The sequence below is a fragment of the Piscibacillus salipiscarius JCM 13188 genome (assembly GCF_001311865.1).
Taxonomy (GTDB): Bacteria; Bacillota; Bacilli; order Bacillales; family Alkalibacillaceae; genus Piscibacillus; species Piscibacillus salipiscarius.
On the sequence record NZ_BBCD01000025.1, the window covers coordinates 1 to 41,605 of the forward strand.

General features: G+C 37.3%; 37 protein-coding genes and 14 pseudogenes. 13 read left to right on the top strand and 38 right to left on the bottom strand.

Going from position 1 to position 41,605, the window contains the following annotated elements:
* Positions 1-73 precede the first annotated feature (73 nt).
* The 6 genes from JCM13188_RS14260 to JCM13188_RS14280 all read right to left on the bottom strand — a co-directional run bounded on the left by JCM13188_RS14260 (position 74) and on the right by JCM13188_RS14280 (position 2,975).
* Positions 74-496 carry a GDYXXLXY domain-containing protein gene (locus JCM13188_RS14260; RefSeq protein WP_500796500.1) on the bottom strand — a complete coding sequence of 141 codons (423 nt, stop codon included), beginning with the start codon at positions 494-496 and terminating at the stop codon, positions 74-76.
* On the bottom strand, positions 475-603 hold the full coding sequence (locus tag JCM13188_RS19550; protein ID WP_279401911.1) for a hypothetical protein: 129 nt from the start codon (positions 601-603) through the stop codon (positions 475-477). The genes JCM13188_RS14260 and JCM13188_RS19550 overlap by 22 nt, the downstream gene beginning before the upstream one ends.
* Positions 600-899, bottom strand: coding sequence for a hypothetical protein (locus JCM13188_RS14265; protein ID WP_054754687.1), 300 nt, complete (start codon positions 897-899; stop codon positions 600-602). The genes JCM13188_RS19550 and JCM13188_RS14265 overlap by 4 nt, the downstream gene beginning before the upstream one ends.
* 23 nt (positions 900-922) lie before the next feature.
* On the bottom strand, positions 923-1,495 hold the full coding sequence (locus tag JCM13188_RS14270) for a hypothetical protein (RefSeq protein ID WP_054754688.1): 573 nt from the start codon (positions 1,493-1,495) through the stop codon (positions 923-925).
* A gap of 61 nt (positions 1,496-1,556) precedes the next feature.
* Entirely contained in the window at positions 1,557-1,802 is a 246-nt protein-coding gene (locus JCM13188_RS14275) for a DUF2157 domain-containing protein (RefSeq protein WP_054754689.1), read from the bottom strand.
* The gene (locus JCM13188_RS14280) at positions 1,803-2,975 is read right to left on the bottom strand and encodes a DUF418 domain-containing protein (RefSeq protein ID WP_054754690.1); all 1,173 of its coding nucleotides are present in this window, start codon (positions 2,973-2,975) and stop codon (positions 1,803-1,805) included. It abuts the gene before it with no gap.
* Positions 2,976-3,077: 102 nt separating this feature from the next.
* On the opposite strand from JCM13188_RS14280, the gene JCM13188_RS14285 reads away from it, so the two are divergent.
* The 6 genes and pseudogenes from JCM13188_RS14285 to JCM13188_RS14310 all read left to right on the top strand — a co-directional run bounded on the left by JCM13188_RS14285 (position 3,078) and on the right by JCM13188_RS14310 (position 4,928).
* On the top strand, positions 3,078-3,278 hold the full coding sequence (locus tag JCM13188_RS14285; protein WP_054754691.1) for a spore germination protein: 201 nt from the start codon (positions 3,078-3,080) through the stop codon (positions 3,276-3,278).
* Between the two features lie 92 nt (positions 3,279-3,370).
* Positions 3,371-3,505: a spore germination protein GerPB gene (locus JCM13188_RS19555; protein WP_279401912.1), complete on the top strand. Its 135-nt coding sequence runs from the start codon at positions 3,371-3,373 to the stop codon at positions 3,503-3,505.
* A 44-nt stretch (positions 3,506-3,549) separates the two neighbouring features.
* Positions 3,550-4,136 (top strand): annotated as a pseudogene (gene gerPC, locus JCM13188_RS14295) (spore germination protein GerPC).
* Positions 4,126-4,314, top strand: a complete 189-nt coding sequence (locus JCM13188_RS14300; RefSeq protein ID WP_054754693.1) for a spore germination protein GerPD — start codon at positions 4,126-4,128, stop codon at positions 4,312-4,314. The pseudogene gerPC and the gene JCM13188_RS14300 overlap by 11 nt, the downstream one beginning before the upstream one ends.
* Positions 4,315-4,671, top strand: a complete 357-nt coding sequence (locus JCM13188_RS14305) for a spore germination protein GerPE (protein WP_054754694.1) — start codon at positions 4,315-4,317, stop codon at positions 4,669-4,671.
* Between the two features lie 38 nt (positions 4,672-4,709).
* Positions 4,710-4,928, top strand: coding sequence for a spore germination protein (locus tag JCM13188_RS14310; protein ID WP_054754695.1), 219 nt, complete (start codon positions 4,710-4,712; stop codon positions 4,926-4,928).
* Between the two features lie 253 nt (positions 4,929-5,181).
* Here JCM13188_RS14310 and addA read toward each other — a convergent pair whose 3' ends face one another.
* From addA to JCM13188_RS14325, 4 genes and pseudogenes are all read right to left on the bottom strand, one after another.
* A complete protein-coding gene (gene addA, locus JCM13188_RS14315; RefSeq protein WP_369405065.1) occupies positions 5,182-7,668 on the bottom strand; it encodes a helicase-exonuclease AddAB subunit AddA in 2,487 nt (828 codons plus the stop codon).
* A complete protein-coding gene (locus JCM13188_RS21375; RefSeq protein ID WP_369405066.1) occupies positions 7,668-8,900 on the bottom strand; it encodes a UvrD-helicase domain-containing protein in 1,233 nt (410 codons plus the stop codon). Before JCM13188_RS21375 ends, addA begins: the two co-directional genes overlap by 1 nt.
* A pseudogene (addB, locus tag JCM13188_RS14320) lies at positions 8,901-12,388 on the bottom strand (helicase-exonuclease AddAB subunit AddB).
* A gap of 11 nt (positions 12,389-12,399) precedes the next feature.
* Positions 12,400-13,062, bottom strand: coding sequence for a TVP38/TMEM64 family protein (locus JCM13188_RS14325; RefSeq protein WP_054754696.1), 663 nt, complete (start codon positions 13,060-13,062; stop codon positions 12,400-12,402).
* Between the two features lie 199 nt (positions 13,063-13,261).
* Here JCM13188_RS14325 and JCM13188_RS14330 point away from each other — a divergent pair, with 199 nt between their 5' ends.
* Entirely contained in the window at positions 13,262-13,594 is a 333-nt protein-coding gene (locus tag JCM13188_RS14330) for a YhjD family protein (RefSeq protein ID WP_369405067.1), read from the top strand.
* An 8-nt stretch (positions 13,595-13,602) separates the two neighbouring features.
* On the opposite strand, the gene JCM13188_RS14335 is transcribed toward JCM13188_RS14330, so the two are convergent.
* The 7 genes and pseudogenes from JCM13188_RS14335 to JCM13188_RS14365 all read right to left on the bottom strand — a co-directional run bounded on the left by JCM13188_RS14335 (position 13,603) and on the right by JCM13188_RS14365 (position 20,750).
* Positions 13,603-14,052: a competence protein ComK gene (locus JCM13188_RS14335; RefSeq protein WP_054754697.1), complete on the bottom strand. Its 450-nt coding sequence runs from the start codon at positions 14,050-14,052 to the stop codon at positions 13,603-13,605.
* A gap of 211 nt (positions 14,053-14,263) precedes the next feature.
* A complete protein-coding gene (locus JCM13188_RS14340) occupies positions 14,264-15,061 on the bottom strand; it encodes an ABC transporter ATP-binding protein (RefSeq protein ID WP_054754698.1) in 798 nt (265 codons plus the stop codon).
* Positions 15,045-16,055: an ABC transporter permease gene (locus tag JCM13188_RS14345; RefSeq protein ID WP_054754699.1), complete on the bottom strand. Its 1,011-nt coding sequence runs from the start codon at positions 16,053-16,055 to the stop codon at positions 15,045-15,047. Before JCM13188_RS14345 ends, JCM13188_RS14340 begins: the two co-directional genes overlap by 17 nt.
* Before the next feature lie 12 nt (positions 16,056-16,067).
* A pseudogene (locus JCM13188_RS14350) lies at positions 16,068-17,070 on the bottom strand (ABC transporter substrate-binding protein).
* A 172-nt stretch (positions 17,071-17,242) separates the two neighbouring features.
* Positions 17,243-18,783: pseudogene (locus JCM13188_RS14355) on the bottom strand (fatty acid--CoA ligase family protein).
* Positions 18,784-18,985: 202 nt separating this feature from the next.
* Positions 18,986-19,992: pseudogene (gene lplA, locus JCM13188_RS14360) on the bottom strand (lipoate--protein ligase).
* A gap of 56 nt (positions 19,993-20,048) precedes the next feature.
* On the bottom strand, positions 20,049-20,750 hold the full coding sequence (locus JCM13188_RS14365) for an MBL fold metallo-hydrolase (protein WP_369405068.1): 702 nt from the start codon (positions 20,748-20,750) through the stop codon (positions 20,049-20,051).
* A 129-nt stretch (positions 20,751-20,879) separates the two neighbouring features.
* Here JCM13188_RS14365 and yhfH point away from each other — a divergent pair, with 129 nt between their 5' ends.
* Complete coding sequence (gene yhfH / locus JCM13188_RS19560) at positions 20,880-21,008, top strand: protein YhfH (protein ID WP_279401914.1); 129 nt, start codon at positions 20,880-20,882, stop codon at positions 21,006-21,008.
* Positions 21,009-21,667: 659 nt separating this feature from the next.
* Here yhfH and hemY read toward each other — a convergent pair.
* The 6 genes and pseudogenes from hemY to JCM13188_RS19575 form a co-directional block, all read right to left on the bottom strand.
* Positions 21,668-23,051, bottom strand: a pseudogene (gene hemY / locus JCM13188_RS14370) (protoporphyrinogen oxidase).
* A gap of 10 nt (positions 23,052-23,061) precedes the next feature.
* Entirely contained in the window at positions 23,062-24,024 is a 963-nt protein-coding gene (gene hemH, locus JCM13188_RS14375; RefSeq protein ID WP_054754700.1) for a ferrochelatase, read from the bottom strand.
* Positions 24,005-25,038: pseudogene (hemE, locus tag JCM13188_RS14380) on the bottom strand (uroporphyrinogen decarboxylase). The gene hemH and the pseudogene hemE overlap by 20 nt, the downstream one beginning before the upstream one ends.
* Positions 25,039-25,159: 121 nt before the next feature.
* Entirely contained in the window at positions 25,160-25,873 is a 714-nt protein-coding gene (locus JCM13188_RS19565) for a penicillin-binding transpeptidase domain-containing protein (protein ID WP_369405069.1), read from the bottom strand.
* On the bottom strand, positions 25,845-25,976 hold the full coding sequence (locus tag JCM13188_RS19570; protein ID WP_279401915.1) for a hypothetical protein: 132 nt from the start codon (positions 25,974-25,976) through the stop codon (positions 25,845-25,847). The genes JCM13188_RS19565 and JCM13188_RS19570 overlap by 29 nt, the downstream gene beginning before the upstream one ends.
* Positions 25,977-26,029: 53 nt before the next feature.
* Positions 26,030-27,319 (bottom strand): transglycosylase domain-containing protein, encoded by a 1,290-nt coding sequence (locus tag JCM13188_RS19575; RefSeq protein WP_279401916.1) that lies wholly within the window; start codon positions 27,317-27,319, stop codon positions 26,030-26,032.
* A gap of 118 nt (positions 27,320-27,437) precedes the next feature.
* On the opposite strand from JCM13188_RS19575, the gene JCM13188_RS14390 reads away from it, so the two are divergent.
* Positions 27,438-27,926 (top strand): antibiotic biosynthesis monooxygenase family protein, encoded by a 489-nt coding sequence (locus tag JCM13188_RS14390; RefSeq protein ID WP_054754701.1) that lies wholly within the window; start codon positions 27,438-27,440, stop codon positions 27,924-27,926.
* A gap of 80 nt (positions 27,927-28,006) precedes the next feature.
* On the opposite strand, the pseudogene JCM13188_RS14395 reads toward JCM13188_RS14390, so the two are convergent.
* The 6 genes and pseudogenes from JCM13188_RS14395 to JCM13188_RS14410 form a co-directional block, all read right to left on the bottom strand.
* A pseudogene (locus JCM13188_RS14395) lies at positions 28,007-28,650 on the bottom strand (response regulator).
* 11 nt (positions 28,651-28,661) lie between these two features.
* Positions 28,662-29,114, bottom strand: coding sequence for a sensor histidine kinase (locus JCM13188_RS19580; RefSeq protein ID WP_279401917.1), 453 nt, complete (start codon positions 29,112-29,114; stop codon positions 28,662-28,664).
* A gap of 14 nt (positions 29,115-29,128) precedes the next feature.
* Positions 29,129-29,440: a histidine kinase gene (locus JCM13188_RS19585; RefSeq protein ID WP_279401918.1), complete on the bottom strand. Its 312-nt coding sequence runs from the start codon at positions 29,438-29,440 to the stop codon at positions 29,129-29,131.
* Positions 29,441-29,561: 121 nt separating this feature from the next.
* Positions 29,562-29,696, bottom strand: a complete 135-nt coding sequence (locus JCM13188_RS19590) for a hypothetical protein (RefSeq protein ID WP_279401919.1) — start codon at positions 29,694-29,696, stop codon at positions 29,562-29,564.
* An 11-nt stretch (positions 29,697-29,707) separates the two neighbouring features.
* Positions 29,708-30,013 (bottom strand): cell wall-active antibiotics response protein LiaF, encoded by a 306-nt coding sequence (gene liaF, locus JCM13188_RS14405; protein ID WP_054754702.1) that lies wholly within the window; start codon positions 30,011-30,013, stop codon positions 29,708-29,710.
* Positions 30,014-30,018: 5 nt separating this feature from the next.
* Positions 30,019-30,585 carry a LiaI-LiaF-like domain-containing protein gene (locus JCM13188_RS14410; protein WP_054754703.1) on the bottom strand — a complete coding sequence of 189 codons (567 nt, stop codon included), beginning with the start codon at positions 30,583-30,585 and terminating at the stop codon, positions 30,019-30,021.
* A gap of 219 nt (positions 30,586-30,804) precedes the next feature.
* Here JCM13188_RS14410 and JCM13188_RS14415 point away from each other — a divergent pair, with 219 nt between their 5' ends.
* Positions 30,805-31,980, top strand: a complete 1,176-nt coding sequence (locus JCM13188_RS14415; protein ID WP_279401920.1) for a M20 metallopeptidase family protein — start codon at positions 30,805-30,807, stop codon at positions 31,978-31,980.
* Positions 31,981-32,023: 43 nt separating this feature from the next.
* Here JCM13188_RS14415 and JCM13188_RS14420 read toward each other — a convergent pair whose 3' ends face one another.
* From JCM13188_RS14420 to JCM13188_RS14445, 5 genes and pseudogenes are all read right to left on the bottom strand, one after another.
* The gene (locus tag JCM13188_RS14420; RefSeq protein ID WP_054754704.1) at positions 32,024-32,338 is read right to left on the bottom strand and encodes a YbjQ family protein; all 315 of its coding nucleotides are present in this window, start codon (positions 32,336-32,338) and stop codon (positions 32,024-32,026) included.
* A 64-nt stretch (positions 32,339-32,402) separates the two neighbouring features.
* Positions 32,403-33,257: a YitT family protein gene (locus JCM13188_RS14425; protein ID WP_054754705.1), complete on the bottom strand. Its 855-nt coding sequence runs from the start codon at positions 33,255-33,257 to the stop codon at positions 32,403-32,405.
* Positions 33,258-33,709: 452 nt separating this feature from the next.
* Complete coding sequence (locus tag JCM13188_RS14430) at positions 33,710-34,438, bottom strand: ABC transporter permease (protein ID WP_054754706.1); 729 nt, start codon at positions 34,436-34,438, stop codon at positions 33,710-33,712.
* Positions 34,426-34,929, bottom strand: a pseudogene (locus tag JCM13188_RS19595) (ABC transporter permease). The gene JCM13188_RS14430 and the pseudogene JCM13188_RS19595 overlap by 13 nt, the downstream one beginning before the upstream one ends.
* Positions 34,929-35,665 (bottom strand): annotated as a pseudogene (locus tag JCM13188_RS14445) (ABC transporter ATP-binding protein). Before JCM13188_RS14445 ends, JCM13188_RS19595 begins: the two co-directional pseudogenes overlap by 1 nt.
* Positions 35,666-35,809: 144 nt before the next feature.
* Between JCM13188_RS14445 and JCM13188_RS14450 the strand changes: the two are divergent.
* Both JCM13188_RS14450 and JCM13188_RS14455 read left to right on the top strand, forming a co-directional pair.
* A complete protein-coding gene (locus JCM13188_RS14450; protein ID WP_054754709.1) occupies positions 35,810-36,226 on the top strand; it encodes an HIT family protein in 417 nt (138 codons plus the stop codon).
* 77 nt (positions 36,227-36,303) lie between these two features.
* Complete coding sequence (locus JCM13188_RS14455; RefSeq protein ID WP_054754710.1) at positions 36,304-36,678, top strand: YtxH domain-containing protein; 375 nt, start codon at positions 36,304-36,306, stop codon at positions 36,676-36,678.
* A 79-nt stretch (positions 36,679-36,757) separates the two neighbouring features.
* Here the strand turns inward: JCM13188_RS14455 and JCM13188_RS14460 are convergent.
* The 4 pseudogenes from JCM13188_RS14460 to JCM13188_RS14475 form a co-directional block, all read right to left on the bottom strand.
* A pseudogene (locus JCM13188_RS14460) lies at positions 36,758-37,677 on the bottom strand (glycine betaine ABC transporter substrate-binding protein).
* Positions 37,678-37,681: 4 nt separating this feature from the next.
* A pseudogene (locus JCM13188_RS14465) lies at positions 37,682-38,610 on the bottom strand (glycine betaine ABC transporter substrate-binding protein).
* Positions 38,611-38,678: 68 nt separating this feature from the next.
* A pseudogene (locus JCM13188_RS14470) lies at positions 38,679-39,525 on the bottom strand (ABC transporter permease).
* A 28-nt stretch (positions 39,526-39,553) separates the two neighbouring features.
* Positions 39,554-40,749: pseudogene (locus JCM13188_RS14475) on the bottom strand (quaternary amine ABC transporter ATP-binding protein).
* Positions 40,750-41,048: 299 nt separating this feature from the next.
* Between JCM13188_RS14475 and JCM13188_RS14480 the strand changes: the two are divergent.
* Positions 41,049-41,534 carry a GbsR/MarR family transcriptional regulator gene (locus tag JCM13188_RS14480; RefSeq protein WP_279401921.1) on the top strand — a complete coding sequence of 162 codons (486 nt, stop codon included), beginning with the start codon at positions 41,049-41,051 and terminating at the stop codon, positions 41,532-41,534.
* Positions 41,535-41,605: the final 71 nt, after the last annotated feature.

Below are 41,605 nucleotides of genomic sequence, written 5' to 3' on the forward strand. Positions count from 1 at the left end.
TCTACGCATTTTGACTAGGCAAATAACACTCAATATTCGGTTTTATTTAACTATTTTTATTCTGTCCCAGCCTCTATTTATTCATTTCCTCAACTTTTAAAATCTTCTTCTGCCCCCATGGTGATAGCGCCACCGTAACAAGCATCTCATCCATAGAATTGTATTTTTCACCAGTTCCGTTTTCAATATAATAACGGTCAATACCATAAGTAACGTGCCTTATATTCTCGTGATCCTTATACAAGTAGCGAGCTGTCATAACGACTTCACTTCCTTGAGGGTCAAGATTTTTATCCGATGCGGCCTTCACGATGTAAATTCCTCGTTCGTCTGGTTTTAACAATACATTTATGACTTTATTTTGTTTTACATCTTCACTTCCAAACCAATATGGTGGATGAATAGTTTCGATGTCATAATTTAAACGAACATAATCACCATAAAACACATCCCTCGGATCATAGGGTTCAGTTTCTAAATAAATGACATAACCAATTCTTGTGCAACATAATTTAGCCCAGCCATGACCGCTAAAAACAAGACTTGTAGCAAAATAACTATGATAAACAAATTCTTCTTAATCAACTTCAGAAGACGCCTCATTCTACACACCACCTTCTCGTTTCTGTCCGGCCATGACTTTTTCGTTTTCTTTCTAATAGGAAACCGATTATAAATAAGATGATTCCGCCGACGAAGAAAAATAACGATTGATTGAGAAAACCCCAAGCGACTTGCATGTAAACTAGGAATGTTGTAATTAGGAAAGTTGCTGTACCGATATGGAACTTCCGATCATCGTGTTTCTGATAGCCATCAAGTAGGGTTGTGATGGAAAATATAAATAAGACTATATAAGCACTTAATTGCGCCCCATCATTTAGCGCAAAAACTGGCAAAAAGATAACCAACTGTAACGATTTTAAGAGATCATAACGGTGATAACTAATAATAGCACCAAAATAATCAGTAAAAGCAACACAATATAATATACAGTGTGATGCTCCGGGTTAAACGAAAGTTCCATTAACATTGTCTGAATCAGCACAAAAATAAACATTGCTAATAATGACACTCGCTGAAACGGTTGGCTAATTGGGTGAGTTTTAATGATTAACCCAACTACATATAGTAATAAAATAAAGAGTCCAAACCAATAAAATTCATTAAGCTGATCAAGCGTAAAGCCTAATAACTGAATTAAATAAGCAATAGAAAATATATAAGAAATCATAAGTCGTTTTTGAGTCCAAACAACACTTCCGTATGCGACGATGAATAACGCAAATAGCCACCAATCAAACGCATGCATATTTGACAAGCCATAAATCGTTCCAGTAGTCACAATGGCTAGACCTGTTAAATAAATCATGATATTTGGGCGACTCGTATAAAGTAAAAATGCAGCTAGCCCCCATACAATAAAAGCAAACACATTATTCATGGTATAATGATACATCTGTCCCGTTAGGAAAATCCCCGCACCAAAGACCATTAGAGCAACAATATAGCAAAAGACTCCATATTGAGTTTGCCTTTCTGTTCAAACACATGACCTAACATATAAAAGGCAAATAAAATAAGATGATGACCAGCATGCGTATTAATTCAGGGATCACCTGCCAATTTGCGGCCACTAAACTTAAACAAGCTAAGCCAATAAATAATGCTGATAGAAAAAACATTAGTGGTAAACGATCTTGTTGTTGATACCTATTCATGATAGCTGTCCGTTGTTCAGGTCTAATGATTCCTTCATTAACCCACTTCTCCGACTCACCTAATAACCATTTACGTTTCATTTAATCACCCTTTTTAATAAACCGCTGGCGCTGACCATAGGTTAATGAACGATACAGCCACTCGAACGGCCCGTAATGAAACCTTTTAATATACCAACTGCTAAATAACAATTGAAAACTATAAATAACCAAAGCGATGATTACAAGAGTAAATGCATGAAGTTTTCCATACAAATTAAGTCCTATTCCATAAAATATGAAAATACTAAATAAGGATTGCATTAAATAATTGGATAGAGATAATCTACCAACATTGGATAGTATTCTTTTAATCATTTGAGCATTCCTGCTATTAAAAAATAATAATGCAGTTAAGAGGTACACCACACTTAACGCCGAACCACCAATGGTATCCTGTACACTCTCGAACCAAAGCGGGTTGCCAAATAGATACGGGCTGACTTTAATCGTAATAAATAATAGAAATGAAAACATCAACCACTGTTTAATACTAGAAGAATGATCATCCGGTGACTGAAGCCATCCCCTTTTTTGTAAAAACATACCTAATAGAAACAGCGGTAGAATATTAAAAAGTGAAAAGACCCACATAAAAGGATCATTCGAATACTTCCAGTCTGCTAAATTTTGTTTCATCACGTCTTGTAAATTCCCTGTATAGTGATCATAAGACACTTGAATGCCAGCTTCACTTACACTCATTTGTTCTAATTGTTCTCGAACTGGAAATGATATAAGCACCAAAATGGTAGCGCCAATTAATAATAGTGATAAAGACCATTTCAGAAGGCTTAGACTAGGTTTCTTAATAAATAGTAAACTCAACAAACCGATTACCCCGTATGTAAGTAAAATATCACCGTACCAAATAAATAAACCATGAATAAGACCTAAGCTTGCTAAAATTAGCATTCTTCGTTTTAAAACTGTCATTGCATTATTTCCTTGAGCATGAAGGCGTTCATACATCATATAAATACCGATTCCAAACAGCATTGAAAACAATGGGTAAAAACTCGCCTGTGCAAATATGTCAATAAAACCTAGCGTAATTGCATCAAAACCGTTACTATAAAAATCCCTTAAACCTCCATACATAAAATGCGGTGAATGAAAGCTAAGTAAATTTACTAATAAAATCCCAAATAACGAAAATCCCCTTATAGCATCAATTGACTCATTTCGTTTTCTAGTTGGACTAACTGGTTCCATTAAACGTCACCTCTTTCCAAATATTATAACAAATGATTCAACTAGTTCCTTATAACAATTCTCTTTTTCCATTCATATATTAAGTTGAAAGGGGTTAACACAATGACTGCATTCGTTGGAGCTGTTAAAGTAAATTCTGTTTCATCTTCTGGCGTTTTTCATATCGGTGATGCTTATTACCTTCAACCAATAAGTTCAGCAAAAACGTATGCTGGTGGTGGCTCATTTAATACTGGCGATGGCATTCGTGTTCAATTAGGGCAATCAGATACGATTGTTTATGATCAAGATCAAATCGATTAATGAGGTGTCAGAAATGGGGTTAACGATACACCAACAAATCTATATTCAATTTTTTAAAAGTTGGGTCCATTACTAATTCTTCTGTTCTTCAAGTGGGTAGTTCTGGTTCGATTCAAGCAGTAGCCAATGCTTATAATACTGGTGAATTCACAGGGCCTGCAGAAGAAGCTGAGCCTGAAGGTGAAAGTTCGACGATAGAAATGCCCTTCATACCTTTCACTAATTAGGCGTTAGCACATAAATTATTAGTAAAGCGTAAGGAGGAGTTAGTATGGAGCAAATACAGTCACTTTGGCAACAATTAGCTTACTTAGAGCAAAAAATCAATCAACAATCTGCATTAATTAACCAGTTAAATGAAAAAATAGATCAATTAATTGAACAGCAAAATAAATCAAATAGAGTAGCTGAAACGATCGAATATAATTTTGAACAGCTTAAAATTGAAACGCTTGAAGGCACTCTAAATATTGGTCTAACTCCTCACGAAGACTTACCTTTTGAACAACTCGATTTACCAACAGAAACATCTGAGGAAACTTTAACCCCTATGGAACAGCAGGTTTACAATCAGCTAATTCCTTTTATTAGAAAGGACCTTCCAGAATCTCTAAGTCAATTTGCCAACGAAAATGAGATTGAACTCGATCAAAAACAAAGCTTTTTATTATTCAAGATATAATAAAACAACTGCCTAAACGCATTAAAGAGCACACAGCTAGCATGGAACAAAATGGAAGAATGATTATTGATCGTGAAAAAATACCTGCTCTAATTAAGCATATTCAAAAAGAAGTCACTCAAGGAGTCGATCTCTTTTTAAAACAATTAAAGGAGAATGACGAAGATGAACGTTAATATATATAATGATGAACTTAGCGTGCAGCATATTGATGTGGACGGTGTCTCAACCTCATCCTTATTTATCATAGGAGACATCGAACATCTTCAATTAGCATCACGCTTTGACACACCACCTGAATCCTATGTTTTTGAGAATGTATTTCCGTTTGGACCTGTCAGTGGTGGAACCTAAATGAGAGATTCAAAAGTTGGCAGCCTATATTGTAATTCGATTGAATTTAGCGCCACACTTCAGATTGGTGATAGCACGGGGGTTTATCCATTCTCGATTGCGAGAGCTGTACAAAAGGAGAACCCTATATTCATAAAAGATTATATTACAGATGACGAAACCATTATTAAAGAACCACTTCCAAAGTTCTTAAAACCCGTAAAGATAAACGTGAATAGAACGGGCAATCATCCAATTCGAGTGAAAACGATTCAAACGATTGGGATTACGGGATCATCTGTTCTTCATGTAGGCTCTTTCGATCACGGAAAAGCTATTAGTATTGTCAGGCACAAACGAATTTTACAGAACGACTAAAAGGCTTTATATAACTAAACTGTTAAGTAGGTGAAAACATGCCTTCTATTGTAGGGCCATTAAAAATAAACAGTGTCGGCGGTGGGACTGTAAACTTTGGCGATGCATTCTATATAGCACCCAAAAGTTCAGGAAAAACGAATGCCGGCTCTGGTTCATTAAATACAGGTGATTTTATATGCACCAATAATTTATTAAGTTCAACCAATCCATTTGACCCCGATGTCAATGACCAAAATGTCGCAGGCAATGCGTAAAGTTGCACGCTCATGTGAGAAATGAGCGTGCTTCATTTTTTAAAAGGAAATTAGGGGTTAAGCTCGAATTAAGTAATAAAGGAGATGATCAATTATGCGCACTATTCAGGATATAAAACCTTACTTTAGACAACTTAATCGGGAATTAAGCAATAAAGTTAAGATTGACACAGATGAGAAGACTTTGAATTTAGTCTTACAATTAATATAAAAAACAGTTCAATTTTGGTAAATCCAAAATTGAACTGTTTTATTAATGTTCTAGAAGTAGCCCTCTTTCAAAGAAGTAAAGATAAACATGCTGTAGTTCAACCCCCCAAATGGTTTCAACTGCACGTTTGTATAGATCGACTTGAACAGCGTAACGTTCTTCTAATTCCGAAACCTTTTGATCAGTCAATTCGCCAAAAATAGAATCTGTTTTGTAATCTAATAAATACCAACCGTCCTCGTTTTCAAAGAGGCAGTCGATCACACCTTGTATAATAACCGATTCTTCTCCGGGATCATTCCAATCCGGATAAACCTCTGAGGCCGGGAGTTCCATCGTAAACGGTAGCTCTCGTTTAATATTTTTTGATAAAGTTAGCTTTTGTCCAATTGGATGTTTCAAGAAAGAAAGGATCGCATCATAGTCAATAACTTCTGCCTCTTCCTCTCGTAAGATTTCTTTTAAAACTAAACCGTCTACAAATTCAATTAAACTTACTTTCGTCCATTCTCTTCTGAACGGTAAATGCTGCATTACGGTATGCATGGCACTACCAATTTCAGTAGCTGTAAGTTTTTTAGAATCCTTCTGCATAAAACGTGGTCGTTGGAACCTCATTTTTGGCTGATTCTTAACTAATTCTGTACTACTATAATCATCTGGAACTTGCCTTAAACGTTTTAACTCCGTAACAGTTTGTTTTGCCCGGCGATAGGCTGCTCCCTGATGCTGGTACACATAGTTTAAACGGCGGTCCACTTCTTCGTAATGATTTGATTTAGTTTGAATATGTGAAGTGTTCCACTCTTCAATAACCTGTTGTAATTCATCATTACGTTTTACCGTAATCCATTCGGGTTCCATATAATGACTCGCATGCTGCACGTGAATCTTCCACTTTGAATCATCTTGCCTAATAGTAGAAGGTACAGTTGAGTGAACTGGATTTATTTGAATTGGTTCAGCCAGCTCATGCCTTACCAGAGCGGTGCCAATCCAGTTTAAATACGTCGCTTGATCTGTTCGAATGTGTGGTGGTAACACCCACTCTAAATGGGATGACACTTCATTCCACTTGGCTAAACGTTTATCAAAATCTTTTACCGTGCCGACAATGGTTAGTTTTTCTTTCGCACGCGTTAAGGCAACATAAAGAATACGCATTTCTTCAGCTAACATTTCGCGTTTTAATGCTACTTTAATCGCTTCAAAAGGAAACGATGTAAACATTAAACGTTTATCAACATCCATATACTTGGGCCCAAAACCATGGTCTTTATGAAGCAAGTACTGAGACTTAAAATCCATTTCATTAAATCCTTTGTCGGCAGCACCTAAGATCACAACAGGAAACTCAAGACCTTTACTTTTATGAATTGTCATCATTCGTACGACATCTTCCTGCTCACCTAGTGCACGAGCTGATGCTAAATCCTCTCCCCGTTCTTCCATTCGTTCTATAAATCTTAAAAATCGATATAAACCTCGATATGACGTACTTTCATACGAACGGGCGCGATCGTACAAAGCTCTTAGGTTTGCTTGTCGCTGCTTGCCGCCAGGTGTTCCCCCAACAAACTCAAAGTAACCAGTATCACGGTAAATCCGCCAAATAAGTTTGGATAAGGCGCCATACCGTGCTTCTTCACGCCATGATTCAAACATATGCATAAAGGCTTCGAGTTTACGTATCACGAGTTCGTTTTCACCAATACGGATATAATTTTTCATCGCCACGTAATAAGGCTGGTTCTTACCGTGAAGGCGTATATTAGCTAAATCATCTTCAGATAAACCAACTATAGGCGATTTAAGCACACTTGCAAGTGGAATGTCTTGCTGAGGATTATCAATTGTTTTCAAGACATTTAGCATAATCTGTACTTCCATCGCCTCAAGGTAACCTGATGAAATATCCGCATAAACAGGAATACCCAATTGTTTTAACTCTTCAACAATAACACTTGCCCACGTCATGGACCGCATTAAGATGACAATGTCTCGGTATTGAAGATTTCGGATTTGTTCAGTTTCTTTGTCGATGACTTGCATAGGGTTGTCGTCTTTAGTTCCAATCCACCTCTGAATCTTTTCAGCATATGCTCGTGCTTCGAGCTGAGCTTTCTCAATATACTTCCATTCATCTGAAACGGCGTCATCTTCTAACTCATCTTGCGTAATAATGTGAAGCTCCGTATCAACATCACTCGTGGTTAGTTGTTCATAAACCTGATTACTATAAATGAGTTCTGCATCCTTGTCATAAACCATTTCCCCTACTTGCTCATCAAGTAACTGCCGAAAAATATAGTTCGTGGAATCTAATACTTCTTTACGGCTACGGAAATTTCTTGCAAGGTCAATTCTTAGAGATGGATCCTCTTCTAATTTAAAATGACGATACTTGTTCATAAATAACGTAGGTTCGGCGTGTCTAAAGCGATAAATACTTTGCTTTACATCACCCACCATGAACAAGTTTCCTGCTTGTTCACCTTGTGTGACCAATTGCAAAATGGTTTCTTGCACTAATTGGTATCTTGATATTCATCTATTAGCACTTCTTTAAATTGATGTTGGAACTGCTTGGCAACTGCCGACCCTGTTAAATGTTCAGGTGTTGCTTTATCATCTAGTAAAATTTCTAAGCAGTAATGCTCTAAGTCGGAGAAGTCAACCATCGCCTGATTCTTCTTAGCCTGCTGGAATTGTTTATGAAACTGTTTAACCAATACAACTAATTGATCGATTAGTGGCTTAAGTTGGTGTAAATCAGTCATTAACGAACTAGATTGACGATTAAACCAACGTTCGTTTAATTTCTTCACGCGTTCCTTATAACGGTTTCGAATGTCTTTGACTGCTTCTTTTAACGTTTCGTCGCATTCTACTTTCTTCCTAGAGAGAGCTCCGAATTTCTCATTCCGTTTTGCGACCCCGCGCAGATCGTCCCAAGGTGCACCTACATATTCCATAACCTGTTCTATCTGCTCTTTATCTTCTAAAATAGTTGGCACGTAATGCTCAGGTCCCCCAACATCTTGCGCTAGATCAAGAGCTTGATTGACATCAAATAACATTGCCTGTAGATTTTCTTTAATATCTTCACGTACAATTGGCATCCATGGCAAATCATCTAACGTCGCATCTTCATTTAAGTTATATGTTTGTTGGACTTGCTCTAGCCATTCATAAGGCCAAGGATTTTGCATCGCAAACTCATACATTTTCAAAACGAGTGTTTCAACTTTTGCATCATCTCGGTCATTTGAAAAACTGTCGACAAAGCGAAAGAATGCTTCTTGCTCTTCTCCTTCTTTTCCATACCACTCTTCAAAAACCTCTTGAATAATATCATTTCTTAAAAGTTCTGCTTCGGTGTCATCTAAAATGCGAAAACTTGGATCTAAATCCAATTGATAGCTATATTTTCTAACGACATCCATACAAAACGAGTGAAGAGTTGAAATGTTCGCACGTTGCAGCAAAGACAATTGTTTTTTGAGATGGAGCGAATTAGGGTTGCTTTGCAGTGCTTTTTCAATCGCCGCACCAACGCGAGTTCTCATCTCCTGTGCTGCTGCATTCGTAAAGGTTACCACTAACATTTCATCAATATTATAAGGTTCCTCCTCGCGTAACATTTTCTGAATGATTCGTTCTACTAAGACAGCCGTTTTTCCGGAACCAGCAGCTGCTGCAACTAGTATATCCTTTCCATCTTCATAAATCGCAAGTTCCTGCTCCTGAGTCCACTTCATTTACAACTCCTCCTCTCGTTTTAGAATTCTCTCTAACATGGCTGGATCAGAATCCTCTTTTAGCCGGCGATATTCGTGTTCATCTAACGTAGGATCAAATTGACATACCGATTGAAACGGACAATACGTACAAGCAACCGAATCTTTCTTTTGATACGGATTGAGCTTTACTTCTCCATTTACAATTTCATTACCGGCATTCATCATCACATGTCTGACGTATTTGTTCATTCTTTGGAAAACTTCTTGGTCAACCGTTTTCGATCCACTTCTAAATGAACCGTCCTTCTTAACACCAAAAGGCGCAATTTTACTCATTCCCGACTCAAGCGATTGATCCATCGCCTTTGCAACATCTTCATCTTCTAAGAGTAAGCCTTTCATCTTAAAAGCTTTAATCATCTCTTCCTCAAGCGCTTCATCATCTGCCTCCTTAGGGTCAGATATCGTAGGGTTATGCACATGAAAGTATAAAACGCCCGCAGGCTCTGCTTGTTTTCCAACCCATTTGGTTGAATGGGTTAACACAACGTCAAGATACGTCAACATCTGTAAAGCCAATCCATAATATACATCGACTAAGCTTAAATCCTTTTGGCTAGATTTATAGTCTACGATTCTTAAATATAGCTGATCATCAATTTCAGCTTGATCAACTCGGTCAATACGCCCACTAAGCTCTAGCTGGTAACCCTTTGGTAAATTGAGCTGAAGTGGCGGTAATTTATGCCTCCGTCCAAACCCAATCTCTATTCCAGTAGGCGCAAACTCAGAATGTCTTGCTTGATAAGCTAGTACATTTGTAGCTCGTATGATGACTTGTTCAAGCTTTCTTAAAATATACTTATAACGATTCGAGCTAAATAAAATTTGATGATTGAGCACGGGTGCTAACTTCTCTACAGCTCTGCGTGCATAAGCCCTAATATCTTCATCAGTTAATTCAAAAAATGCTTTCCCTTCCTGATACACCCATTCCGTAATGGCTCGTAACGATTCATGAAATAGCTGCCCAATATCCGGTGCTGCGAGTTGGAATGTGCTTCGTTCATTTAAACCAAGCGTATATTGCGCAAAATATCGGTAAGAACACTGGTGATATGTCTCAAGCCTTGAGACGCTTGACCGAATCGTTTGATCGTACAACTGTTCAACCGTTTTTTCATTAAGCTGTTCAGGTTTAGGTCTATAAAATAAACTTTGGAGTACACGGTTCGTAATACCATTCTTAATTTCATGCTCCACATACCAATGAAGCGTATCCCAATAAACATCATGAACCGGATAACCTCTTAAAAACTTCGATAGCTCCGCTGTTAAAATAGCGCGAGACTTTTCCTGATTCGTAATAAAAACGCATTGGATCCTCTTCATCTTCATCATCCATAATAAACTTGCGCTCTGCTTGAGGAAACATCGTCTGAAGGCGTTTCACAATTGGAGCTGGAACTTTAGAACGACCTTCTTCATCACTTAAGGGATAACTAATCCAAAGTTTTTCAGACGCAAGCGTAAAGGCAATATACATATAAAAACGATCATCAAGCAAGACCCGGTCAGCTCGATCTGCTAACGATATGCCATGTTCCTCTAACACAAGTCGTTCATCATCCGTTACCATGCCTTCACCAGGTGGCTTAAGCGGATAAACCCCTTCAATCGCCCCGAGAACAAATCCAACTTTCACATCAGACAGACGCGAACGTTCTACACTCCCAATAATCACGTGATCGATCGTTGGTGGAACCTGAGCGAAAGTTAACGTGTCAAATCCCGCTTCAACAATTGATAAAAATGATTCATTAGAAACTTGATCTTCACCAATTATTTCAACCATCTCATCAAACAGTTCCATTACAGCCTGCCAGACCTGTTCTTGTTCTCTTGCCGTCTCAACACGTCCAGCATCATCATATTGATCGCGTAATTTTTCTAAAGACCTAGGAGCATCTAAATGTTCTAACCATTGGAAAATAATTTGGCATTTTTCTGAGACAGTGTTAGCCCCGCGGATGTTTTGGTCAAAATCTTTTAACGCATGAACAACTTGATTCCGGTAAGCGTTAATTTGATCCTCTATTTCTTTCTCATCATCCGTCTGACCACGCAAGTCAAGACCTGTAAAACGTTGATATGGCCACCTTTCCTTCGTTAACCAGTGATCACTTCTTCTGATCCCATATTCAAGAACGTAGTTCTCTAACGTATCAATCGCTTCTTCATTCAGGGGGTGCTCGTCATCAGTTGGCAAAACAAAACCCGTTTTTAATAATCGAAAGACTGCATCGTATCGCCAGTTACTTTCAACCACTTCTAACCCTGTTCGAATCAGCTCAACAAATGGATGGTTCAGCATCGTTTTCTTTTCATCAACAAAAACAGGAATTTGGTAATCTTCAAAAATGGTTTCAATCAGATCATGATAGACTTCAGGCTGCCTAATAAGCAAAGCTAAATCTCGGTAGCGATAGCCTTCATCACGAACTAATCTCGAAATCTCTTGAGCTACCCCTTCCACCTCTGCACGTGGGTGAACCGCCTCAACAAGTTTAACAGGAGCTTCTTCGCCATCAAAAGGCGGAACCGGCTGCGTCTCAAAATATCTCTCTAAATGTTCGAGACCTCGATTTCCTTTAAACCTTAACTGAGGAGATAAATAGTATGGTTCTTCTACTTCAATGCTTTCATTTTCAGCAATTTCTATAATCGTGTCATAGGTTGTCTTCGTTTGATAGAATAAGTCTAATTCACTGCCATCAGACACTCCAGGGTTAAGCACTAATGTAATTTTGATGTCTTTGGCATACTTCATTAAAGCTTCAAGCACATAATATTCTTGCGGAGTGAATCGATGAAATCCGTCTATATAAATCGTAGACTGACTCAATATTCCTGTTTCACGAATTTTTCTACCATCAACTCGAGCTGATCTTCATGATCGATATAATGCCCTCTTAATTGCTGATCTAGTTCATAATAAATTAACGCAAGGTCATTTAATTTATTCTTAAGCGCCACTTCATTTGGATGAGTGTGCTGAAACTTGGACATTTCCATTAGTACGCTATGTAATGTTTGAGGCGTAATTCGGTAACGTTTAAGCTCTGTAATCATCTTCTCTAAATGGTCAATAAAGCCTTGTTTATCTGTCGCTTCCTGAAAAGCCATGAGTTCTTCCTTATGCTCATCAGCAAGCTTTCTTAACATCATTTGAATACCTGTTGAAGAAATAAACGGTTTAGTTGCTCCGCCTACTTCGTTAAAAATGTACCAAGCAAGACGTGAAAAACTAAACACTTGAGCTCTAATAGAACCTTTCACACCTGGTTGCCTAATGAGATCGTACTCTTGCTGGAAAGCCATTTGGTCTGGCACCAAATAAAAATAGGATCACCTTGTGGATCTTGCTTAATCTCCTCGGTGATCTCATTTAAAATATAATGACCAAATTCCGACCCTGAACGTCCTAAAATAAATTCTAAAGCCATGCCAATCCCCCTTAATCATCTTCATTCACTTCTTCACGTCTTGCTCGATCAGCAGATGCTTGAATGCGCTTTTCTATATACTTACCTATCAGCCAAAACAGTCCAATCGCAACCCCTACGATAATAGTCCTCATTGGGTTTTGGGCAAATGATGCAATACTGTCACCAACGAATGAAACTGAAAAGATCATCGCCGCTTTACCTAATAAGACTGCAAGAATAAACTGCTGAATGGAAATGCTCGTAAAAGCTGCTACCACGTTTATAATGGCTGATGGTGAAAATGGAAAACATAATAATAAGAATATCGGTCCAAATCCATGACGGTCAAAAAATGAGATCACTCGATTAACTTGTTTCTGTTCTTTTAAACGTTCAACCCAGTGGAATTTCTTTTCTAACTTACGAATTAAGATAAAAACTAAAATGGCACCAGCTGACGCACTCACCCAAGAAAACAAGAAGCCAAAAATTAAACCATATACGATTGAGTTAGCTAGTATAAACACAATCACAGGTAAAAAAGGTAAAAACGCTTCTATAAACGGCAGGAGCAGGCCTGGTATCGGCCCAAAACTTCCATAAAATTCGAGTAATTGTATAATAAAGTTTCCGACAACGGAATCGGACATCATTTCTTTAAGTTCATCAAGATTAGAATATTCCTTATTCATGAGTTTAGCCCCTATCTCTGCTACGTCTAACTCCTATTTATATCAATTTCACACACTTTGCATAGCACAGTTATGTTGAATATTTTAACACAATTGCATATAATAGAACATACGTTCGATTATATTGTGGAGGGATGAACACCATGCGTTATTTAACTGAAGAAGAATTTAACATAACTTCACGCTTTTATTTTTATCCATGGCTATTGTTGTACTCGAAAAAGACATAACACATATAGAAAACGGAGCATTTAAAATAAAGGAACCCTATTTAAAATTATTAAGACATATGGAACAAATCGCAAAGAATGAGCGAAGACGATTAAGAGAAAAAATGAGGAAAGGCAAAATGGATGTCGTTTATATTCAAAAGAACGACACCTTTTCAACGTACTTATTTATCGTAAGAGGTTATGAAGAAGAACGACGGTATTTCAACCCCGCCGTCCGAAAGAAGGTTGAAAACATCTATCAGGAGCTTATGATTGAAGCTCTAAAAGGTCATGCTCAATTTCTTTCTGAAGCTTATTAATCCGTTGCTCAAGTAAGTTTCGAAACTGCGCTGTTTTGGATCTGGTTATTGAGAGACAAATAAGAAATATTAACCAGTAGGCTTTGGCCATTGCTGAAGTGAACACGCGTTAGTTTTGTTTTAACTTTTTCAATGTACAAAATATGATTATAACAAATCCACACACATTCATTAGAGTTTGGCGAAGAAGTTGGAAAAAAATAAAGTTTATTATACGTGTCAATCGCTATTGGAGTTTTGCGGCTAAATCCGGTCACGTATTGTGCACCACTTAGTCGTCCTCTAAGATCTGACCCGTGTGCTTTGCATCCTAAATCTACAACATTTTTCGGACTTAAATGAGTATGGTACTCTCGGTCCTTTTCCATTACTCGAGACCCCAATGTATCATCATTCATATAGTAAGGTAAAACCGCTAACGTCTTACCAGTGATTTGTGGTGTATCGTTAAACTTCATCCAATATTTCTCCTTTCTACAAATGTCTAGAAAAAATATATAAAAATCGACTAAAAAAGTTAAATGACCTAATATTAGATTTTTCACCCAAAACCGCTTAATAATTCAAAAAATGATTACTTAAAAGCCAAATAAATGTAAAAAACAGATAGAAATCACTTTTTATAGTTGTGAGCAACAAAAAAGCTCAACCAAAAAGTTGAGCCGTAAATTATTTCATCAGCAATGCCTTATCACTTGTCATTCGCTTACCACGAACTTTTTCAAATTCATTCAGTAGATCTGGCACGGTGAGATCTTGTTTTTGTTCTTCATTCGCTTCAAAAATAATGCTTCCTTCGTCCATCATCCACAAGCGGTTTCCGAGTTCAATGGCTTGTTCCATTTGATGAGTCACCATCACCGTTGTTAGTTGTTGTTTTTCAACCAAATCTTTTGTCAACTTAATAATGAGTTCTTGTTTGGACGGATCAAGAGCGGCCGTGTGTTCATCTAGTAACAAAATTTTAGGTTCCGTAAAAGTTGCCATTAACAGCGATAATGCTTGACGTTCACCGCCTGATAGTAGACCGACCTTAGAGTTTAACCGGTTTTCTAATCCAATTTCTAACGTCTGCAAATGTTCACGAAATTGATGACGTGTTTTTTTCGTAATACCAGAGAATAAGCTGCGGTTTTGGGTTCGGCCGAGAGAGATCATCATATTTTCTTCAATGGTCATGCCGGGTGCCGTTCCCATCAGCGGGTTTTGAAATACGCGTCCGATGAGTTTAGCACGTTTTTCTTCTGGCCATGACGTAACGTCTTTCCCATCAATCCAGACATTCCCTTCATCAGGTAGGAGAGTGCCAGCTAACATGTTAAGTAAAGTCGACTTCCCTGCTCCATTACTTCCAATAATTGTAACAAAGTCACCAGGACTAAGCTTCTGTGATATATTGTTTAACGCTCGACGTTCATCGGGAGTATTAGGATAGAAAGTTTTATAAATGTTATTTAGCTGAAGCATGCTGGACCCCTCCTTCCTGATTGTGATTTAATGCGCGTCTTTGCGATTTTTTAAACTCGCGTTTGGCTTTTGATTTCTCTAAGGTGTTCGGTAACACTAAAGCTGAAATAACAATCAGTGCTGTGATCAGCTTCATATCACTAGCCTCTAGAAAATCCACACGTAGTGCCAGTGCGTAAATCGCGCGGTAAACAATTGAACCTAAAATAACCGCTAGAGTCATCCGAACGATTTTATCTTTTCCAAATAAGACTTCACCGATAATAACCGAAGCTAGCCCTATAATAATCATCCCTACACCTAAGTTCACATCTGCAAAGCCGTTGAACTGAACAATTAGTGCGCCGCTTAAAGCAACGAGAGCATTGGAAAGCCCCATACCTAACGTAATATATAAATTCGTATTGGTTGAAAAGCTTTTTACCATACTTTGATTATCACCCGTTGCTCTAAGCGTAATCCCCGCTTCAGTACGCAGAAAGAAATCTAGTAACTTTTTAACCGTTAAAACGATGATCATCATAGAGACAATGACGTAAAACGTACTTGGTGCATAGCTAGCAATTCCTAACCATTTAAATGGGACTATTAACACCTGGTCTAGAGCCAAATTAGTCCACGTTTGTGAAATCATCGTAAAGAGCGTTGTCTCATTTAACATCGGGATATTCGGCTGACCCATTATACGTAAGTTGATAGAATACAAGGCGATCATCATCAGAATCCCTGCAAGTAGTGGATTAATATTACCTTTCGTATGCAAGAGTCCTGTGATGATTCCTGCTAACAGCCCGGCAAACGCCCCTGCTAATGTCGCAACGATTGGACTGGATCCGCCTACAATCATGACTGATGTGACAGCACCACCTGTTACAAAACTGCCATCTACGGTTAAGTCCGGAAAATCTAGTATTCTAAAAGAAATGTATACACCTAAAGCCATAATCGCGTAGATTAATCCTGATTCTACTGCGCCGTATAATGCACTAACCATATGAATTCTCCTCTACTCTTTCTCAGTTGTCACAATTTCTGCTTTCTCTTTCACCTTATCTGTTAATTCAACGCCCATTTTTCAGCCGCTTCTTTATTAATCATCAGTTTAAGTTCTGTGGATGTTCAGCTGGAATTTCACCTGGAGCTTTACCTTCTTTTAAAATTTGAACAGCTTTTTGACCAGCTTCGAGTCCAATGTCAAAGTAATCAAATCCGTATGCTGCAAAGCCGCCACGCTTAACTGAATCATGTTCACTGACCACAACTGGAATGTCTTGTTCTTGTCCGACCATTAACACTGACTCTAATGCGCTAACCACTGTGTTATCTGTAATAATTAAGAACGAATCAGCCTTTCCTACTAACGATTCAGCTGCTTGTTTAACTTCAGAAGAGGAAGAAACGGTTGCTTCTGCTGTGTCTAACCCTTTTTCTTTTGCCAACTTCTTAACAGATTCAACTTGAGAAACTGAGTTCTGTTCAGAAGCATTATAGATCAGACCAACTGTTTTCTTATCTAAATCTTTTATTAAACCTAGAGTCTTTGATAATGTTTCAGGATGCATATCAGCTGTTCCTGTTACATTTCCGCCCGGTTGTTTCATGGATTCAACAAGTCCTGCACCAACTGGGTCTGTTACAGATGTAAAAACAATTGGAATGTCCTTCGTTTCATTTAATGCGCTTTGAGCACTTGGAGTTGAGTTCGCAAATATTAAATCCACTTCATCTCCAACAAACTTTTGCGCAATCATTTGATTATTGTTGTTATCTCCTTGTGCAATTTCTTCAACGAAATTGACGTTTAACCCCGCTTCATTTAAAGCCTTTTTAAATCCTTCGGTAGCTCTATTTAATGCAGGGTGTTCAACAATTTGTGTGATCCCAACGGTTAATGCTTCACCTTCACCACTTTTACGATCCTCACTGCTTTCTGCATCTGAAGAAGTCCCACATGCTGCAAGCATCACAGTAATACCAATCATTAAAATCCATGTCCCTATTTTTTTCATAAATAAAATCTCCCCTCTTTTAACGCTTTTATGCTTGTGTGCTTTTATGTAATAAAGCATTTTTGGAATATTGTTTTCAAGTATAGAGATTTCAATTAATGAAATCAACCCTTTTTTCATAAAAAAATTCCCCAGTCAATTTGACTAGGGAATTTTGAAAGCGATTACGTTGTTATTGTGTCGCGAGTTGTTCCTTCAAGCTTCTTCTTAAAATTTTTCCGGTTGTATTTTTGGAAGTTCATCTAAGAATCTAATTTCGCTAGGAACTTTATATTTTGCTAATTTTTCTTTTGATAGTTTAAATAAATCTTCTTCGCTAACAGATTCATCTGTTGCGACAACAAAGGCAACAACTGCCTCACCTAAGTTAGGGTCTGGAACACCTATGACTGCCACTTCACTAATCTTCTCATGGCTATACAATACCTCTTCTACTTCACGAGGATAAACATTATAACCGCCAACCAGAATTAAGTCTTTTTTACGATCCACAATGTAAAAATATCCATCTTCATCTTGGCGTGCCATATCACCCGTATATAACCAACCATCTTTAATAGATGCATTCGTTTCTTCTGGCATCTTATAATAACCTTTCATCACATTTGGTCCTCGAACAATTAGCTCTCCAACTTCACCTCTTGGTAGTTCCTGTCCATTTTCATCAACTACTTTGTTTTCCACGTTGACAATATTTGTACCAATAGAACCAGCCTTGCGCGGGCGATCTAATGGGTTGAATGCAGTAACAGGTGATGCTTCTGATAAGCCATAACCTTCTGATACACGAACATCAAAGTGCTCTTCAAATTTCTCAAGTAAAGCAACGGGCATCGAAGCTCCACCAGAGATGCACAATCGAATGGAGGAGAAATTTTTTTCCTCTTCATTAGGATACTGTAATAGATAATTGTACATAGTTGGCACTCCAGCAAATACCGTTGCATGATGCTCTTTTGTAATTTCAAATACTGCTTCTGGCGAGAACTTCGGAACGACAAGTACCGTTGCACCGCTAACTAATGGAGCATTGAGTGCGACGGTTAAGCAGAATACGTGAAACATCGGTAGAGCCGCAATAACACGATCATTAGCTCCAATTTGTAGATACTCTGCAACGTCTTTTGCATTAGAGTAAAGATTCTTATGAGTTAACATGGCCCCTTTTGGTTTGCCAGTTGTTCCTGATGTATATAAAATAACTGCCGTTTCATCATCGTTTAATGTTGGGCGTTCAAGCTCTAAACTACCTGCGTGAACAAGTTTAGTAAATGAAAATGCGCGTTCATTAAGCTCTGATTGGTTTACGTCGTAATCAGGACTTGTTTCACCCACAATATAATGCTTCACATTTGGAATCAGCTTGTCCATCTTTTCAAACTTCTCCATCAAGACATCTAGTGTGATAACACCTTTTACATCCCCATTGTTAATGATATATGCGATTTCATCTGCAGTATAAATAGGATTAACTGGAATAACCTTTAAACCTAAACGTAAGGCACCGTACATTCCTATGATGAAATGAGGTGTGTTACCTACCACTAATGCGATATGGTCTCCCTTTTGGTAACCAAGCTCCTTTAGACTTGAAGCAAATTTTGTTACTGAACCTTCTAATGTTTGATAATTTGTTTCCTCTCCGTTAAACACATAGGCTGTTTTGGACAAATTATCTTTTGCCGTAAGCGACAGCTGATCACTAAGATTCATATGTATAATCCCCCTCGAAGATTGCAAGTATGAATGAATAATCATTCATTATTTTCTGAATTCATTATAATTTATTAGACTTGATACATCAAGTGAAAGGGCTTTCTAAATTCAAAATTGTAAGATATTTATTATTATATCAATTAGCATGTTTTCAAATATAACAAAACCACAGCCAAACAACCTGGCTGTGGTTCATACCTTAATAAATCAACGATAAGAAGTCTTCTTCTTCTATTTTTCCTAAATAAAACTGAATATCTAAATCTTTAGTCGCTTCTTGAATAGCGGATCGCTCATATTTGACTCCTTTTAGAGCATCTTCTAGTTCAGAAACCTCGCCGATTCCGAAGAAGTCACCAAAATGTTTGCATCTTCAATAACTCCTTTTTTAACATCTAAACGAACATCGTATGATCCGACGCCTTCAATTCGTTTCGAATGCTGGATGTTAAACTTAGGCGAACGGCCATAGTTCCACTCCCATTTTTGATAGCGATTTTCTGATATCTCGTTAATTTTTTTCCAGTCCTCTTCTTTAAGCTCATAGCGAGGTACGTCTTTAACATCTTCCACATCAAAGATATATTTTAATAATACTTCTTTAAACTGGTCCATGGTCAATTTGTCATCTAGAAACTCAGAAATATTCGCTACACGGCTGCGTATTGATTTAATCCCTTTAGAACGAATTTTCTCCGACTTAACTTTAAGGGATGATACAACATTCTCAACTTCAGAATCAAACATTAACGTTCCATGACTGAACATACGGCCTTTTGTCGTGAACTGTGCATTACCTGAAATTTTACGCCCGTAAGCAGTTAAGTCATTACGGCCTGATAGTTCTGCGTCCACCCCTAATTTTTGAAGCGCATCGACAACAGGCTGAGTAAACTTTGCGAAATTACTAAAACTATCACCTTCATCTTTTGCCAGGAAGCTAAAGTTTAAATTCCCTAAATCATGATAAACTGCTCCCCCACCGGATAGACGACGAACGACCTTGATATTATTCGCATCAACAAAATCAGTATTTATTTCCTCCACCGTATTCTGGTTACGACCGATGATAATCGATGGGCCATTAACATAGAACAATAGATATTGCTGGTCATCACTAATATTTAAGTGATTTAAAACATACTCTTCTATTGCAAGATTAATATATGGATCTGTGATATTTTCGTTATCAATAAAATAGAGCATTTATGTATCCTCCTTTATAGTCTCCTCTTTCATTTTAAATAACTCTACGATTAACTTCAATTGTTACGCCACGTCAAGCCTTCTTGAGCTAGTTTAATCGTTCCCGAGAATTGTTCAGCAGCTTCTAGGTATAGCTGATTCAAATCGCCAAAGTGAGGCAAGTGCGTCAGCCACAATTCTTTGACTCCAGCCGCATGCGCTAGCTTTCCTACTTCTTCACTTGTCATGTGACCCGCTTTTTGACCATTCATGCCTTTATAAAAACTAGTTTCTGCAATTAGCAGATCAGCTCCACGAGAAAAGTCTTCTAATTCTTTAAAATAAGCAGTATCAGCTGTATAGATAATAGATTTAAATTCACATTCTATTCTCATGGCATAGCAAGGTTTGGGATGTTTCGTTTTTAAAAAATTAAACGTAAAGGGACCAATTGACTGACCATTATAGTAAGCTGTTCCGACTGTTGCTTGGTGATTCAGCGTTTGAAATGCTTGCTTGTCATCTTGATGCGCATAAATCGGTAACTTACGAGTTCGCTTGCCTAGCTGCTTCTGAACTAAACTTGCGTACTGAAGTGACCCTACGTCTGCAATATGATCATGATGAAAGTGTGATAGAACAACACCATCTATCTCATCTAACGAGATATAGTTTTGCAATCGAGATAATGCTCCGCTACCCAAGTCAATTATTAATGAGTAGTCGTCATGTTTCAACAAATAGCATGACGTTGCTTCATTTTTTTTCTGGATAAGCACCCCAAAAACCAACAATTTTCATTTCCATATAGGTCTAACCTCCTATTTTTGTACTAAAACAGAAAAAGGTGTTAACAAATCTGTATTAATACAGTATAGTATTATTAAAAGGACACGAGGAGGAATCTCATGTTAATCTCACCAATGCAGTTCTTTAGAAATTTACCTAAGAAAAAATGTGCCGCTTGTAAAAAGGAAATGGAAGAGCAAGCCGATTGCTACACAAACAAATGTGAGAAATGCTCAACTATTATTTAATAATTACCTGAATCAACAAGATTTAACCAATCCCTCAACATAGAAAAAGCACTTAGATGATTTTACTGAACTATACTCTAAAAAGTGGACAGTTTAAAAAAGCTAGACAGCTAAAAGATGATCTCGATACTGATTCGGGATCATTTTTTGGCTCTTCAAATTTTTCGTGTCTAGGTTCTTTACTAAAACTTTTTAATGACACTTGGGGCTAACCTTTCAGGTTTGGCCTTCCCTTTCCGCGGGCGATCCGCGAGCCTTCTCGAACGCCACTACGTATCGTTCTGTGGGGTCTCGCCTGGCTCGCTTTCCCGCAGGAGTGTCAGGCCAAGCTGAAATACAAAAAGTAATCAAAATAATAACACGACAATCAATGAATAGTCCGCAACATTTGAGTTTGATCGAGTAGGTCCGTTTGGTTAGCATTATAATTTGTTTTACTCAATGTTAAACTCCCTCTATCGTTAATTTTAACCAGCAGTGGAAATACACTTCGCTTTCCACTGCGATATACGAACTACTTCCTTGATAAAGCGTCCTAGTTACGATTAAATTCATTATAACAGTGATAGTTAAATAACATAGTAAACCCCAGTTAGGGACTTTTTTTTAACCAGTCCACTAACTGGGGTATAGTTCATACATCAAGAAGCTTTTTCTAGTTAATTCATCTTCTGTTTAATTTGTTGTACAACAGACTTTGCTTGTTTGATGCAATCTGGTAACCCGACACCTCTATATGAAGCACCAGCAACATAGACATTTGGAAGGTGTTCGGCAAGTTTATTTTCAAGTGTTTCTAAGCGATCTAAGTGACCAACAGTATACTGTGGCATTGCGTTATGCCATCTCGAGACCACTTTAAACAAAGGTGGTTTATTAATCTCCATTATCGTTTGCAGATCTTTAAGTACAATTTGTTCAATCTCTTCATTCGATTTTTCAAGAACTTCTTCGTCACCAGGTTTTCCTACATACGCTCGAACTAGAATGTGTCCTTCTGGTGTTGTATGAGGCCATTTTTATGAGTCCAAGTACAAGCTGTAATTCGATATTGCTCTTTTCGAGATACCACAAACCCTGTCCCATGAGGAAGATATCAATGGCATCCTTTTCAAATGCTAGAGCAACATTTGCAACAGATGTACTTTTAGCATCGGAAAAGTCATGAATAAAATCATACTGACTAAAGATTTTCTCAGTTACACGGTGCGGAGTTGTCATAATGATGTCATCTGCTTCAATTGGTTCATTCTGATGTTCAATATGCACCGTATAAGAATCATTCTTTTTCTCAATGTGAGTGACACGTTGATTTAAGTTTATGGATTCTTGAGGCAATTCAGCTTTAATCTGATTGACAATGGTTTGAAGCCCTGACTTCAACGTCATAAATTGACCTTGCTGATTTTTCTTATTCGTTTGATTATCTGACTCCCGTAAACCTTTAATCAAGCTTTTATGATTAGCTTCTACTTCTTTAAAATGAGGGAACGTCGCATTTAAGCTTAAGTAATCAATATCTCCTGCATAAATACCCGAGATTAATGGATGTATTAAGCGGTCAACGACTTGATTGCCTAATCTGCGTCTAAAGAAATGACCAACAGATTGATCCCCGTTCTCTTCAGATCGACCTATTATTAAATCATTAAAAGCAGCTACTTTACCCCTTATAGAAAATAAAGATGATCTTAAAAATGGCTTCCATTCAAGAGGGATCCCCATTTTAGAGCCTTTTGGGATTGGGTGAAGTCTGTCTTGAGATAAGATAAACGCCTGGCCTGTCGCATTTCGAACTAATTCATCATCTAACCCTAAATCCTGGACAAGCTGTTTGGCATCTACTTTTCTTTCTAAGAAGGAATCCGGCCCTCGTTCAATGGTGAAACCGTCTTTTTTAAGGGTATCTATTTTACCACCTAGACGATCTGTTGCCTCGATTAAGGTCACATCAATGTTATGAGATTGTTTAGTCAAATAATAAGCGGCGGTAAGCCCCGTTATGCCTCCGCCGATTATGACAACTCGCTTACGTTCTTGCATGGAACAACGCCTAGCCTTTCAATGTATCTAGTACGACTTTTGATAAGGTACTTATAAACTTTGGATGTGTATTTGGCATCTCAGGTCGATAGTATGAGGCCTGAATATCATCGCATACATCTTTACATTCTACATCATTGTCGTATAACACTTCTAAGTGGTCTGATACGAAGCCGACTGGTGCATATACAAATGCTTGATAGCCTTTCTGTTCAAATAAATCGCGAGTTAAATCCTGGACATCTGGACCTAACCAAGGCTCTGGAGTGTTTCCTTCACTTTGCCAGCCAATTTCGTAATCCTTAATTCCTGCTCCTTTCGCAATTAAGTCAGCAGTTTCTTTCAGTTGATCTGGATATGGGTCACCATCTTGAATAATTTTTTCCGGAAGACTGTGTGCCGATACAACTAAGCATGCATTGTCTCGGTCTTCTTCAGGCATTGAACCGTAGACCTTATTCACTTGCTCGACCCAGTAATCAATAAAACCAGGCTCATTGTACCAATCAACGACAGATTTCAGTTCGATTCCGTGTTTAGCTGCTTCCTCCTTTGCTCTACCATTATAAGATTTAATACTAAAAGTAGAATAATGAGGTGCTAATACAATACTAACCGCTTCTTTAATACCGTCTTTTGCCATTTGCTGAACAGCATCTTCAATGAATGGATCGATATGTTTTAAACCAAGATAGAGTTTAAACTGCACGTCGTCTTGTACTTCATTAAGTTTAGCTTCTAGGGCTTCACCTTGTTCCCTAGTAATTCTAGCTAGTGGTGAAATACCACCAATGGCTTCATACCGACTACGCAGGTCTTCTATTGCTTCTTCACTTGGTTTTCTTCCATGACGAATATGAGTGTAATAGCGTTCTAAATCTTCTTCCTTATATGGCGTACCATAGGCCATAACGAGTAATCCTATTTTTTGGTTGCCATGATTGTCATCTCCTTTATTTCGCTGAGTACTCATGTACAAAGTGTGATAATCGTTTCAGTGTCTCTGGCTGCACATCCGGGAATACGCCGTGCCCAAGATTAAATACATAACCTCCATCTTGAGCTTTTGCTTGATCTAGAATCTCTTTAGTTCGAGACTCAATAACATCCCAATCTGCAAGTAAAATAGCTGGATCTAAATTTCCTTGAAGAGTCTTGGTAATTCCCATATTACGTGCTTCTGTAATTGACGTTCTCCAATCAAGACCAACTGTTGAAACAGGCAAGTCATTAAACTCGAGTAATAAATGGTTGGCACCAATACCGAATAGAATAGTTGGAACATTCTCTTCTTTTAAAGCCTTAAAAATTTTCTCCATTGTAGGCTTGATAAACTGCCTATAATCAGGCGCACTAACAGCACCTACCCATGAGTCAAAATTTGAATGGCTTTTGCTCCAGCTTTAACTTGAGCCTTGGTATAGGTAATCACTAAGTCAGCTAACTTGTCCATTAAAGCAAACCATGTTTCGGGGTCACCGTACATCATTGCCTTAGTTTTATTGTATTGCTTTGAAGGGCCACCTTCAATCATATAGCTTGCTAATGTAAAAGGGGCACCACTAAAACCGATTAGAGGAACATTTAATTTTTCCTTAGTTAAAATTTTAATCGTATCTAATACATAAGGAATATGTTGTTCAGGTTCTAGCTCTCCTAAACGTTCAATATCAGATTTACTTCGAATCGGTTGTTCAATCACTGGGCCGATTCCTTTCTTAATTTCGACATCAACTCCAATAGGCGGCAGTGGAGACATAATGTCTTTGTATAAAATAGCTGCATCTGTGTTGTAATTCACAACAGGTAACTCAGTGACATAAGCACAAAGTTCCGGTTGATGAGTAATTTCAAACAGTGAGTATTTCTCTTTTAATTTACGATATTCTGGCTGCGAGCGCCCCGCTTGACGCATAAACCAAACTGGAGCGTAATCTGTTTTCTCACCATTATACGCATTTAAAATGGTATCATTAAATTCTTTCATCTAATTCACCTTTCATTCTCGACCATTTAATCCATTACCACTATATAAGAAAATAGGGCTAGTGTATAGCAATCTGCTGGAATTGTCATCAATTTGCCCAATCTTATTGGACAAATTTTGACTAAAAAGCTCGGCTTTCATTAGAACGCTGACCAGAATAATCATTAAGAGGATTAACAGGCACAACATAATAAGTAGGATTACGAATGTAATCAACTTGGTTGTCTATATAGCGACCTTTACCTTTCACGGTTCCAACGTGCTCATGCTTACCGTTAACAATTTTGTAAATGTGGTATTCAATTCGCTCATCTTCACTCGCAGTCCACGTTAATTCTACAAATAATCCATCAAATAAACCAAATGAAAACTCTGCTTCAAAATCATTTATTTGTGGTAACCTAACTGGTTTTTGTAAATCCTCAACACCATCTGGCACATTAAACTCAGTTGGAAAATCATGAACTGAATCAAGTTTGGTTAAGATGGTACTTGACAATTGAGTCGCTAATGCACTTCCACTTGTTAAATAATGCTGCTCATTACTTTGATCATATCCAATCCAAGTAGCAATCGTATATTTTGGGTTAAATCCTACAAACCAGGAATCCTTGTATCCACTTTCAACATAAGGATGCTGTGTTGAACCGGTTTTTCCGGCTAAACTCTTAGGGTACTGGCTACCACTAGCTGTCCCGTTTGACACAACCGCCTCCAGCATTCTAGTTAAGTACCAGGAAGTTTGCTTTGAAAATAATCGCTTTGGTTCTTCACGTTTCGCCTCTAATTCATCTCCGTGCCGGTCTTTAATGTTCAGGACTGCGTGAGGATCTATATAAAACCTTCATCATAAAAGTACGATAAGCTGCAGCCATTTGTAATGGGGTTAACCCTTTTTCTAAACCTCCTAATGCAATCGATAATCCTTCATCTTTCATTTGATAACCAATATTCTCTAAATAACTCTTACCTGTCTCAACTCCAATTTCGTTTAAAACAGATACAGCTGTTGTATTTTTGATTTTCTTAGCGCATCATATAAAGTAATTTTCCCTTCGTAAACTTCATCATGATTGTGAGGTTCATAACCGTCATAATTTTTAACTTCATCATTTAATAATGTATAAGGGCTATAATAACTTTCTTCTAATGCAGGCCCATAGACTACAAGAGGTTTAATCGTTGAGCCCGGCTGCCTTTTCACCTTAACGCGGTTTAAATCTCCTCGGTTATACTGCCTGCCACCTAATGCAGCACGAATCACACCCGTTTGTTGGTCTAGCATAACGACAGCTGCTTGTGTGTTATCTTTTGATCCCTTGAAATACTCTTCCTTTTGTAACTCTTGATAGGCGATTTGTTGTGCATGTTTGTCTAATCCAACAGTTATGTCGTAGCCACCTGTGTAAATCTCGTTTTTAGATAAATGATAACCTTGTTCAATTTCTTCAACAACTAGGTCTATATAACTGTTAAGCCACTGATTTTCTTCTTGTTTTCCAATCTCTAATCCTAATGTCTTTCCTGTAGTTTGATTTAGCTTCTCAGCCGTAATCATGTCCAAATTATACATACGCTCTAATACGAGGTTTCGTCTTTCTAAAGTGATTTCTTTATTTTTAATTGGCGAAAAACGATTAGGAGCTTTAGGCATAGCTGCTAACATAGCGCTTTCTGATAAAGTTAATTCATCGACAGATTTAGAGAAAAAATATTGTGATGCCGCTTCAATGCCGTACAACCCATGACCAAAATAGATTTCGTTTAAATAGTATTCTAAAATTTCATCTTTCGTTTTAACGCGCTCAAGATAAATAGCGCCCATGACCTCTTTAGTTTTTCGCATCCAAGACTTCTCGTTGGTTAATTCAACATTTTTGACGAGTTGCTGAGTAATCGTACTCGCCCCTTCTGCCTTGCTCCATGTTATTAGATCTCTAGATACCGCGCGTGCCACAGCAAAAAAATCTACACCTGCATGGTCATAAAAACGGTGATCCTCAATGGCAATAAATGCCTCTTGAACATGCTCCGGTATATCACCAATCGGTACATACGTGCGATTTTCATCGTATAACTTTATTATTTCTTCTCCGTCCTCAGTTAATAAGACGGTTGATTCCGATAACACAAAATTTTTCTCATCAACAACAAAACGTCCTCCAAGTAGGATAAAAGCGTAACCCATTACCGTGAGAACAAATAATGCTATAATACTGTATACAAACCACTTTAAACGTGGAAACTTGTCATTGAATGGCTTGAGCTTGATCCACTTCAAATTAGCCACCTCATCTTACTATTCATTATGTATTAGTTTATCTCAAACTTTCTACATTATAGTACATCTTGTGAAAGACTTGAAAATAAAGACTTTATGAAGGAATGGTGAACTTTTTATGAAGAAATTATGGTTAACGCATGGTACAAGAGATTTTTTACTATCGCTTAGAGACAAGAATGAAAGTTTAATTGTTATGGAAGAACTTGATGGGGATGCCAAAGCAGTCATTGAAGGCGAGGAGCAGCATGTATTAAAAGAGCCTCGGGAATATGAGATTGTAGAAGAAATTGGTGAACTCAAACAATATGGATACATGGTGTTAAATAATATTCCCGTTACTTCTGAGGGCGGGCCAATTCTAGAGGATAAGTTCAAACAGCGGTCAGGGAGCATTGAATCAGCTGAAGGATTTGAAGCATTCAGAATTCTGCGTCCAACTAGAGACAATACGTACATTATTTTAACTCAGTGGAAGCATGTCGACGACTTTATGCAGTGGAAAAATTCTCAGGATTTCAAGAAGTCTCATGCCAACCAAGAACAAAAGCCAAGTTACGTGAGCGGCCATTCTTATGTCACGCAACTTGATGTAATCGAGCCTTAAACTTTATAAAAGGGTGTCCAGAAGTCATTAGAAAAAGGACACCCTTTTTTTATATTTGCATCGTTAGTCATTCAAGCATATTATGTCGATTCTTTCATAAGCCCATTCCGATGTGCGTAAACAGCGGCTTGCGTTCGATCCTGAACATCTAGCTTACTTAAAATATTACTTACATGCGTTTTTACTGTCTTAATGCCTATAAATAATTTCTCACTAATTTCATTGTTTGTAAGACCATTACCAATGCAAATGAGTACTTCTAATTCCCTCTCGGTTAACATTTCATGGGGGTGACGTTCTGGTGTTCTAATGCGATTCATCATTGCTCCGGCAACCTTTGGTTCAATCACATTTTCACCTTTTGCAGCCTTTTTGATCGCTAGAGCAATTTCATCTGCAGAAGACGTTTTAAGCATATAACTAAAAGCTCCTGCCTCGAGTGCCGGAAACACTTTCTCGTCATCATAGTAACTCGTTAAGATAATTATTCTAATATCTGGCTGTGCTTTCATAATTAGATCAGTTGCTTCAATCCCAGTTCCATGATCCATAATCAAGTCCATTAAGATGACATCAGGATTCAATTCTTTAGCTAGCTTAGCTCCATCAAATCCACTAGATGCTTCACCAACACGTCGATGTCATCTTCAGTCATTAAATAAGTAATAATTCCTTTACGCACAACATCATGATCATCTACTACTAATACTTTAATGGGTTCCATACACATCACTCCTATTTCGGAATCCGAATATCTATATATGTTCCATGACCTTCTTGTGATTTAATTCGAAACGTACCACCAATTTCCTCACACCGCTCTTTCATAGTCTGAAGACCATAAGATGTTTTTTGTTCTAATTGCTCATCTGCTTTAAACCCTACGCCATCATCATCAATATGGATAAATATTTCTTGATCTTTATTCTTTAATTCAACTTTCACATTTTGAGCATTGGCATGTCTTAGTATATTAGATAACGCTTCTTGCACCATTCTAAAAATATGCTCTTCTTTTGATTGTGAGACCTCAACTTCATCAAGATCTAAGTTAAAGTTAATGTTAGATTTTTTCTTTAACTCTTCTATTAATCTAACAAGACCCTCATGAAGTGGCTCACCAGATAAGTAGATTGGGCGTAGATGTAATAATAACGCCCTCATCTCATTTTGAGCTTGTAGTGCCATTTCTGAAATTTCTTCTATTTGTTTTTGGCATGGTCAGGTTTTTGATCGATTAATTTAACCGTTGCTTGAGACATCATCGTAAGGGCAAATAACTGCTGACTTACAGCATCATGCAAATCTCGTGCCAATCGTTGCCTTTCCTCCATGGTGGCTGCAATATGTGCTTGCTGAGCAAACTCAGACTTCTCATCTGCAAGTCGCTGAAGAGTATTGACCTGATCTTTCATTTTCTTTGCCAAATCATTTAACTCTTCTGTAAAGTTATCTAACTCATCCTCAGATTCTTCCAGAAACAGTTTAGCACTGTATTTTCCTTGCTGAAGCATAGAGACAAAATAGAAAAGGCGTGAAGCCGATCTTTAATATACTTCGTTTGTTTAAAGATTACATATAACCCTATGGGCGTCATGACGACTATAATCATAATTAAAAGAAAGAAAATCGCCTCTAAGTGCAGCCATTCAGGCTGAAATACTGAATAAGTAAAAAGGATATTAATGAAATAATGAGTAATGAGAAATAAATGATATATAATTCAGTTCGCATCATTTGAAAGCGAATACCTTTGAGCTTCTTTAACATCTACACCGCTCCTAAACGTAATTAACCGTTATATCGCCAATTTTATAATCCATGAAAATATCAATCTTTTTCGCAGCCGCCTCATAATCATCAGAAATATAAGTCACAGGCCCACCAATAGGTCCGTGACCTTTTTGATTAAACACAGTCGCTTCTCCAATTTTGACACTTGCATGGATTTTATAAGCAACATTTTCAGGTAATTTCATATGAATATCAGCAATATATCCACGTAATTTTATTTTAGTTTCTTTATTTGGAATATAAGCTTTTGAGAAATCAAAATATAAATCACCAATCCCGGTCCACATATCCATATCTCTTACTTCCCAATTTTCACTGGAGAAGTTAATGTCCGATATAAAATGTTTTTGTTTTTTATATACATGGTGATAATACTTCCCTTTGGACTTTTTTTCTTTGATGACTCAACATGAGAATCATATGCTGAATACTTCTCGTTTGATTGGGTTTTTACGAAATCATGATGATCACCATCTACCTCATCATCATCTGAATCAACGTAAATAGAAACGGTTTTTCTACCCGTAAGAATATTCGCACCGATGTAGACTAATATGAGTGGCCAAAGCTTCCACACATCGATGATGCCGAATTCGATATAATCGAAATTTCCCGCCCATAAAAGAACACCATAAACGATTAAAAACGATCCAAACTTCCAGCTCCCAGATTTGTAAGGTATAAAATAATTAGAAAAAGAAACTAAACCAATTAATACAATAATCACAGGCCATGAGTCCCAAACAACATTCGACATTTCCAAGGTAATAATACTTAGATTTTGTAAGATTAGAACTACACCAAATGCTATAAAGATAAGGGCGATTGTCCATTTTGCTAGTCTTGAAAATAATTTATTTAACATTTTACTCACCTACAAATTTTATTCGTCATACACCGTAAATATCCTTTAATAATGCTTTTTAGCCTAATTTAATTAATTCTATCATACTATTTTTATATACTTTTAGTAACATCCTTAAGTTTGTTTTCATCTCAGACTCTAGACTGAGCACCTAATATTTATCTATCTTTTAATTTCTGATATACTCAATTTAATTATTTGGAATGGGAGGTTATACATATGTGGAATAAAGTGTATGAACAAATAGATGGGCTTTATGAACGTATGGTTGAGGATCGCCGCTACTTGCATCAGCATCCTGAACTATCTTTTGAAGAAAAAGAAACATCACGTTTCATTAAAGAACGCTATGATAAATTAGGTATCCCTTATACATCAAATATTGGTGGTTATGGGATTGTTGCAAGAATTGAAGGCGGTAAGCCTGGTAAAACCGTTGCGTTAAGAGCAGACTTCGATGCACTACCGATCCAAGAAGAAAATGACGTCCCATATAAATCAAAAGTGGATGGTGTCATGCATGCTTGTGGTCATGACGGTCATACAGCCAGTTTATTAGCTATTGCTGAAGCTGTTCTACCTTTTAAAGATGAGCTTCAAGGTACGATCGTCCTTCTTCACCAGCCCGCTGAAGAATTTGCACCGGGCGGAGCTAAACCAATGATTGAAGATGGTGCATTAGAAGGTGTCGATGCTGTATTCGGAACACACTTATGGGCTACATCTCCACTACATACAATTGAAAGTAAAAGTGGAGCCTTCATGGGTGGTGCAGATCGTTTTGAAATCATTTTTAAAGGTAAAGGCGGTCACGGTGCGATGCCTCATCAAACTAAAGACCCCGTGATGATGGCAGGTCAAGCAACTGTTGATTTACAACAGATTGTAAGTCGCCGTTTAGACCCACTACATTCAGCTGTGTTAACCATTGGTGTTATGGAAGCTGGAGAAGCGTTCAATGTGATTCCTGACACTGCAAGATTACAAGGAACAGTGCGTTATTTAGATAAAGAGGTTCAAGAACAAATTATTAATGAAATGGAAAAAGTGGTTAAAGGAATAGCAGAAAGCTATGATGCAGATTATGACTTCGACTACGTAAAAGGTTACCCACCTGTTGTGAATCATGAAGCAGAAACGAAGTACTACCTAAACTTAGGTCATGAAATACCAGATGTTAAGGAAGTTAACGACGTTCCTCCCGTTATGGGCGGTGAAGATTTTGCTTATTACTTAGAAGAACGTCCTGGCGCTTTCTTCTTTACAGGTGCTCAAATTGAAGGTCATGATTATCCGCATCATCACCCTAAATTTGATATTAATGAGCAGGCATTACCAATTGCAGCCAAAGCACTAGTACATGGCTATAAAAAGTATCAAGAAGATCATGCATAATTTCATTAAAAGAGCCTCGCGCTTGATTGCGCGAGGCTCTTACTTATTTAAGTTTGACCGCTGTCCCGCTAGCGACAATCATCATCATGCCATCACGTAGAGTTTCAAAATCTAAATCCACACCGATCACAGCGTTCGCTCCTCGGTCTGTAGCTTCCTGCTTCATCTCTTTAATTGCAATTTCTTTCCCTTGATTTAGTTTATTTTCATACTGTGCACTCCTTCCACCTACAACGTCAGTAATACTAGCCATAAAATCTCTAACGACATTAGCACCCATAATGGTTTGACCTGTTACTAAATCTACATACTCTTCAATCTCATGACCTTGAATAGAATTTGTTGTGGTTACAATCACCTATAATCTCCCTTTCCATATTTAGGATATATGTACCAGTTCGACATATAGTTTGAGAATTCCTTTAAGTGGACTGATAAAAGCCCCTTCCTAATACTTCAGATGAATCCATAACAATCACGAACGCCTCATCATCCGCTTCCTTAATCGTTCGTTTTAATTTACTAATTTCCGTTTGGTTTACTACACACATTAGAACAGGACGATCCTGTTCTGTGAAACCACCTTGTGCCGAAATCCTTGTCACACCACGGTCTACTTTTTCATATATCGCTTGCTGAACTTCACGATGTCTGCCTGAAACGATAAGAGTAGCCTTGGTTCGGTTGAAACCCGTTTGTACGAAGTCAATCGACTTACTTGTCATAAATAAGCCAATTAAGGCAAACAAGCCAAGTTCGACATCAAAAACAATGATCGCTGTCAAAACAATCAAGCCATCTATCACAGCTAAACTCGCACCAAGTGATAAATTTGAATACTTATAAATCATTTGTGCGATAAGCGATGTTCCACCTGTTGATGCATCTCCTAAGTAGACAATACCTAATCCAATTCCTACACCAATTCCACCGAAGATTGATGCCAAAATCACCTCTTCAGAAATTGGTTCCATATTTCTTGTTATGTATACGAAAAACGGTAGCACTAATGAACCCGCTACAGAACGTAAGGCAGATCCTTTTCCGATTAAATAAAAAGCTAGAATTAATACAGGTAGATTAACCGCCCAAATAACATAGGCAGGTTCAATATTAAATAGATACTCTGTAATAGTACTAATACCACTAACTCCACCTGCTGCAATATAATTGGGGAGCAAGAATCCATTATACGCAAATGCAACTATTGCAGAGCCTAAAACGATGTAAAATAATTGCTGCCAAATTGGAACTCGTCCATTATGTCTTGTTACCATGTCTGTCTTCCTCTCTACTGTCAAAAACTAAACCTTGATGATTTTAACACTCGAATGTCATTTTGTGAATGACAGTGAATGAACGTATTAACGCACTAAAAGGCTTTTATAATATTATAGACGTTTCATAAGGGCATTTGAAATAATTACGTTTACTATGTGGAAAGCTATTATCTAAAGATCTCTTTAAATAAATTGAATTGTCTAGTATTGAGAAAAATCTTCTAGTAAATTTGCAAAATTGTCTAGTATTTTTTAAATTTTGTCTAGTAAATTTTAAGAATTGTCTAGTAAATTCTTTATTTTGTCTAGTATTGTAGCCAAATTGTCTAGTAAAGCCAAAATTTGTCTAGAAAAACTTATATCAGAAACTATTCGATCATAACGTAATAACCTCACGTTTTTAAAAACGAAATATGGTACATGCCAAGAAATGACATGTACCACTGTGATTAACTCATTTTGCGAATTCGTGATTTTACATAAAAGTTCTCAAACATTAAGGTAAATGCTAATCCGATTCCTCCATAAATCACGGCGCCAATTAAATCACTCACGAATATGAAGAACACAAACAGAACAATGACTTTAAAAAACATCAGAAGAAATATTAACTGATGAACAGCTTTACGGCGTAGCGTCTCGGGCACTGGGTAAAGCTGAATCCAGTCCAATGTTTTATGATGATTGTAAATCGTTATAAACTGAAAGCCAGTCACAAATAAAAACAATACCGCAAAAATAAGTTTTCCCCAAAATAATGGTACCCAGTATATAAAGAATACCGTTAACCCCATTAATCTTAAGTACATTCCAAAATAGTCACCGCTTCTAATAAAAGTAATGAAATATAAATATACAAACGTACTAGATTGATCGAATTTAATTGGCTTAGTGATCAATCGGACAATGGCATGACGCTTCTTAGGTTTACGTTTTAAATCAGGAACATCTGTTGATAAATTAGCCATTCGATAAAATAACTGTAGTCTCGCTTCTTCTTTTTCAATCAACACATCCCAGGGTAGTGAATTTTGTTTAAAAATATTCCAGTAATTCAAGAATGCAACTCCAATAATAAGGAATGCAGCAATACTCACATAAACAAACTCACTATTGACGAGAAAATATACTAGCATCACATTGATGGCTAACCTTACAAGTAAATCTAAAAATTGCAATCTACGGTCGCGCGTTGGTCCAAAAACCAAACAGCTAGTAAATTAACAACTTTAATTCCTATTAAAATGCCAAGCATAATCAATAAATATTTAGCATTAATATCTGGATAAAGTTTTAAATAAAGCGGGGTAAACACAAATAGAAAAATCGCAATCCAATAGGCCTGTATGACTAAGCTATAAATTATTCCGTTTCTCATATAGGGCTTTAGCCGGTTTTCAATACTTAACAAAACACCATGTCCGCTTCTTTAAAAAAATGTACGTACGGGACTATGGGCTAATAAAAGCCCTAGAACAACTGCCATAATCCAATCAACCGGAAATGTCTCGGGTACACCTTCCAACCATTGTTGGTAAAAATATGCTCCGGCGGCAACGAAGAAGATTAATGCGAATGCTAAATGATCATTAAACATTAATCGTAAATAGCGGCTTAACATTTTAATATGATGGCTAAATCGCTCTTTCCATAATTGATTCGTATCCATTAGGCATCGTCCTTTGTTAATTGAACATAAATGTCATCTAGGCTGGCGTTTGGCATGTTAAAATCTTGTTGTAGTTTCTCGAGAGTTCCGAATGCACGAATTTTACCTTGGTGTAAAATAACAAATCGATCACAGTACTTTTCTGCGGTTGCTAAAATATGTGTTGACATTAATACGCCTGCACCCTGCTCTTTCATTTCATTCATGGTATCTAAATAAGATTGAATACCAAGAGGATCCAGGCCAACAAACGGTTCATCTACGATATATAAAGATGGTTTGACCAAAAACGCACACATAATCATAACTTTCTGGCGCATCCCTTTTGAAAAATGAACTGGAAACCACTTTTTCTTATTATCTAAACGGAACTCTTTTAATAAAAATTCAGTTCTTTTTGGTAAGTTTCCTCATCAATTCCGTAAGCCATCGCAGTCAATCTTAAATGCTCTTCCAATGTTAGCTCTTCATACAACATTGGCATTTCAGGTATGTAGGCAAACTCTCGCCTGTATTCTTCTAAATCATCTTTAACCGTGAGCCCATTAATACGAATAGACCCTTGTTTAGGGCTCATTAACCCAATAATATGTTTAATGGTTGTACTTTTTCCAGCTCCATTTAAACCAATCAGTCCAACCACTTCACCTTGTTTGACATCAAATGATATTCCGTGCAAAACATTCTGCTGTGTATAGCCACCGACTAATTCTTCGATTCTTAAAAGGTCGCTCATGTTATCCCTCACTTCTTTCTATATCGCTACTGTTTATCATACCAAAATTGGTTAGATTTAATAGAAATGACGTATTCTTCTGTTATTCGACATGACCTTACGTTAAAATAAATGGTAAGAATATGCATAAGGAGGACTTAATAAATGTCAGATTGTATTTTTTGTAAAATTATCGATGGAGAGATTCCTTCCGCAAAAATTTATGAGGACGAGCATGTATATGCCTTCTTAGATATTAGCCAAGTAACAGAAGGTCATACTTTACTCATACCTAAAAACCACAAACAAGATATTTATGACCTTGATGAAGAGACAGCATCAAACTTATTTAAAGCCGTGCCAAAAGTTGCTAACGCCATTAAGGCAGCTTATCAGCCCAAAGGTATGAACTTATTAAATAATAACGGTTCTTTCGCAGATCAAAGCGTCTTCCACGTTCACCTCCATTTAATTCCTCGTTACGATGAAAACGACGGATTTAAATCTAAGTGGACGGTTTGGGAAGAATCATCTCCAGAAAAACTACAAGAAATCGCTAAAAAAATTACGGCAGAACTATAAAATCACATCAAATAGACACTAAACAATGTAGTCAAAAACAGTTATAATAATAAGTAACAATGAAAGGAGTCGATACGATGGCAAGTGGGAAATCGTTAGCACTAGGTGTTTTATTTGGCAGTGTTGTCGGAGCTTCTGTTTCGCTACTAACCACACCTAGTTCTGGTGAAGAATTAAGAACAAAAGTTAAGGACCAAAGCGATCGATTACGTGATATAGCTCAGCAAATTAGAGAAGATGGATTAGACCTTAAAAACCAGTTGACTCAGACATCAAAAGAAGGCGCAGCATTATTGAAAGATTTATCCCAAGACATTAAGGTCTCCATTGAAAGCTGGAAAGAAACTATTGAACCACACCAAGAAAGTTTACAGGAACATTTGAAACAAATTGAAGATAGTATTAAAGAGCTTGAAGATAAGCTTAAAGATGATAAAAAACAAGAGGTTTAAGAAAAAGCGTCCGTTTTTAGCGGACGCTTTTTTAGTACAAAAAACTCGGCTGATCCATGATCAACCGAGTTATTAGCTATTATTCAGCTGGTTTTAAGTCTTCAATTGAATCAATATCCATATAAGATGGAACAACGATACCAATTTTAGCACCCTCTAGGTTTGGACCTAGATCTTCAACGCTATCTTTAACTTTTTCGTAGAGTCAGCATGTGTAAATGGTAACCATGCTGCAGCTGTGGCATCAACATCGCCACTACCTACTGCTTGGAATACAGCAGCAACATCAACAGGTGTAACCGTTACATTAAAGCCTTTTTCTTCCATAGCAATTTTCAGAACACTTGAAGAAGCACGTTCAGAATCCCATGGTGTTGAAGCTAGTTCAACTTCTACACCATCAACGTCTTCAACGCCTTCAAGCCAAGCGTCTACCTTGTCACGATTATCATCTACCCAACGCTGGGCAACTTCATCAATAGAATCACCAGTATCTTGGGATTCATACATGATTTCTTCCATGTCTTCTACATCCCACTCAAACTGATCAAGAAGTTTATAAGCGTTTGGCTTTTCATCCTGTAAACCATTTTTAGCTAAAGTGTTAATATTTTCCGCTTCACCATAAATGCCTTTAGGGTCATCAAGATACTTTAAGTCAGGGAACTTCGCAAATTTCCAATGCGGGTTCCAACCAGTAACAATAATTGGCTCTTCATTAGAAATAGCTTCTTCTAATGCTGTAACCATTGCTGCTGTCGATGATGTTTCTAAAGTCCATCCACTTAAATTTTCATACTCTTCAATAGCTTTTTCAGTAGTTACTGTGATTCCTGCACCAGGTTCAATCCCAGTGATTGTATAATCTACTGCTTCACTATAGTTTGTACCATCATTACTACCGTTATCTGTTCCTTCTTCTGAAGAATCAGTATCTCCACATGCTGCAATTATTAGGAGAAAAGAAATCGCGATTAGGCCTTTGTAAAATAACCTCATGCAATTATTCAACTCCTTCTGTCCACTCAGCTACTTTCTCTTGGTTATTTTCTACCCAATTAGCAGCTGCTTCTTCTGCTGAAGCGCCATCACTAACCTCTAGCATAACTTCTTCCATATCAGCAGTTTCCCAGTTAAATTGGTCTAATACTTTATAAGCGTTTGGAAGGTCTTCTTCTAAACCTTCGCGAACCATTGTTTTAATAACTTCAGCATCACCGAAAGATTTCTCTGGGTCTTCTAAGTATTTAAGGTCATACTTTGCAAATTTCCAGTGTGGAGTCCAACCCGTTACAACAATTGGTTCTTCATTGCTAATAGCTTCGCCTAAAGCAGTAGCCATTGCACCACTTGAAGAAGTTTCTACAGACCAACCTTCAAGTTCTGGGTATGTTTCTACAGCACTTTCAGCTGCCTTTACGACACCCGCACCAGGCTCAATTCCAGTAATTTTTGGTCTAATTCATCAGCATAATTTTCAAGATCTGAGATTGATTCAACATCCATATATTCAGGAACAACTAAACCAATCTTAGCACCTTCTAAGTTTTCTCCTAAATCTACTAAATTATCTTTATGTTCTTCATAAAGGTCTCCGTGTGTAGCTGGTAACCAAGCAGCTACCATACCATCAGCTTCGCCAGACGCAACCGACTGCCACATAACAGCATTGTCAATTGGAGTGATCGTAACATCATAACCTAAGTCCTCTAAAACTTTACCTACAACATTAGTAGACGCAAGTTCAGAATCCCACTCAACATATACTAACTCAATTTCTTTCCCTTCTCCTACTTGTGCGCTTTCTTCAGAGCCTTCTCCCTGATTTTCCGAGTTACCTTCTTCATTGTCACTTGAACCGCCACAAGCAGCTAGAACAAGTACTAAAGCTAACATAGCTAATAAACTAAGCGATTTCCATGTCTTAAACATGTTTAATCAACTCCCCTTTACAAAATTTTTATATGAAACTTCAAACTTATTGAAGTAACACCCTAAGTTTAATCTTTATTTAAGTTCTGAGTAATACGGTCAATGATAATTGCCAAGATTACAATTCCTAGCCCCGCTACGAAACCTGCACCAGCTTCTGAACGTTGTAATGCAGATAATACGTCACGACCTAGACCAGGTGCACCGATCATAGATGCAATAACAACCATTGATAGAGACAACATAACCGTCTGGTTTACACCAGCCATAATGGTTGTTTTAGCCATTGGCAGTTCAACTTTAAATAGCTTTTGATTTCCAGTTGCACCAAAGGCATCTGATGCTTCAACCAACTCATTAGAAACCTGCCTAATCCCTAAGTTAGTAAAACGTACCACAGGTGGTGTTGCAAAGATGAATGACGCAAATACACCTGGTACCATACCGATTCCGAAAAATACGACAGCAGGGATTAAATAAACGAGGCTGGCATTGTTTGCATAAAGTCTAATACTGGTTTAATAATGGCCTCTGCAATCGAGCTCTTAGACATCAATATCCCAACTGGAATACCGACAATGACCGAAATCGCACTTGAGACTAATACAAGTGTAAAAGTAAACATTAATTGTTCCCAAAGTTGTTGGTTATAAATAAAAGTAATCCAAGTAGAGTAAATATTGGTAGTGCAATTCGTTTACCAGAAATAAAGAATGCAATAACTACCATAATAGCAATGATAATAATAGCTGGTACTCCAGCTAAAAGGTCAGCGAAACCTTCAATAAAATCACCGAAGTCATTTTTAATCGGATCAAAGAACCAACTAAAGGTATCTGTTATTTTTTCTACGGCTGTATCAACCCATTCGGCTACTGGAATAGTATCACCGAAGAATTCTTGAAATGATGTCATAAAACTAAGTACAGTTAAGCCTAATATATTAGTTATCATCTCCGTTCACCTCGTTTCCATTCGCCAATGCTGCAATCACTGCACCACGCACAATAATGCCACGTAACTTCCCTTCTTCAACAACAGCTACAGGTACAGGAGCATCATGAATTAAATCAAAAATATCTTGAATTGCTGTATCTTTTTCAACTTTTGGCATATCAGTACGTAAAATTCGTTTAAAGCATTCTTCTCTTGCTTTCTAGCTTCAGAAACATCATCAGCTGTTACATAACCTTTTAAATTACGAGAACGGTCGACGACGTAAATACTTGATAGTCCTTGTTCACGAATTCGCTCTAAAGCTACACGTGGACCGTGCTTATCAATATCGACTGTCTCAGGGCGTTTCATAATTTTTTCTGCTGTTAGTACTTTAGAACGATCCACATCTTCAACGAATTTCTCAACATAATCATTAGCTGGATTAATGAGAATTTCTTCAGGAGAACCGATTTGAACAATCGACCCATCTTTCATTAACGCAATACGGTCACCGATACGTAATGCTTCATCCAAGTCGTGTGTAATAAAGACGATTGTTTTTGCATTTTCTCTTGTAAATCTAGTAACTCATCCTGCATATCTTTACGAATTAATGGATCTAATGCAGAAAATGCTTCGTCCATTAATAATACTTCTGGATCATTAGCAAGTGCACGTGCTAAACCAACACGCTGCTGCATACCACCTGATAATTGACTAGGAAGTTGATCCACAAAGCTACCCAAACCAACAAGTTCTAAAGCTTCTCTAGCCTTTTTAGAACGTTCGTCTTTAGAAACACCTTGAATTTCTAAACCGAATTCTGTGTTTTCCAATACGCTTCTAAATGGAAATAGTGCGAATTTCTGAAACACCATACTCATTTTTCACGGCGTACTTTGCGGAGAGATTCTTTATTCATTTTCGCTAATCTTTCTCCGTCAACTTCGACTTCACCTTCTGTAGGTTCAATCAATCTATTAAGCAAACGTACTAATGTAGATTTACCACTTCCTGATAAACCCATAATTACGAATACTTCACCTTCTTCAACTTCGAAGTTAGCTCGATTGACACCGACCGTACAACCCGTTTTTTCAAGGATTTCTTCTTTAGAATAACCTCGTCTAATAACTTCTGTGCCTCTTTCGTTTTTTTTCCAAAAATCTTGGATAAATTATTTACTTTAATGACTGGCACATTCCTTCACCTCTCTTTGTCTGACTTTTATCTCATAGTTTTGTCATCTTCTGTAAACACTCTGTAACAAATTCACCCTTTCAACTATAAGGTTTAGTTCAGTATTTTTCAAACTTAATGAACAGTGATTTCAGTTTATTAAGTTTGTAAAATTTAAACTTAACAAACTTGAGTAGCTAAATGATTAAATTTTACTCTTAAATACTTCGTTTTACTACCAGATGTAAAAGTTTGAAATTAAAATATTTTATTGTAAAGTGGAGAATAGATTTCGCAAAGGAGGCCATTTAAAGACTGTTATGGACAAACCTACCTCTGAACAATTTGAACACATAAATAATCAATTAATCTCAGAGTTTTCTAAGACCCTAGAAATGTTTTCATTAAATCAAACAGAAGCCCAGCTATTTGTCACCTTATTTTTCAATGATGAGCCGATGACCTTAGATGATATGAAAGACGCCTTAGGTAGAAGCAAAACTGCTATGAGTAATGCAACAAGAACATTGCTAGATTTCAATCTAATTGAAAGAGTATTTATCAAAGGTGCACGTAAAGATCTCTATCAAGCTAAAAAAGATTTATATGATAAATTCATGAAAACCTATGTAAGTCGATGGCTATCTGCAATTGACCAGCAATTAAGTAGCTTAGACTCCATTCAAAGTCAAGTACAAGAGTCGAATATTAATTCAGATAGTCTAGACAATAAATTAACTGAAGCGATTAAATTTCACAGATCGCTAGAAGAAGTTTTTAAGCAAATTAGTCAATATGACCAGTAGTAAATATCCGCCCGTAGAACGGGCGGTTTTAGTTTCGCCCTATAAGGGCACATTACCAACATGCCCCTAAA

Excerpts from the sequence above, each read along its gene's own strand:
- JCM13188_RS19550 (WP_279401911.1), bottom strand. The coding sequence starts at position 603 with ATGAGGCGTCTTCTGAAGTTGATTAAGAAGAATTTGTTTATCATAGTT.
- JCM13188_RS14270 (WP_054754688.1), bottom strand. The coding sequence starts at position 1,495 with ATGGTCTTTGGTGCGGGGATTTTCCTAACGGGACAGATGTATCATTAT.
- JCM13188_RS14275 (WP_054754689.1), bottom strand. The coding sequence starts at position 1,802 with ATGAAACGTAAATGGTTATTAGGTGAGTCGGAGAAGTGGGTTAATGAA.
- JCM13188_RS14280 (WP_054754690.1), bottom strand. The coding sequence starts at position 2,975 with ATGGAACCAGTTAGTCCAACTAGAAAACGAAATGAGTCAATTGATGCT.
- JCM13188_RS14285 (WP_054754691.1), top strand. The coding sequence starts at position 3,078 with ATGACTGCATTCGTTGGAGCTGTTAAAGTAAATTCTGTTTCATCTTCT.
- JCM13188_RS14300 (WP_054754693.1), top strand. The coding sequence starts at position 4,126 with ATGAACGTTAATATATATAATGATGAACTTAGCGTGCAGCATATTGAT.
- JCM13188_RS14305 (WP_054754694.1), top strand. The coding sequence starts at position 4,315 with ATGAGAGATTCAAAAGTTGGCAGCCTATATTGTAATTCGATTGAATTT.
- JCM13188_RS14310 (WP_054754695.1), top strand. The coding sequence starts at position 4,710 with ATGCCTTCTATTGTAGGGCCATTAAAAATAAACAGTGTCGGCGGTGGG.
- JCM13188_RS21375 (WP_369405066.1), bottom strand. The coding sequence starts at position 8,900 with ATGAAGTGGACTCAGGAGCAGGAACTTGCGATTTATGAAGATGGAAAG.
- JCM13188_RS14325 (WP_054754696.1), bottom strand. The coding sequence starts at position 13,062 with ATGAATAAGGAATATTCTAATCTTGATGAACTTAAAGAAATGATGTCC.
- JCM13188_RS14330 (WP_369405067.1), top strand. The coding sequence starts at position 13,262 with ATGGCTATTGTTGTACTCGAAAAAGACATAACACATATAGAAAACGGA.
- JCM13188_RS14335 (WP_054754697.1), bottom strand. The coding sequence starts at position 14,052 with ATGAAGTTTAACGATACACCACAAATCACTGGTAAGACGTTAGCGGTT.
- JCM13188_RS14340 (WP_054754698.1), bottom strand. The coding sequence starts at position 15,061 with ATGCTTCAGCTAAATAACATTTATAAAACTTTCTATCCTAATACTCCC.
- JCM13188_RS14345 (WP_054754699.1), bottom strand. The coding sequence starts at position 16,055 with ATGGTTAGTGCATTATACGGCGCAGTAGAATCAGGATTAATCTACGCG.
- yhfH (WP_279401914.1), top strand. The coding sequence starts at position 20,880 with ATGTTAATCTCACCAATGCAGTTCTTTAGAAATTTACCTAAGAAAAAA.
- hemH (WP_054754700.1), bottom strand. The coding sequence starts at position 24,024 with ATGAGTACTCAGCGAAATAAAGGAGATGACAATCATGGCAACCAAAAA.
- JCM13188_RS19570 (WP_279401915.1), bottom strand. The coding sequence starts at position 25,976 with ATGAAAGATGAAGGATTATCGATTGCATTAGGAGGTTTAGAAAAAGGG.
- JCM13188_RS14390 (WP_054754701.1), top strand. The coding sequence starts at position 27,438 with ATGAAGAAATTATGGTTAACGCATGGTACAAGAGATTTTTTACTATCG.
- JCM13188_RS19580 (WP_279401917.1), bottom strand. The coding sequence starts at position 29,114 with ATGGCACTACAAGCTCAAAATGAGATGAGGGCGTTATTATTACATCTA.
- JCM13188_RS19585 (WP_279401918.1), bottom strand. The coding sequence starts at position 29,440 with ATGCTTCAGCAAGGAAAATACAGTGCTAAACTGTTTCTGGAAGAATCT.
- JCM13188_RS19590 (WP_279401919.1), bottom strand. The coding sequence starts at position 29,696 with ATGTTAAAGAAGCTCAAAGGTATTCGCTTTCAAATGATGCGAACTGAA.
- liaF (WP_054754702.1), bottom strand. The coding sequence starts at position 30,013 with ATGGATATGTGGACCGGGATTGGTGATTTATATTTTGATTTCTCAAAA.
- JCM13188_RS14410 (WP_054754703.1), bottom strand. The coding sequence starts at position 30,585 with ATGTTAAATAAATTATTTTCAAGACTAGCAAAATGGACAATCGCCCTT.
- JCM13188_RS14415 (WP_279401920.1), top strand. The coding sequence starts at position 30,805 with ATGTGGAATAAAGTGTATGAACAAATAGATGGGCTTTATGAACGTATG.
- JCM13188_RS14425 (WP_054754705.1), bottom strand. The coding sequence starts at position 33,257 with ATGGTAACAAGACATAATGGACGAGTTCCAATTTGGCAGCAATTATTT.
- JCM13188_RS14450 (WP_054754709.1), top strand. The coding sequence starts at position 35,810 with ATGTCAGATTGTATTTTTTGTAAAATTATCGATGGAGAGATTCCTTCC.
- JCM13188_RS14455 (WP_054754710.1), top strand. The coding sequence starts at position 36,304 with ATGGCAAGTGGGAAATCGTTAGCACTAGGTGTTTTATTTGGCAGTGTT.
- JCM13188_RS14480 (WP_279401921.1), top strand. The coding sequence starts at position 41,049 with ATGGACAAACCTACCTCTGAACAATTTGAACACATAAATAATCAATTA.